The organism is Streptomyces sp. CB03238, assembly GCF_002099185.1.
In the GTDB taxonomy this organism is placed as follows: domain Bacteria; phylum Actinomycetota; class Actinomycetes; order Streptomycetales; family Streptomycetaceae; genus Streptomyces.
The window spans coordinates 1-56,230 of record NZ_NBCN01000013.1; the positions used below are offsets into that span (position 1 = coordinate 1).

General features: G+C 72.6%; 49 protein-coding genes. 16 read left to right on the forward strand and 33 right to left on the reverse strand.

Annotation, left to right across the window (positions count from 1 at the left end):
• The 6 genes from BKD26_RS23870 to BKD26_RS42085 form a co-directional block, all read right to left on the reverse strand.
• Positions 1–2,065 (reverse strand): ALF repeat-containing protein (locus BKD26_RS23870; RefSeq protein ID WP_179166664.1); only part of this gene is annotated, 2,065 nt, incomplete at its 3' end.
• A 127-nt stretch (positions 2,066–2,192) separates the two neighbouring features.
• The gene (locus tag BKD26_RS23875) at positions 2,193–3,299 is read right to left on the reverse strand and encodes a hypothetical protein (protein WP_241518798.1); all 1,107 of its coding nucleotides are present in this window, start codon (positions 3,297–3,299) and stop codon (positions 2,193–2,195) included.
• Between the two features lie 89 nt (positions 3,300–3,388).
• Positions 3,389–4,090 (reverse strand): RICIN domain-containing protein, encoded by a 702-nt coding sequence (locus tag BKD26_RS23880; protein WP_084901773.1) that lies wholly within the window; start codon positions 4,088–4,090, stop codon positions 3,389–3,391.
• Between the two features lie 400 nt (positions 4,091–4,490).
• Complete coding sequence (locus tag BKD26_RS40885) at positions 4,491–4,991, reverse strand: BBE domain-containing protein (protein WP_206603701.1); 501 nt, start codon at positions 4,989–4,991, stop codon at positions 4,491–4,493.
• On the reverse strand, positions 4,916–5,539 hold the full coding sequence (locus tag BKD26_RS42080) for an FAD-binding protein (RefSeq protein ID WP_206603702.1): 624 nt from the start codon (positions 5,537–5,539) through the stop codon (positions 4,916–4,918). The genes BKD26_RS40885 and BKD26_RS42080 overlap by 76 nt, the downstream gene beginning before the upstream one ends.
• Entirely contained in the window at positions 5,482–5,904 is a 423-nt protein-coding gene (locus tag BKD26_RS42085) for an FAD-dependent oxidoreductase (protein ID WP_206603703.1), read from the reverse strand. Before BKD26_RS42085 ends, BKD26_RS42080 begins: the two co-directional genes overlap by 58 nt.
• A gap of 829 nt (positions 5,905–6,733) precedes the next feature.
• Between BKD26_RS42085 and BKD26_RS23890 the strand changes: the two genes are divergently transcribed.
• The 5 genes from BKD26_RS23890 (at position 6,734) to BKD26_RS23910 (ending at position 12,846) form a co-directional block, all read left to right on the forward strand.
• Positions 6,734–8,578, forward strand: a complete 1,845-nt coding sequence (locus BKD26_RS23890) for a polysaccharide deacetylase family protein (protein ID WP_084901776.1) — start codon at positions 6,734–6,736, stop codon at positions 8,576–8,578.
• A 6-nt stretch (positions 8,579–8,584) separates the two neighbouring features.
• Positions 8,585–9,640 (forward strand): hypothetical protein, encoded by a 1,056-nt coding sequence (locus BKD26_RS23895; protein ID WP_084901778.1) that lies wholly within the window; start codon positions 8,585–8,587, stop codon positions 9,638–9,640.
• Positions 9,637–10,983 (forward strand): glycosyltransferase, encoded by a 1,347-nt coding sequence (locus tag BKD26_RS23900; protein WP_084901781.1) that lies wholly within the window; start codon positions 9,637–9,639, stop codon positions 10,981–10,983. Before BKD26_RS23895 ends, BKD26_RS23900 begins: the two co-directional genes overlap by 4 nt.
• Positions 10,984–11,071: 88 nt before the next feature.
• Positions 11,072–12,199 carry a UDP-N-acetylglucosamine 2-epimerase (non-hydrolyzing) gene (wecB, locus tag BKD26_RS23905; RefSeq protein ID WP_241518799.1) on the forward strand — a complete coding sequence of 376 codons (1,128 nt, stop codon included), beginning with the start codon at positions 11,072–11,074 and terminating at the stop codon, positions 12,197–12,199.
• Positions 12,196–12,846 (forward strand): family 16 glycoside hydrolase, encoded by a 651-nt coding sequence (locus tag BKD26_RS23910; RefSeq protein WP_084901786.1) that lies wholly within the window; start codon positions 12,196–12,198, stop codon positions 12,844–12,846. The genes wecB and BKD26_RS23910 overlap by 4 nt, the downstream gene beginning before the upstream one ends.
• Here the strand turns inward: BKD26_RS23910 and BKD26_RS23915 are convergent.
• The 10 genes from BKD26_RS23915 to BKD26_RS23960 form a co-directional block, all read right to left on the reverse strand.
• Entirely contained in the window at positions 12,824–13,543 is a 720-nt protein-coding gene (locus BKD26_RS23915) for a GntR family transcriptional regulator (protein ID WP_084901788.1), read from the reverse strand. The genes BKD26_RS23910 and BKD26_RS23915 overlap by 23 nt on opposite strands.
• A 38-nt stretch (positions 13,544–13,581) precedes the next feature.
• The gene (locus BKD26_RS23920; protein ID WP_084901791.1) at positions 13,582–14,583 is read right to left on the reverse strand and encodes a proline racemase family protein; all 1,002 of its coding nucleotides are present in this window, start codon (positions 14,581–14,583) and stop codon (positions 13,582–13,584) included.
• Between the two features lie 2 nt (positions 14,584–14,585).
• Positions 14,586–15,485: a dihydrodipicolinate synthase family protein gene (locus BKD26_RS23925; RefSeq protein WP_241518800.1), complete on the reverse strand. Its 900-nt coding sequence runs from the start codon at positions 15,483–15,485 to the stop codon at positions 14,586–14,588.
• On the reverse strand, positions 15,482–16,807 hold the full coding sequence (locus tag BKD26_RS23930; RefSeq protein WP_084901797.1) for an FAD-dependent oxidoreductase: 1,326 nt from the start codon (positions 16,805–16,807) through the stop codon (positions 15,482–15,484). The genes BKD26_RS23925 and BKD26_RS23930 overlap by 4 nt, the downstream gene beginning before the upstream one ends.
• Positions 16,797–17,069 carry a (2Fe-2S)-binding protein gene (locus tag BKD26_RS23935; RefSeq protein WP_084901799.1) on the reverse strand — a complete coding sequence of 91 codons (273 nt, stop codon included), beginning with the start codon at positions 17,067–17,069 and terminating at the stop codon, positions 16,797–16,799. Before BKD26_RS23935 ends, BKD26_RS23930 begins: the two co-directional genes overlap by 11 nt.
• On the reverse strand, positions 17,066–18,268 hold the full coding sequence (locus tag BKD26_RS23940) for an FAD-dependent oxidoreductase (RefSeq protein ID WP_084901802.1): 1,203 nt from the start codon (positions 18,266–18,268) through the stop codon (positions 17,066–17,068). The genes BKD26_RS23935 and BKD26_RS23940 overlap by 4 nt, the downstream gene beginning before the upstream one ends.
• A gap of 76 nt (positions 18,269–18,344) precedes the next feature.
• Positions 18,345–20,645, reverse strand: a complete 2,301-nt coding sequence (locus tag BKD26_RS23945; RefSeq protein WP_084901805.1) for a collagenase — start codon at positions 20,643–20,645, stop codon at positions 18,345–18,347.
• A gap of 213 nt (positions 20,646–20,858) precedes the next feature.
• Positions 20,859–21,116, reverse strand: a complete 258-nt coding sequence (locus BKD26_RS23950; RefSeq protein WP_206603704.1) for a hypothetical protein — start codon at positions 21,114–21,116, stop codon at positions 20,859–20,861.
• Between the two features lie 290 nt (positions 21,117–21,406).
• Positions 21,407–21,805, reverse strand: coding sequence for a RidA family protein (locus BKD26_RS23955; RefSeq protein WP_084901808.1), 399 nt, complete (start codon positions 21,803–21,805; stop codon positions 21,407–21,409).
• On the reverse strand, positions 21,802–22,914 hold the full coding sequence (locus BKD26_RS23960) for an acyl-CoA dehydrogenase family protein (protein WP_084901810.1): 1,113 nt from the start codon (positions 22,912–22,914) through the stop codon (positions 21,802–21,804). The genes BKD26_RS23955 and BKD26_RS23960 overlap by 4 nt, the downstream gene beginning before the upstream one ends.
• 96 nt (positions 22,915–23,010) lie before the next feature.
• Here BKD26_RS23960 and BKD26_RS23965 point away from each other — a divergent pair, with 96 nt between their 5' ends.
• Positions 23,011–24,672, forward strand: coding sequence for an AMP-binding protein (locus BKD26_RS23965; RefSeq protein WP_084901812.1), 1,662 nt, complete (start codon positions 23,011–23,013; stop codon positions 24,670–24,672).
• Positions 24,673–24,676: 4 nt separating this feature from the next.
• The gene (locus tag BKD26_RS23970) at positions 24,677–25,495 is read left to right on the forward strand and encodes a PaaX family transcriptional regulator C-terminal domain-containing protein (protein ID WP_084901815.1); all 819 of its coding nucleotides are present in this window, start codon (positions 24,677–24,679) and stop codon (positions 25,493–25,495) included.
• A gap of 15 nt (positions 25,496–25,510) precedes the next feature.
• Here BKD26_RS23970 and BKD26_RS23975 read toward each other — a convergent pair whose 3' ends face one another.
• Entirely contained in the window at positions 25,511–27,811 is a 2,301-nt protein-coding gene (locus BKD26_RS23975; RefSeq protein WP_084901817.1) for a bifunctional salicylyl-CoA 5-hydroxylase/oxidoreductase, read from the reverse strand.
• A gap of 6 nt (positions 27,812–27,817) precedes the next feature.
• Positions 27,818–28,645 carry an enoyl-CoA hydratase family protein gene (locus tag BKD26_RS23980; protein ID WP_084901820.1) on the reverse strand — a complete coding sequence of 276 codons (828 nt, stop codon included), beginning with the start codon at positions 28,643–28,645 and terminating at the stop codon, positions 27,818–27,820.
• A 358-nt stretch (positions 28,646–29,003) separates the two neighbouring features.
• Between BKD26_RS23980 and BKD26_RS23985 the strand changes: the two genes are divergently transcribed.
• Positions 29,004–29,426, forward strand: a complete 423-nt coding sequence (locus BKD26_RS23985) for an ATP-binding protein (RefSeq protein WP_084901822.1) — start codon at positions 29,004–29,006, stop codon at positions 29,424–29,426.
• On the opposite strand, the gene BKD26_RS23990 is transcribed toward BKD26_RS23985, so the two are convergent.
• From BKD26_RS23990 to BKD26_RS24015, 6 genes are all read right to left on the reverse strand, one after another.
• Positions 29,398–30,840, reverse strand: a complete 1,443-nt coding sequence (locus tag BKD26_RS23990; RefSeq protein WP_084901826.1) for an amino acid permease — start codon at positions 30,838–30,840, stop codon at positions 29,398–29,400. The genes BKD26_RS23985 and BKD26_RS23990 overlap by 29 nt on opposite strands.
• 130 nt (positions 30,841–30,970) lie before the next feature.
• Entirely contained in the window at positions 30,971–31,981 is a 1,011-nt protein-coding gene (argF, locus tag BKD26_RS23995; RefSeq protein WP_084901828.1) for an ornithine carbamoyltransferase, read from the reverse strand.
• 91 nt (positions 31,982–32,072) lie between these two features.
• Positions 32,073–33,311, reverse strand: coding sequence for an arginine deiminase (locus tag BKD26_RS24000; protein WP_084901831.1), 1,239 nt, complete (start codon positions 33,309–33,311; stop codon positions 32,073–32,075).
• A 716-nt stretch (positions 33,312–34,027) separates the two neighbouring features.
• A complete protein-coding gene (locus BKD26_RS24005) occupies positions 34,028–36,574 on the reverse strand; it encodes a polynucleotide kinase-phosphatase (RefSeq protein WP_084901833.1) in 2,547 nt (848 codons plus the stop codon).
• Positions 36,571–38,034 carry a 3' terminal RNA ribose 2'-O-methyltransferase Hen1 gene (locus BKD26_RS24010; protein ID WP_084901836.1) on the reverse strand — a complete coding sequence of 488 codons (1,464 nt, stop codon included), beginning with the start codon at positions 38,032–38,034 and terminating at the stop codon, positions 36,571–36,573. The genes BKD26_RS24005 and BKD26_RS24010 overlap by 4 nt, the downstream gene beginning before the upstream one ends.
• A gap of 60 nt (positions 38,035–38,094) precedes the next feature.
• Entirely contained in the window at positions 38,095–39,018 is a 924-nt protein-coding gene (locus tag BKD26_RS24015) for an LLM class F420-dependent oxidoreductase (protein WP_084901838.1), read from the reverse strand.
• Positions 39,019–39,245: 227 nt separating this feature from the next.
• On the opposite strand from BKD26_RS24015, the gene BKD26_RS24020 reads away from it, so the two are divergent.
• Entirely contained in the window at positions 39,246–39,449 is a 204-nt protein-coding gene (locus tag BKD26_RS24020) for a hypothetical protein (protein ID WP_084901841.1), read from the forward strand.
• Positions 39,450–39,943: 494 nt separating this feature from the next.
• Here the strand turns inward: BKD26_RS24020 and BKD26_RS24025 are convergent, their stop codons facing one another.
• The 4 genes from BKD26_RS24025 to BKD26_RS24040 form a co-directional block, all read right to left on the reverse strand.
• The gene (locus BKD26_RS24025) at positions 39,944–40,414 is read right to left on the reverse strand and encodes a DUF6099 family protein (protein ID WP_084901843.1); all 471 of its coding nucleotides are present in this window, start codon (positions 40,412–40,414) and stop codon (positions 39,944–39,946) included.
• A 125-nt stretch (positions 40,415–40,539) separates the two neighbouring features.
• A complete protein-coding gene (locus tag BKD26_RS24030) occupies positions 40,540–40,920 on the reverse strand; it encodes a nucleotide pyrophosphohydrolase (protein ID WP_084901846.1) in 381 nt (126 codons plus the stop codon).
• Entirely contained in the window at positions 40,917–42,083 is a 1,167-nt protein-coding gene (locus BKD26_RS24035) for a biotin transporter BioY (RefSeq protein WP_084901848.1), read from the reverse strand. Before BKD26_RS24035 ends, BKD26_RS24030 begins: the two co-directional genes overlap by 4 nt.
• A 73-nt stretch (positions 42,084–42,156) precedes the next feature.
• Positions 42,157–42,555 carry a cell division protein SepF gene (locus BKD26_RS24040; protein WP_073755241.1) on the reverse strand — a complete coding sequence of 133 codons (399 nt, stop codon included), beginning with the start codon at positions 42,553–42,555 and terminating at the stop codon, positions 42,157–42,159.
• A 250-nt stretch (positions 42,556–42,805) separates the two neighbouring features.
• On the opposite strand from BKD26_RS24040, the gene BKD26_RS24045 reads away from it, so the two are divergent.
• From BKD26_RS24045 to BKD26_RS24070, 6 genes are read left to right on the forward strand one after another with little or no spacing between them, the layout of a single operon-like run.
• Complete coding sequence (locus BKD26_RS24045; RefSeq protein WP_084901851.1) at positions 42,806–44,071, forward strand: sugar ABC transporter substrate-binding protein; 1,266 nt, start codon at positions 42,806–42,808, stop codon at positions 44,069–44,071.
• A complete protein-coding gene (locus BKD26_RS42285) occupies positions 44,068–45,549 on the forward strand; it encodes a sugar ABC transporter permease (protein ID WP_347105403.1) in 1,482 nt (493 codons plus the stop codon). The genes BKD26_RS24045 and BKD26_RS42285 overlap by 4 nt, the downstream gene beginning before the upstream one ends.
• The gene (locus BKD26_RS24055) at positions 45,549–46,352 is read left to right on the forward strand and encodes a carbohydrate ABC transporter permease (RefSeq protein WP_084901853.1); all 804 of its coding nucleotides are present in this window, start codon (positions 45,549–45,551) and stop codon (positions 46,350–46,352) included. The genes BKD26_RS42285 and BKD26_RS24055 overlap by 1 nt, the downstream gene beginning before the upstream one ends.
• A complete protein-coding gene (locus tag BKD26_RS24060; RefSeq protein WP_084901856.1) occupies positions 46,349–47,056 on the forward strand; it encodes an amidohydrolase family protein in 708 nt (235 codons plus the stop codon). The genes BKD26_RS24055 and BKD26_RS24060 overlap by 4 nt, the downstream gene beginning before the upstream one ends.
• Complete coding sequence (locus BKD26_RS24065; protein ID WP_107417970.1) at positions 47,053–47,817, forward strand: amidohydrolase family protein; 765 nt, start codon at positions 47,053–47,055, stop codon at positions 47,815–47,817. Before BKD26_RS24060 ends, BKD26_RS24065 begins: the two co-directional genes overlap by 4 nt.
• Positions 47,814–48,932: a DegT/DnrJ/EryC1/StrS family aminotransferase gene (locus BKD26_RS24070; protein WP_084901861.1), complete on the forward strand. Its 1,119-nt coding sequence runs from the start codon at positions 47,814–47,816 to the stop codon at positions 48,930–48,932. The genes BKD26_RS24065 and BKD26_RS24070 overlap by 4 nt, the downstream gene beginning before the upstream one ends.
• On the opposite strand, the gene BKD26_RS24075 is transcribed toward BKD26_RS24070, so the two are convergent.
• Positions 48,922–49,890 (reverse strand): LLM class flavin-dependent oxidoreductase, encoded by a 969-nt coding sequence (locus BKD26_RS24075; RefSeq protein WP_084901864.1) that lies wholly within the window; start codon positions 49,888–49,890, stop codon positions 48,922–48,924. The genes BKD26_RS24070 and BKD26_RS24075 overlap by 11 nt on opposite strands.
• A gap of 94 nt (positions 49,891–49,984) precedes the next feature.
• On the opposite strand from BKD26_RS24075, the gene BKD26_RS24080 reads away from it, so the two are divergent.
• Positions 49,985–50,956 (forward strand): dihydrodipicolinate synthase family protein, encoded by a 972-nt coding sequence (locus tag BKD26_RS24080; RefSeq protein ID WP_084901867.1) that lies wholly within the window; start codon positions 49,985–49,987, stop codon positions 50,954–50,956.
• Positions 50,957–51,435: 479 nt separating this feature from the next.
• On the opposite strand, the gene BKD26_RS24085 is transcribed toward BKD26_RS24080, so the two are convergent.
• From BKD26_RS24085 to BKD26_RS24100, 4 genes are read right to left on the reverse strand one after another with little or no spacing between them, the layout of a single operon-like run.
• On the reverse strand, positions 51,436–53,514 hold the full coding sequence (locus tag BKD26_RS24085; RefSeq protein WP_084901871.1) for a PQQ-binding-like beta-propeller repeat protein: 2,079 nt from the start codon (positions 53,512–53,514) through the stop codon (positions 51,436–51,438).
• Positions 53,515–53,548: 34 nt separating this feature from the next.
• A complete protein-coding gene (locus BKD26_RS24090) occupies positions 53,549–54,307 on the reverse strand; it encodes an amidohydrolase family protein (RefSeq protein WP_084901873.1) in 759 nt (252 codons plus the stop codon).
• Entirely contained in the window at positions 54,307–55,065 is a 759-nt protein-coding gene (locus BKD26_RS24095) for a hypothetical protein (protein ID WP_084901877.1), read from the reverse strand. The genes BKD26_RS24090 and BKD26_RS24095 overlap by 1 nt, the downstream gene beginning before the upstream one ends.
• On the reverse strand, positions 55,062–56,186 hold the full coding sequence (locus BKD26_RS24100; RefSeq protein WP_241518801.1) for a DegT/DnrJ/EryC1/StrS family aminotransferase: 1,125 nt from the start codon (positions 56,184–56,186) through the stop codon (positions 55,062–55,064). Before BKD26_RS24100 ends, BKD26_RS24095 begins: the two co-directional genes overlap by 4 nt.
• Positions 56,187–56,230 lie beyond the last annotated feature (44 nt).

Sequence of the window (56,230 nt, forward strand, 5' to 3'; positions counted from 1 at the left end):
TCGCCGCCGCGTCGGCGGCAGCGGCGGCCGCCTCGGCCTTGTTCGCCGCGGCGTTGGCCCGCGCGGCGTGCGGGGTGGCCTCCGCGGCGGCGGCCCGTGCCCGGGCGGCCGCGCCCGCGGCTTCCGTGGCGGCCGACCGCGCCCGTACCGCCGCGCCACTGGCCGTGTTGGCCGCGCCCCGGGCCTGACCGGCCGCCGCGCCGGCGGTGTTGGCGTCCGCCCGCGCCGCTTCCGCCGCGGCGTTCGCCTCACCCGCGTGCACCGTGCCGCGGGCCGAGGCGGCGATGGCCTCGGTCGCCTTGGCCCGGGCCTGCTTGGCGTTGTGTGCCCGCTCGGCCTCGTACGCCTTGTTCCTGGCCTCGCGGGCCTTGGTCTCCTCGCCTCGGGCGTTCTCGTCGGCCTTGGCGGCGATCCCTTCGTGTTCCGCGGCACGCGCGCGTGCCGAAGCCGCGGTGGCCGCGGCCGCCTGGGCCTGCGCCCGGGCCGCCGACGCGGTCCGCGCCTCGGCCTCCGCACGTGCCCGGGCCGCCGCCGCGGCGTCCCGCTCGCGCTCGGCGCGTGCCCGTGCCTGGGCGGCCAGGCCGCGCTCCCGTTCGGCGATCACCCGCTGCGCGGCGGCGATCTTCGCCTGGTGCTCGGCCTCGATACGGGCGTCGCGGGTCTTCTTGGCGTGTGCCCAGGCCTCCTGCTCGGCCTTCTCGGCCTCGATGCGGGCCTGCTTGGTCCTGGCCGCCGCGGCCGCGGCGATCGCCGCCTGCTTGTCGGCGGCCTCGGCCAGCCTGGCGCCGGCCCGGGCGTGCTCCTCGGCGTTGGCCCGCCACTTCACGGCCTGCTGTTCGTGCAGCTGCGCCTGGTTCTTGGCGTTCAGCCCGGCGGCGTCCGCCGCGGTGGCGTCGACGGCGTGCTGGGCGGTCCGGGCCGCCTTGACGGCCGCCTCCGCCGAGGCCGCGATGCCCGAGGCGACGTCCGCCCACTGGGTGCCGTAGGTGAGCCCGGTCTCCACCAGCACCCCGGCCTGCACCTTGGCCTGCGCGGCCGCCACCTCGGCCTGCTTGGCCGCCTGGTCGGCGTAACCGACCTGCCGGGCGACCTCGGCCTTGACCTGTTCGTAGGACGACAGGCGCTTGCCGGCCCGGTCGGCCGCCAGCATCCGGTCGGCCTCGCGCGAGGCCGCGGCCGCCGAGGACATCGCGTTGGCGGCGTTCTTCAGCGCCTTGACCGCGTCCCCGTGGACGGCGATCAGCTTGGTACGGGCCTCCGCCGCGCGCGCGGCCTTCTGGGCCAGGTCCCGCAGTCTCTCCGCGGCCTCCAGCGCTTCCTTCTGGGCCTTCTCGTGAGCTGCCCGGTCGTCGGCATCCTTCTGGGCGGCGACCAGGTAGCCCTTTTCCAGGAACTGCTCGATGACCGCGTTGTCGTTGGAGTCCAGCGCGGCCTGAGCGGCCCTCTTCACCTCCGGTCCGCCGGAGGTGGCCAGCATCTGTACGCGCTTGCGGTTCTCCTCGGCGCGCTTCTGGGCGTTCTGGTCGGTGGCCTTGTCCCGCTGCCGGGCTATCTCGGCGCCGAACGCCAGGAAGTCGTCCCGGTCCCTCGGGGTGCCCTTCAGGACCCGTTCGACCTCGGCGTTGAAGTACGGGCCACCCGTGCCGCGCATCGCCTCGATCTGCCGGCGGTTCTTGGCGTCGAGCTCGTTCTTCTTCGCCTTGGCGCGCTGACGGGCCTCGGCCTCACCGTGCTCCAGGAACTGCCGGATCGCGTGGGGGTCGGTGCTCTCCAAGGCCTTCCTGGCGGCCTCGCGGACTTCCTCCTCCTCGTCGAACTCCGCAAAGTCCTCCACCAGTTGCCGGTCCTGCTCGGCGCTGAGCCGGTCCAGCTCGGAACGCGGTGCGGCCGCCGCCGTGGTGGCCGGCTTGGGCAAGGAGGCGGCCACACCGTCCACGGCCGCCAGCGCCTGGGCGAACGTGGTCGCCCGCTCCGGCGTCGCGGCGGCGGCTTCGCCCGCCGCCACTCCACCCAGGATCGCCACGGCCACCGCCGCGGACACTGCCTTCTTCAGTTTGCCGGCCACGTCACCACGTGGCCGGCCGGCCCTCGGCCGGAATCCACCCATCACGGGTATAACCCCCCTGGTCGAATGAGTAAAAAGTCCCCGCCCCGCCCCATGCGGACGTAAGGCGGGAGCGAGCGGAGGGTGGTCAGCCCTGCACTCGCTTCTCGCCGGCCAGAGCCTGGCCGGCCATGTCCTGCCAGAACGCGGCCGCCTCGGCCGCCTCCGTCTGTTCGCCGGTCCAAAGGCCCTGGTTGGTCTCGGCCGGTCCGCTGATGTGCTTCCCGAGGCCGTCCGCGGATTCCCTGGCGGCCTTGGCGATGTTCTTCCAGTTCTCGGCCTGCGCCATGGCGGCGGCCTGCTCGGCCAGCCATGCCCTGCGCGCGGCGCCGGCGTGCTCGGCCACCGCCTTCCAGGCGCGTTCGGCCTCGGCCCTGGCCTTCGCCGCGTCCGTCGCGCCCTTCAGGGCCTGTTCGGCCGCCACGGCCTCCCCGGTCAGGCGGGACAGGGCGTGGTGCCGGGACGCCTCGGCGTCCGCGGTGCGTGCCCGGTGGCCGTCCAGGTCCAGGGAGGCGCCGGTCAGCCAGCCGTAGCCGAAGAACTCGGCGATGTCCGCGTCGCCCGCGCCGTCCCGCAGCGCCCACTGCGCGGCGACCCGTACCTGCTCACCCGGGTCGTGCGCCGCGACCGTGCGTACGAGGTCCCGGTCCTTGGCGGTGACGTCCCGCCTGTGCTGGGCGTCGGCCTCCCGCGCCACCCGGTCGCGGCGCTGCGCCTCGGCGTACCCGGACTTGACGAACGCGGCCTGGTCGGCGGCCGTGCCCTTCAGCGCCCGGCCGGCCGCCGCACGTACCTCGGGGGAGAACTCCACGGTGTGGGTACGGACCACCCGTTCGCAGAACGCCTTGTTGCGGGACCTGGTGTCCCTGGCCCGCTGCTTGGCGTAGTCGAAGCCCCCGCCGGGCGCCAGCCATTGCGCGATCGCCTCGTCACCGCGGGCGTGGCGCAGCGCGTTCCACGCCGACACGCGCACCTCGGCGGCCGGGTGCGTCTTCGCCCATACGAGGACCCGCCTGCGCGCGTCCTCGGCCACCGTCTGGGACATGGTGCGCGTGAGCTGATCGGCCGGACTGCCGGCCGGGACGGCGGCCGGCGCCGGGGCTTCGGCCCAGGCCGGTGTGACACCCGCGACCGCGCCTCCGCCGGCCAGGAGGCCGACCGTCAACGCCTGCGCGAACCACCACTGACGACTCACTCAAGATCCCCCAAAGCAGAAATGTCGGACAGAATTTGCGCCGAGCTGATCACTGGTCAGGTGATCAGCTCGGCGGTGTCGCGGAGAGGTCAGACCTTCAGCGGCTGGACGCGCCAGCGCTGGGCGAGGGTGCTGTTGCAGGTGTACTGCTGGACGGCCGCGCCGTCGGCCTTGCTGCCGCTCCTGACGTCCAGGCAGCGGTCGGCGGTGTGGGTGGGACGCAGTTCGTACAGCTTCTTGGTGGCATCGGCCACGACCATCTTCCAGCGCTGCTGGGTACCGCCGACGCACCACCACTGCTGGACGACCGCACCGGCATTGGTGCCGCTGTTCTCCACCTCGAGGCACTTGCCACTGTGCCTGGCCCGCACCTCGAAGTTCCCCGAGCCGACCGGCACCAGGTCGAAGACCTGGGAGTCGAGGCTGTCGGCGCGGGTGGCCTGGGTCGCGTTGGCGCCGTTGCGGAGGCTGCCGTTGGCGATGGTCAGGCACAGGCCGCTGTGCGCGGCCTGGAGCTTGGCGACGGGAGGGACGGCGGCGGCGGACGCGGCGGACGCGGACGCGGCGGGGGACGCGGCGGTGCCGGCGGCCTCGGGCGCGGCCCCGTCGGCGGCGTACGCGGTGGTCGCGACACCGGCCGCCAGGGCGGCCGTGTCCGACGGCGCGTCGACGGCGGCAACGGCGACGGCAGGCGTCACGACGCCGGTGACGGCCGCCAGCGCGGTGGCGGCCACGATCCCACGCGTGAAGACCCTCCGCACGCGTGCGGAGGTGGTGCGACTCGTGTGCATTCTGTTTTCGGTTCCCCCTGTTGCGTCCCCGCACGAGAGACCTGGTCATGGTCCTGCCACGAGAGCGCGGTGCGGGGTGGTCGGGGGAAGTCTTGGAGATCACCGACAGGGAGTCAAAACGGACGAGTAACTTCCGAATCCACGCCAGTCGGCTGAATCCCTTATGTGACTTTTTCTCCGTACCTTTCGGCGTACCGGATCTGCCGGATCTCCGGCTCCGGTGGAGGACAGCTTGCCCGGGGCGTGAGGATGATCACTCGGCCCACCGACCACGACGGCTACGAGCAGCATCCGCTGCTGAACACGAGGGTCCGCGACATCGCCGGCCGGGGTGAGGAGGACCTGCAGGCCGGGGACGCCGACGCGCGGGTACCTGGAGGAGTCGTGCGACAGCCGACCGTCAAAGGGCGACGGCGGGGAGGATGTTGGCGTTGCGGTGGAAGACGTTCTCCGGGTCGTACGTGGCCTTGACGCGGGTCAGCCGGTCGTACTTCTCCGGGCCGTAGGACCGGCGGACGCGGTCCTCCTCGATCTCGACCATGAAGTTCACATAGCCGCCGATGTTCGCGGCGTGCGGCGTCAGTTCCGTCCACAGGGCCCGCGCCCAGGCGGTGTCGGCGGTCAGGACCTCGGGGTCCGGACTGATGGCGGAGCAGCTCATGACGTACATGGGCTCGCGCAGGCCACCGAAGGCGGTGGCGTCCTCGTCGACGTCGGTGTACGCCCCGCCCAGGTGGAACGTCGGGCAGAACGACATCGGTGAGGTCTTGCGCGGGATGTACTCGCTCAGCAGGCCGATCACGTCCTCGTTCAGGTCGGCGTACGTCAGCCCCTTGTCGTACGACAGGATGCCGACCGGCGCGGCGTCGTCGAGCAGGCGCTGGAGCGCGGTGAACGGCATGGGGGTGCGCAGTTCGAAGAGCGTGGGGCCCCGTCGGCCACCGGGGCGACCGCCTCGGCGTGCTCCTCGGCGTGCTCCTCGGCCGTGCCGAAGCCGGCGACGATCAGCGCGTGGCCGAGCTTTCCCTGGTGCTCCTGCGGTACGAAGGGTTCCGGCGGGGCGCTCAGGCCGACGCCCATCAGCGCGCCCGTGCCGCGCGGCAGTCGCGGGACCAGGTCGCCCATCAGGCGCAGCGCGTCGGGGCCGTCGCCGATGCCCCAGAAGAACAGGCCGACATGGACCTCCGGGCCGACCGGGTGCGCCCGGAAGGTGAAGGTGGTGACGACTCCGAAGTTGCCGCCTCCCCCGCGCAGCCCCCAGAACAGGTCGGGGTTCTCGTCCTCGCTCGCGCGGACGACGCTGCCGTTGGCGAGGACCACGTCGGCGGCGAGCAAGTTGTCGACGGTCAGCCCGTGTTGGCGGGTCAGCCAGCCCATGCCACCGCCGAGGGTCAGGCCGGCGACACCGGTGTGGCTGACCGTGCCGCCCGGGACAGCGAGGCCGTACACCTGGGTTGCGGCGTCCAGTTCGGCGAGGGTGGCCCGCCGCAGCGGACGGTGCGGGCGTCCGGGTCCACCTCGACCCCGTTCATGTCGCTGAGGTCGACGACCAGCCCGTCGGGGCAGATGGACGCCCCGGAGAAGCTGTGGCCTCCGCCGCGTACGGAGATCTCCAGGTGCTCCTCACGGGCGAAGCCCAGCGCGGTGGCGAGGTCCTCGAGGCTCGCGCAGCGCGCCACCAGGGCGGGGCGGTGGTCGATGGCCCCGTTCCAGATGGAGCGGACCTGGTCGTAGTCGGTGTCGTCGGGGGTGACGAGCCGGCCTTCGAGCCGGTCCCGGAACGAGCCGACTGCCTGTTCGGCGAGAGTGGTCATGGCGGTCTCCGCAGGTGTCCTGGCGCGTCTCGCAGGGATCCCGGCGCGTTACTGCGGTCCGGGCGCGGAGGGGCGGATCGGCACGTCGGCGAGCGGAGCGATGCGCGCTGTTCTCGGCGTTGTGTTTCACGCTGCCTTCAACGTAGACGCCGTGCGTACAGCCGGACAACTCACACAGTCACCGCGATATGTATGCGTCCGGCGTTATGGGAGCTCACCGCCTTCCGGCCTCGGGCCGGCGCCGGGCGAGCCGCCGACGCCCACTGCGACCAGCACAGATGCGAGGGCGGAGCCCGGACGGCGGACTCGCGGACGTAAAGGAATAGAAAAAATGGTGCATATGCGCCGAATACTCCTTGACCGGTCCGTGCGTCAGTCATGAGGGTGGACAGCAGAGCGTTACCGGGGCCCGATCCCGGAAGGCGCTCAGGCCCCGCATCGGCCGCCCCGAAAGGTTCGCCATGTCCCTCCGCACCAGTCGGACGTCAGCCCCCGTCCCGCACCCGCTGCGGCGCGCCACGGACTGGCCCCCCGCGGACCTCCGGCACGGCCACCACCACCGGGGCGGAACGACCGGCCCCGGCGCCCACCCCGCGCGGCGCGCCTCCGACCGCGTCACGCTCACCGCCTCCCCGCAGCGCCGCGCATCGCGCCGCCCCTCCGCCTCGCCCCGCCGCCGCCGTACGCGCACGTCCCCCGGCACGTCCGCGGCAGGCCGCCGGGGCGGCAGCGAAGGCGGCCCACCAGGGCATTGCGACGACGGACCCGCATCGGCCGAGCCACCGGGTGACGTACCTCAGCGGCCCCCCATCACTCCAGGGGCGTCGCAATGACGACGAACCTCATCGCCCTGGCCGCGATCGCGCTGATCGCCTACCCGCTGCTGCTCCTCGTCCTGATGGCCGCGTCCGGCGGGCACCGCGCACGCCGCTGGTTCGGCGGTCTCAGGCGCGGCAGCCAGAGCCTCGTCGCACTCGGTCTGGCGGTCGTGCTGGCAGCGGGCGTCTGGGCCGGGCCGAACGTCGTGGCACCGATGTTCGCGGACGACCCGATCGACTGCCACCCCACCGGCCCCGTACGGGCTCGGCAGGCCGCGACGGGCCCCACCCCCGCCGACCTCTCCGCCCCGACCAGGCCTCCCGAGCGCCCGGCGCCCGGAGTGGTGTCCGGGGCAGCCGCGCCCACGGCGGAGCCGGACAGGCGGCCCGCCCTGGTGCTCTACGACGGCGACGGCGGCCGCGACGCGGACTGGACAGCCCAGTTGACGGCCCAGCAGGCGGCCAACGTCGCCTCGCACTTCGGGCCCTGGATCGTCAAGCCGGTCGAGGACTACAAGGCGGGCGAGGCGCGCGAGCACTCGGCCGTGCTGTACTTCGGCACGTCACCGGAGTTCCCCATCCCGGCGGCCTTCCTCGACGACGTGATGAGCAGCCGGGTGCCGGTGTTCTGGGCCGGCGAGAACCTCGACCAACTGGCCGACCACGCTCCGTGGCTCTGGAAGAGCCGATACGGCTTCCGCGCGACGGGCCCCGGCATCAGGGGAGTCGACCAGGTCGACTACCGCGGCACCGCCCTGACCCGCGAGACCCCGCCGGGCGACCGCGGCATCCGTACCGTGCGCGTCGACGACCCCGGCAAGGCGAAGGTTCTGGCCGAGGCACACCGCCCGGACGGCAGCCGGACCCCCTGGGCGGTGCGGGCGGCGAACCTCTGGTACATCGTCGAGAGCCCGTTCAACTACACCACGGCGACCAACCGGTACCTGGCCTTCAGCGACCTGCTCTTCGATGTCCTGGCCCCCGCCACCCAGGAACGCCACCGTGCCCTGGTCCGGCTGGAGGACATCGGGCCGAACGCGGACCCGGACCAGCTCCGGGACATCGGTACCTGCCTCCATCAGGCAGGGGTGCCGTTCAGCTTCGGCGTCCTGCCGATCTACATCGACCCCTACGGCAAGGCCAACCAGGGCGAGCCGACGAGCTTCACCCTCAAGGACCGCCCGGAGGTCGTCGAGGCGCTGCGGTACCTGATCGACCACGGCGGCACCGTGATCATGCACGGCGTGACCCACCAGCTCGGCACGCTGAAGAACCCGTACCACGGGATAAGCGGCGAGGACTTCGAGTTCTTCCTCGCCCACCAGGACTCCAAGAAGTTCGTCATACCGGACGGGATGGTGCCCGGCATGTCGCGGGAGCGGACGCTAAAGCGCCTCGACCAAGGACTCGCGGAGTTCCGGGCCGCCGGACTGCCCCGGCCGCAGATTTTCGAGTTCCCCCACTACGCGGCCGGGCCGGTCGACTACGAGGCGGTCGGGCAGCGCTTCGGCTACCGCTACGACCAGACGATGAACTACGCGAGTTCGGTCCGTGGCGGCTTCCCCGACGCGCGGGAGCGGGCCGATCAGTTCTACCCGTACGGTGTCAGGGACGTCTACGGCTCGGCGGTGATCCCCGAGAACCTCGGCAACGTCGAGTCCACCGGGCACAACGGCCTTCCCCCGATCCACCCCGAGGACATCATCGACGCGGCCAAGCGCAATCTGGTCGTCCGGGACGGTGTGGCCAGCTTCTTCTACCACCCGCCCCTGGGCGTCGACGGGCTCCGCGAGATCGTGCAGGGCATCCTCGACCTGGGCTACGACTTCGTCCGTCCGTCGGACATCATGAAATGAGCCGACATGCCTGTCCCGCGCTCCTTCCGCATCGGCCGAGACTTCTTCGGGCACCGGTCCCCCCGCCGCGGGCAGCCCGTGACCGGCACGATGCCCGCTCAGCGCGGCTTCGCGCTGCCCACGTGGGAAACCGACGGGTACGAGGATCCGCACGCGCCCGCCTACCTCCGGCAGATCGCGTCCGTGGGCGCCAACTGGGTCCAACTGAACCCGACGTGGTACCAGTACGACCAGGGCACCGACGTCATCCGCACGACCTCGGAGACAGCCGGCGACAGCGGCGTCGCCCGGATGATCTACCTGGCCCACCGGCACGGGCTGAAGGTGCTGCTCAAGCCCCACGTCGATCTGGAGGACGACACCGACCGCGCGACCATCCGTCCCTCCTCCCCCGACGACTGGTTCAGGGCATACGGGGACTTCGTCGCCCACTATGCGCGCCTCGCCGCGTGGTGCGGTGCCGACGCCTTCGCCGTCGGCACGGAACTCGCCGGCACGGTCGGCGACCGGAGCCGCTGGCTCACGGTGGTCGCCCGCGCGCGCGAGTCCTACGCAGGCCCCTTGCTCTACGCGGCGAACTACGACGAGTACGAGAGCGTCGGATTCTGGGACGCGGTCGATCTCATCGGAATCGACGCGTACTGGCCCTTGAGCGATGCGCCGAGCAACGACGCACGGCGGCTCACCCGGGCATGGGGGCCCGTCCGTGACCGGCTGGCGCGAGTCGCCGCCGGGACCGGCAAGCAGATCCTGTTCACCGAAGCCGGTTACACGAGTGTGCGCGGTGGCGTGACCGCCCCGTACTCGTGGACCGTCTCGCCGACACCCGACGCCGCCGAGCAGGCCGCCGGTTATGAGTCGCTGCTCCGCGCGTTCACCGGCCGGCCGTGGTGGGCCGGCGTCCACTGGTGGGTCTGGGAGCAGTTGCCCGCCACGACCGGCCGGACCCGTTCACTGGACTACTCCGCCCACGGCAAGGACGCCGAGGGTGTGGTGGCCCGCTGGTGGGCGCCCCAAGGGCCCCGCGTGGGGACCGCCCACAGAGAGGCACGACAGACATGACTCTGGTCGCATCAGCAGTCCTGTTCACCTTCCTGCTCTACGTCCTCTTCATGTTCGCCCTCGGGCGCGGGGAGGGGCGGGAGGAACACAAGCACCGCAAGCACCGGCAGGGCCACCGGAGCGCCCCAGCACCCGCGAACGTGAACGCCGACCATCTGCTGTTCGCGTTCGTCCTGCCCTGCCTCAACGAGGAACTGGTGATCGCGTCGAGCCTGGAGCGGCTGCTGGCCCTGCCCGAACGCAACTGGGTCGCCCTCGTTGTCGACGACGGCTCGGACGATACGACCGCCGAGGTCGTCGAGCGCTTCGCCGACCCCCGGATCCTGCTGCTGCGACGCGTCCGGCCACAGGCCAGGCAGGGCAAGGGAGAAGCGCTCAACGCGGCGTACCGACACATCCGCACGGAGCTGATCCGGACACCGGCCTTCACCGGGTACGGCCGGGACGACATCGTGCTGGTGGTCGTCGACGCCGACGGGCGGATCAGGTCCGACGCGCTGTCAGTGGTGGCCCCGATGTTCCGGGACCCGGACATCGGCGCCGTACAGATCGCCGTGCGGATCCACAACGCCGCCGCCGGTCTGCTGGCCAGGCTCCAGGACGTCGAGTTCGTCACGTACACGGAAATCTTCCAGCGCGCCCGGAGCAGGCTCGGCAGCGCCGGTCTCGGAGGCAACGGTCAGTTCACCCGGCTCTCCGCGCTGGAGGCGCTGGGGAACGCACCCTGGACCCGCTGTCTCACCGAGGACCTCGACCTGGGCGTACGCCTTCTCTCCCACGGCTGGCGCACCCGGTTCACCCCGCACACCCAGGTGTGGCAGCAGGGCCTGACCCGGCTGCGGCCCTTCCTTCGCCAGCGCACCCGCTGGTTCCAGGGGCACCTCCAGTGCATCGCGGAGATCCCCCGGATCCTCACGTCACAGCTTCCCCTGCGGACCGTCGTGGACCTGCTGGTCGTCCTGACCCTGCCGCTGCTCGTCCTACTGACGACGTTCTCGGTGGCGGCCTTCTACGCGTCACTCATCAGCCTGGCGGCAGGCGGCGGGACGGAGATGCTGGAGACGGCGACGGCCAACTACGGCATCGTCCTGATCGTGTGGGGCCTCGTCTCGTTCGGCGTGGCACCCGTGTGCGCCTACGCCTACCGCCGGGCCGCGCGAACGAGTGTGCTGCGCAGCGTGGGGTACGGCCTGCTGTTCACCTTCTACTGCTACCACTGGCTGCCCGTGGGCTGGCTGGCCGTCGGCCGGCAACTGCTGCGCCGCAGCACGTGGGCGAAGACCCGGCGCCTCCCCGAGCCGCCACGGCGCCCCGTCGAACCTCAGCGCCAGACCGTCTCCTGACGCGCCGACACTTCCCATATGAACCAGATGCTCCCAATGCGGTGATCGTATGCTCTCGGTACGCTCCACATCAGACGGCAGGCTGCACGTGGCGGTCGTTCTCGGCACGCGGCCCGAGGCCATCAAACTGGCCCCGGTCATCCGGGCACTGGGGGATTCGCCACTGTTCGAACCGGTGCTGATCAATACCGGCCAGCACCGCGAGATGCTCGAGCAGATGCTGCGGCGGCTCGGGCTCACCGTGGGCCACGACCTCGCCGTGATGCGGGAGCGTCAGCAACTGTCCGCGCTCACCGCCCGTCTGATCGGCGGGCTGGGCGAGCTGATCCGCGAGGAACGGCCCGATCTGGTCATGGTGCAAGGCGATACGAGCAGCACACTGTGCGGGGCCCTCGCGGCCTTCTACGAACACGTCCCGGTGGCGCACGTGGAGGCGGGGCTGCGCAGTGGCGTCATCGACAACCCGTTCCCCGAGGAGCTCAACCGGCAGTTGGTCACCCGGATGGCGCGCTGGCACTTCGCGCCCACCCCGCGCGCGGCCGCCGCGCTGACGGCCGAGGCCGTACCCGCCTCGGCCGTCATGGTGACCGGCAACACGGTCATCGACAACCTGCTGTGGGCCCACCACCGGACGGACGGACGGTCCGCCTTCCGCAGCGGACGCCGGGGCCTGCTCGTCACACTGCACCGGCGGGAGAACCAGGGGGCCCGGATGCGGGCGCTCGCCGACACGCTGCTGCGGCTCGCCGAGCGCCCGGACGTCGAGGTGCTGGTGCCGCTCCACAAGAGCCCCGCCGTACGAGACGTACTCCTGCCCGCGCTGGGTGCGAACCCGCGGATCACCCTGACCGAACCGCTCGACTACTTCGACTTCATCGCCACCATGGCGGACTCCACTCTCGTCCTCACCGATTCCGGAGGCGTGCAGGAGGAGGCGCCCAGTTTCGACAAGCCGGTGCTGGTGCTGCGCGACACGACCGAACGCCCGGAAGTGGTCCGGGCGGGCGCTGCCAAGCTGGTAGGCACCGACCCCGGTGCGGTGCACGCGGCGGCCACCGCCCTGCTGGACGACCGGGTGCTGTACCGGCGCATGGCGGGAGCGCCCAACCCCTTCGGTGACGGCCACGCGTCGGAGCGGATCCTCGGTGCCCTGGCACACGACTTCGGCCGTGTCCCCGCTCCTGCCCGGCCCCTCGACGTCGTCACGGCCGGGTGAGGGGCCCCTCCGGCGCCTGGGCCGGCGCCGCTCTGCTGCTCCTGGCAGCGCTCCTGCTGCCCGCCTGCGACACCGATCCCGAAGCGGCCCGTTGGCAGGAGGGCAGCGAGCACGGGCCCTGGCGCGTCGTCTACGACGGCGACGGCAGCGTCACCGGTGAGGGCGGCACCATCACGCTCTCGCCCCAGCCGGCCCGGCAGACCGACAAGACGCATGCGGCGATGGTGGTGTCGAAGGACTCCTACGAAGACTTCACATACCGCCTGCGGATGCGCACGGTGAAACAGTTGCGCACACCGGATCACCCCAACCCGTGGGAGGCCGCGTGGGCCATCTGGCGCCACACCGACGACACGCACTTCTACTACCTGGTGCTCAAGCCCAACGGGTGGGAGCTGGGCAAGGCCAGCCCCGACTGTCCGGGAAACCAGTGCTTCCTCGCTACCCGGTCCGGCTCGTACCCGATCCACTCCTGGCACACGGTCGAGGTGCGCCAGACCGGCACCACGATGACCGTCCGCATCGACGACGAACCGATCGTCACCCACACCGACCGCCGCGCCCCCTACCCCCGGGGTGCCGTAGGCATGTACACCGAGGACGCCACGGTCGAGTTCGAGGACATCAGCGTACGGGGGCACGGCTGACGTCGTCGCCCCCGGACTCTGACCCGGGCCCGGTCTCGGACTCGGCCCACAGCGAGCGCACATGTCCCAGGTGCCGGGCCATGCACGCCTCGGCCGCCGCCGCGTCGCCGGTGAGCATGGTGTCGAGCAGCTCGTGGTGTTCCTGGGCGGAGGCGACGAGCAGGCCGCGTTCGGCGAGGGCCGTGAGGCCGTAGAGGCGGGCGCGTTTGCGGAGGTCGCCGACCGTTTCGACGAGGCGGTCGTTGCCGGAGAGGGCCAGCAGGGAGAGGTGGAAGCGGCGGTCGGCGTCGAGGTAGCGGATGAGGTCGTGGTCGCGGGCGCTGGTGACGATCTCCTCGGCGACCGGGCGCAGCTCCTCCAGCCGCCGGCGGTCCGCCGAGCGGGTGATGGCGCCGATGGTCGGCACCTCGATCAGGGCGCGCAGTTCCGTGTACTGGTCGAGGTCGCGTTCGCTGACCTCGGTGATCCTGAACCCCTTGTTGCGTACGGGTTCGACCAGGCCCTCGCGCGCCAGGTCGAGCATCGCCTCGCGCACGGGCGTGGCGGAGATGCCGAAGTCGGCCGCGAGGGCCGGGGCGGAGTAGACCGCGCCGGGTTGCAGCTCACCGGCGATCAGGGCGGCGCGCAGGGCGTTCGCCACCTGGTCGCGCAGGCGTTCCTGGCTGGTGATCAGGTGCTTCAGGTGCTGGCCGGCCATGGTGCTGCCTCCGTGCAGGTCGTCGGGATCGTAGGGGATCAGAGGAGGAAGCCCGCGGGGAAGGGGTCGGCGGGGTCCAGGAAGTACTGGGCGGTCCCGGTGATCCAGGCGCGGCCGGTGATGGCGGGTATGACGGCGGGCAGGCCGCCGACCGTCGTCTCGCCGGTGAGCCGCCCCGTGAACCGCGTACCGATGAACGACTCGTTGACGAAGTCGCGCCCGAGCGGCAGGTCACCGCGCGCGTGGAGCTGGGCCATGCGGGCGGAGGTGCCGGTGCCGCACGGTGAGCGGTCGAACCAGCCGGGGTGGATGGCCATGGCGTGCCGGGAGTGGGCGGCGTCGGAGCCGGGGGCGGCGAGGTAGACGTGCTTGACGCCGCCGAAGGACGGGTCCTCGGGGTGGACGGGGCGTTCGGTGGCGTTGACGGCGTCCATGACGGCGAGCCCGGCGGCGAGCAGGTCGTCCTTGCGGGACCGGTCGAAAGGGAGCCCGAGAGTGTTCAGCTCGACGAAGGCGTAGAAGTTGCCGCCGTACGCCAGGTCATAGGTGACCGTGCCGAAGCCGGGCACCTTGACCGTCCGTTCGAGGGCGACGCAGAAGGCGGGGACGTTGGTGAGGGTGACGGACGTCGCGGCCCCGTCCTCGACCCGGACGTCGACGCTCACCAGTCCGGCGGGGGTGTCGAGGCGGACGGTGGTGACCGGCTCGGTCACGGGCACCATGCCGGTCTCGACCAGGACGGTGGCGACGCCGATGGTGCCGTGCCCGCACATGGGCAGCAGCCCGGACACCTCGATGAACAGGACGCCGACGTCGGCGTCGGGCCGGGTCGGCGGTTGCAGGATGGCGCCGCTCATGGCGGCGTGGCCGCGCGGCTCGTACATCAGGAGGGTGCGTACGTGGTCGAGGTGGTCGATGACGTGCCGGCGCCGCTCGGCCATGGTGGCGCCCGGGATGGTGCCGACCCCGCCGGTGATGACGCGGGTCGGCATGCCCTCGGTGTGCGAGTCGACGGCGTGGTAGACGTGCCGGGTCCGCATGGCTAGGCGAGTCCTTCCGCGAGCGCCTTCTCGGTGGCGGCGCGGACGACGGCGGAGTGCTCGTCGGAGAGCGGGCTACGGGGCGGGCGGCACGGCCCGCCCCGGTACCCGGCGAGGTCCATGGACAGCTTGATCGCCTGGACGAACTCGGGCTTGGAGTCCCAGCGCAGCAGCGGGTGCAGGGCCCGGTAGAGCGGCAGGGCGGTGTCCAGGTCGTGGGCGACGGCGGCCCGGTAGAGGGCGACGGACGCGGCGGGCAGGGCGTTGGGGTAGCCGGCGATCCAGCCCACGGCACCAGCGAGCGCCAGCTCCAGCAGCACGTCGTCGGCGCCGATCAACAGGTCCAGGTCCGGCGCCAGTTCGGCGGTCTCGTACGCGCGGCGCACATCGCCGCTGAACTCCTTGACGGCGACGATGCTGCCGTCGCCGTGCACCTGCGCGAGCAGCGAGGGTGTCAGGTCGACCTTGGTGTCGTAGGGGTTGTTGTACGCGACGACAGGGAGGCCGGCGCGCGCCACCTCGGCGTAGTGGGCGCGTACGGAAGCGGCGTCGGCGCGGTACGCGTTGGGCGGCAGCAGCAGGACGGACCCGCAGCCCGCCTCCGCCGCCTGCTCGGCCCACCGGCGGGCCTCGGCGCTGCCGTACGCGGCGACGCCGGGCATCACCCGCGCCCCGTCGCCCGCCGCCTCGACGGCGACGCGGACGACACGGGCCCGCTCGTCGTCGGTCAGGGTCTGGTACTCGCCGAGCGAGCCGTTGGGGACGACGCCGTCGCAGCCGCGGGCGACGAGCCGGGCGACGTGTTCGGCGTACGCGTCGTAGTCGACGGTCAGGTCGTCACGGAACGGCAGGGAGGTGGCGACCATGACGCCGTGCCAGGGAGAGATGCGGTGGTCCATCATTCGGCTCCTGGTGGTTGTGCCAGCTGACTGAGCGGTACGGGGCAGGAGAGCGGGCGCCGGTCGGGCGCCGGGTCCTGTCCCGCGAGGCGGGCGACGGCAGGTCCGCACATGCGGCCCTGGCACCAGCCCATTCCGGCGCGGGTGAGCAGCTTGACGGTACGGGTGTCCCGGGCGCCCAGGTCGGTGACGGCTCGGCGGACGCGGTCGGCGGTGACCTCCTCGCAGCGGCACACCTCGGTGGCGCCGTCCAGCCAGTCGGTCCAGCCGGGGCCGGGCCGGTGGGCTGCGGCCATGCCGTCGGCGAAGGTGCGGAGCCGGGCGCGGCGGCGGGTGAGTGCTCCGGGCGGGCGGCGCCCGGCGATGGAGAGGGCGGCGATCTCGCCCTCCACGCGGGCGAGTTCGGCGCCGCCGACGCCGCACGTCTCGCCGGCGGCCCAGATGCCCGGCACGGAGGTGCGCTGCTGGGCGTCGACGTCCAGGGCGGGGGTGCCGTCGGGCGTGCGGCGGGTGGCGCAGCCGAGGCCGGTGGCGAGCTCCAGCTGCGGGACGAGGCCGTGGCCGACCGCGAGGGCGTCGCACGGGATGCGGCGGCCGGTGCCGGGGACGGGGCGCCAGTCGGCGTCGAGCCGCGCGACGGTCACGGCTTCGACGCGGGTGGTGCCGTGGGCGGCGGTGACCGCGTGGCGGGTGAGGAGGCGCGTGCTGTGGCGGAGGAGGGCGCCGCCGTGCAGGGCGCCTTGGGCGAGCTTGGCCGGGTTGCGTACGAGGGCGGGGGCGTGGCGGGCGTACGCGGTGTAGTCGGCCGCCTCGACGAGGGCGGGGACCCGGGCTCCGGCGGCGGCCAGTGTGGTGGCGACGGCGAGCAGCAGGGGCCCGCTGCCCGCGACGACGATACGGCGGCCGGGGAGGACGCCCCCGGCCTTGAGCATCGCCTGGGCGCCGCCCGCCCCGACGACGCCGGGCAGCGTCCAGCCGGGGAAGGGGAGCTGGCGCTCGTACGCGCCAGTGGCGAGGAGGACGGCGCGGGCGCGGACGGCGGCGGGGACCTCGTCAGGGCCCACGACGGCGTGCAGGAGCCAAGCGGCGCCGTCGGGGACGACGGTCCAGACGTGGTGGGTGGGCAGGTGGCGCACACCGGTCAGCTTGCGTACGAGAGGGCACACCGCGCGGGGCACGGGGCCACCCGCCGGGTGGCGGTGGATCTGGCCGCCAGGCCTGTCCGCCGCGTCCAGCAGGGTGACGTCAAGGCCGAGTCCGGCGGCGGTCGCGGCGGCGGCGAGCCCGGCCGGCCCGGCGCCCACGATGGCCAGGTCAGCGGTCATGGCCGGTTCCCTCCTGGGTGGTGACCGTGTCGCCGGGGCGGGCGGGCAGAAGACAGGCGCGCTGGTTGGGGCGGCCGTTGACGGTGGCGAGGCAGTCGTAGCAGGTGCCGATCCCGCAGAACGCGCCGCGTGGTGCCCCGCCGTGCCGGGTGGTGCGCCAGGCGAGGATGCCCGCGCCCCACAGGGCGGCGGCGACGGACTGGCCCGGCACGGCGGTGACGGGGCGCCCGTCGAAGGTGAGCGTGAACGGCGCGGGTTTCATCGGGCGGCTCCTTCGGTGTCGTCGAAGTCCCTGTCGTCGAAGTCCGTGTCGTCGAAGCGGTCGGGGCGGAACGGCCGGATGTCCAGGGCCGGTTGCTCCCCACGCAGTACGTCGGCCACGACCCGCCCGGTCGCCGGGGCGAGGCCGATGCCCGCGCCCTCGTGGCCGCACGCGTGGTAAAGGCCCGGCACGCGCGCGTCCGGGCCGATGGCCGGGAGGTGGTCCGGCAGATAGGGCCGGAAGCCGTGGTACGCCCGGATGGCGCGTACGCCGCCCAGGACCGGGAACAGGGCCGTGGCCTGCGCGGCGAGCCGCCGCAGCGCCTCCGTCGACAGCGTCCGGTCGAAGCCGACGCGCTCGCGGGTGGCGCCGATCAGGACCGTCCCGGCGGGGGTGCCCTCCAAGACGGCGGAGGACTGCAGGGCCGCCGAACCGCTGGCGACGTCGGCGATGTAGTCGGCCGCGTACACCTTGTGGCGCACGAGCCGGGGCGGGAGCGGTTCGGTGACGAGGACGAAGCCGCGCCGGGGCAGCACGGGCAGGTGGACGCCGGCCAGTTCGGCCAGCGCTCCGCCCCAGGTGCCGGTGGCGTTGACGACGGCGGGGGTGTGGAGGTCGCCGCGTGCGGTGCGTACGCCCCGGACGGCGCCGGACCGGTCGGTGAGCACGGCCGTGACCGCTTCACCGAGCCGCACGTCCGCCCCGGAGGCGCGCAGGAGCTGGGCGGCGGCCATGGCGGGCTGTACCTGGGCGTCGTCGGGGTAGTGGAATCCGCCGGCGAGGCCGGGCGCGAGGTGCGGTTCGAGGTCATGGAGCCCGTGGCCGGGGATCTCGTACGCCTCGACGCCCTCCTTTCCCTGCCCCGCGGCGAAGGCCCGCAGTGCGGTGAGGGCGGCCTCGTCGGATGCGACGACGAGACCGCCCTTGGGCTCGTACTCGGTCTCCGGTGGGAGCGTTTCGGCGAGTTCACGCCACAGTCGGGTGGACAGCAGCGCGAGGTCGAGCTCCGGGCCCGGCTCCTTGTCGGAGACGAGCAGGTTGCCTTCTCCGGCACCTGTGGTGCCGCCCGCGACGGGACCGCGGTCGACGACGGTGACGGCGAGGCCGGCTCGGCCGGCGTAGTACGCACAGGCCGCTCCGACGACTCCGGCTCCGATGATCACGGCGTCCGGCACATGACTCACGTGTCTCGTGGGCACGGCAGTAACATTTCACATGTTACTGCGTCTGTACAGAGCGCCGTCCGGGGCCAAATCCCTTACCCGCAGGACCGGTTCACGTCCTCAGCGGCCCCTCGCACACATAGTCCGAGGTCCCGGCCCGACCGTCGGACCAGATCTCCACCTCGCCGAACGCGCAGTTCATGTCGGCGAGGTTGGTGGAGGCGGGGGCGGCCCGGTCGAGGAGGAAGTGGTCGACCGTCTCGGACATGTCCCTGAAGACCCGGTCCGCGCTGCCGGCGTCGGTCAGGCGGGCGGTGACCCGCCCGGTGCAGACGAACCGCCGCGTGCCCGGGTCGCTGTTGTCCGTGCAGGACGGGCCGGCCCCGGTCGCCGCCGCGAAGGAGGAGCGTACGGCCTCGGCGGTGGCGTCCCGCAGCCTGTCGTTGGGTGTGTACCGGGTGTTCGGCACGAACAGCTCGTCGACCTTGGCGGTCTGCGCGTCCAGGAAGGCGTCGTACGCCCGCTGGATCACCGCGTCCCGGCCCAGCCGGTCGCGCCAGGCGTCGAAGGCGGCCGGGTCGTCGGCGCGCAGGTGGTGGTACATCTCCCGTAGCACGCCCGGCCGTTCGGTCCACAGGTACGTGAAGAACGTGCCCGCGTAGGCGTAGAAGCGGAAGCCGTCACCCTCGTAGGTGGCGTGCAGCAGCTGGTCCACGGTCATGCGCGGGCGGCCGTTGGCGGTGTCGGTGATGACGCTCTTGACGAGGGACTTGCGTACGGCGACACCGTCGTCACGGGTCGCACCGTCGAAGAACTCGGCCGTCCCCTCGTCCATGGCGGTGGTGCGGTCGCCCTGGTACCAGGGGCCTTCACCGAAGTAACCGGGCACGGCGAACCGGCCGTTGAGGTAGTGCACATACTCGTGCCGGAACAGCTCCTCCAGCGTCAGCGAGGAGTCCTGCGGAACACGCCGCTGGTACGTGTAGAAGGTCGCGCCGCGCTCGATATAGATACCGCCGTTATCTGTATCCATGCCGGTCAGGAGCGGGTGGTAGTTCTCGTAGTCCGCGCGGGAGGCGTACAGGACGATGGTGAGGGCGGTGTTGGAGTCTCCCGCGAGCGGCCGGTCCGTACCCAGTACGCGGTGGAACTGCGCCTTGACCTGCTTGCTCGCGTAGTAGAGCTGGTCGACGGTGGCGCGGTCGAGGCCGGTGCGGACCTTGATGGCCGCGTTGTCGTAGCGGTACGCGTGGGGGAAGATCTCCCGCTCGATGTCGTCCTTGCAGACGCGGTACGGCTCGCACGCCTCGTAGAAGTTGAGCCAGGACGCGAGGCGCGCCCAGGGGGCGCTGCCCCGCCCGAAGTCGCGGGCGACGGGCGCGAGGAGCACCCCGATGTCGGGCACGATCCTGGACGTCAGGGCCGTGATCTGGCCGAAGCGACCGTACTCGGCGAGGGCGTCCCGTACGGCCCACTCATTGGGCGTGCCCTTGAGGTGGGTGTACGTGGAGAACTTCCGGAAGGCGTCGCGGTAGGGGGCGTTGCGGGCGACGAGCGTGTGGAAGGCGGTGTCCTTGTTGCCGGGGTAGACGCCCAGGTAGTTGACGGAGAGCGCGGCGAGGGCGGCGCCGCCCCAGGCGGGGTCCTTGTAGGTGGTGGTGTGGTACTGGTCCATGGTGGCCAGCACCTTGCGTATCAGGTCCGGTTGGGAGTGGCGCAGCCCCGGCGCGCTGCCCGCGTAGAGCGCTTCGCGCAGGGACTCGGCGTTGGTGCGGGTGGCGTCGAAGGAGCGGCGCGCCGTGCCGAAGGCGTGGATGGCGCGGCGCATGGCCTCGGTGGTGGGCGGGTCGGTGACGTCGAGTTCGCCGCGCGAGAAGTCGTGGTACGCCACCGCGTGCAGGTAGGTGAGCATCTCCAGCAGGTGGCTACCGTTCTTGCCGTCGTGGGCGGCGGCGAGGGCGGATATGCGGCGGGAGACGGCCTGGACGTGCGCGTCGGACATGACCGGCGCGAGGCGGGCGTCCCAGGTCCAGATCAGGCCGCGCAGACAGCCGTCGGCGGTGACGGCCGGGTCGGCGAGGAAGTCGGCGAACGCCTCCGGCGCGAGGCTTGTCACCTCGTCGAGGGCGCACGGAGCGGCGGCCGACGTGTACGCCGGCGTCTGCGGCCCCGGTACGCGTGCGGTGGCGCGCCCGCCGGGCGCCGGGGCGGGCCTCGGTCCGGCCGTGGGCGCGGTGGCGAGGCGCTCGACCTCGTCGTGCGGGCGATCGCCGGACACCGGACGCGATTGCCCGGCCTCGTACGCCTCGGCTGCGGGCGCACTCTCGGCCGCCACGCCGAGCAGCGCCGCGGTGGCGACGGCGCCGGCGAGGACGGCTCTGAGCAGGGGACTGCGTATGAATCGCTGGGACACCTGCGGCTCCTGTGTCGGAGGTGGGGAGTGGTCCGTTCAGCGGTGCGGAGAGCGGTGGCTGCAGATTGATGAGCACATGCCACTGCCGTGTGACGTGCAACATAGTAATGTGACATTGCACTGACAACCCTTCCGCGCCCCCGAGTTGCCCCCTCCCGGCGCGGGGACGTGCCTGTTGGGCTCGCCCGTACCCGCAACGGTCAGCCTGTGCCGTCAGGCGGGAACAGTGAGCCGCTTCACCATGATCGCGAACACGGGCGAGTCATCAAACGGCTTCTGCTCGCCGAGCTTTTCGTGACCCCAGGTCTCGTAGAGCGCCTGTACCTTCGGGTGCCTCACGTCGACAAGGAGGCCGTAGGCGAACCCGGTGGGCGCCCCCTGCTCGAGCCCGACGACACAGGACCGGCTCTCCTTGCTGCTCCAGTGGTCGACGAACCAGGCGAAGCGTTCCCTCTCATGGAATCGATCCACGCCTGGGAGTTTTTTGCGTTCGACGTTCGACGTTCGACGTTCGACAACAGGCTGAGCAGATGGATACGGGCGGTCGCTCGGGTTTCCCACCGCGTGATCATCAGGAGTCCACACCCCCGCTCCGACGATCGCGCGATGCCGTACCCGTTCACAGCCGGGCCGCGACAAGATCGCGAAGCCGGAGTGAAGGATTAGGTGATCCATCAACAAATCGCCCCGGTTTCAAGAAGGCGTGGGCGGGGGACAAGGCCCCGCCCACGCCACGGCCCCAGGGGTGAAACCGCCGGTCTTCAGTCCAGCACCGCGAACCCGTCCAGTTCCACCAGCGCCTGGGCGTCCCAGAGGCGGGACGCGCCGATGACCGCCATCGCCGGGTAGTCGCGGCCCGCGAGGCGGCGCCAGATGCGGCCGAGTTCGGGGGCGCGGGTGCGGTAGTCGGCGACGTCCGTGGCGTAGACGGTGACGCGGGCGAGGTCGGCGGGGGTGCCGCCCGCGGCCTTGAGGGCGGCCAGGAGGTTACCGAGGGCGGTCTCGAACTGTTCCGGGAGGGTGTCCCCCACCACCCGCCCGGCTCCGTCGAGCGCGGTCTGGCCGGCGAGGAAGACCAGGCGGGATCCGGTGGCGGTGACCGCGTGGGAGAAGCCCGTGGGTGGGGAGAGCTCGGCGGGGTTGACGCGTTCGAGGCTCATCGGGCGTACAGCTCCTTCGCGATGATCGTGCGCTGGACCTCGGTCGCGCCCTCGTAGATGCGGGGCGCCCGCACCTCCCGGTACAGGTGCTCCAGCAGGTGGCCGCGTTGCAGGGCGCGGGCGCCGTGGAGCTGGACGGCGGCGTCGACGACGTACTGCGCGGTCTCGGTGGCCAGGAGCTTGGCCATGGCGGCGCGCTTGGGGACGTCCGCGGCGCCCGCGTCGTACGCCGCTGCCGCCGCGTACACGAGCAGGCGGGCTGCCTCCGTGCGGGTGGCCATCTCGGCGACCTGGTGGGCCACGGCCTGAAGGTCCTTCAGGACGCCGCCGAAGGCCGCCCGTCCGGCCGTGTGGGCGAGCGTCGCGTCCAGGGCGGCCTGGGCCATGCCGACCGCGAAGGCGCCGACGCTGGGCCGGAAGAGGTTGAGGGTGGTCATGGCGACGCGGAAGCCCCCGTCCACCTCGCCGAGGACATCCGCGCGGGTGACCGGCACGGCGTCGAAGTGGAGCGCGCCGATGGGGTGCGGGGACAGCATGTCGAGCGGGGTGCCGGTGAGGCCGGGGCGGTCGGCGGGGACGAGGAAGGCGGTGACGCCGCGCGCTCCGGCGCCCGGTGTGGTGCGGGCGAAGACGGTGGAGAAGTCGGCCTCGGGGGCGTTGGAGATCCAGCGCTTCTCGCCGGTCAGCCGCCAGCCGTCCCCCGCCGGTGCCGCCTCCAGCGCGAGCGCCGCCGCGTCCGATCCCGCGTCCGGCTCGCTGAGCGCGAACGCGGCGACCGCACGGCCCGCCGTCACCTCCGGCAGCCAGCGCGCCCGCTGTTCGGGCGTGCCGGAGGCGGCGACCGGATGGGCGCCGAGGCCCTGGAGGGCCAGCGCGGTCTCCGCCTCCGTACAGGCCTGGGCGAGGGATTCGCGCATCAGGCACAGATCGAGGGCGCCCGCGCCGAAGAGGCGGCCGATCAGGCCCAGTTCGCCGAGCGCGGCGACCAGCGGGCGGTTGACCCGGCCCGGCTCGCCCTTCTCGGCGAGCGGGCGGAGGCGTTCGGCGGCCAGGGCGCGCAGCTCGGCGCACCAGGCGGTTTGGGCTGGATCGAGTGAGAATACGGGCATTCATGCCCCCTCAAAGACATCTATCGCGAGCCGTTGACTGTCGTCACATCAACGATACGCTCGATGAGCGTTCCCACCACGCCAAGGGGGCGAACCATGGAGCTCACGCCTTCGGCCCATCGCGACACCTTTGCCCGGGAGCATCTGCCACCGCGCGAGCAGTGGCCGGAGCTCGTCTTCGACCTCCCCGAGCTGCGCTACCCCGACCGGCTCAATTGCGGGGCGGAACTTCTGGACCGCACGGTGGAGCGGTTCGGCGCGGACCGGCCGGTCTTCCGGGACGGCGCCGGCCGGGTCTGGACGTACGGCGAGCTCCGCGGCCGCGTCGACCGGATCGCCCACGCGCTCACCCGCGACCTGGGCGTGGTGCCCGGCAACCGCGTGCTGCTGCGTGGGCCCACCACGCCCTGGCTGGCGGCCTGCTGGCTGGCGGTGATGAAGGCGGGCGCGGTCGCCGTCACCGTACTGGCGGGGCAGCGCGCGCGGGAGCTGGCCGTGATGTGCGAGATGGCCGAGGTGTCCCACGCGCTGTGCGACGTCCGCGCGGTGGACGACCTGGTGAAGGCGGAGGTACCGGGGCTGCGGATCACGGCGTACGGCGGTGACGCGCCCGACGACCTGCTGCACCTCGCGGCCCGGCGCCCCGGCGCGTACGAGGCGGTCGACACGGCGGCCGACGACGTCGCGCTGATCGCGTTCACGTCCGGGACGACCGGGCGGCCCAAAGGGTGCATGCACTTCCACCGCGATGTGCTGGCCGTCGCGGACACGTTCTCCGCGCGCGTGCTGCGGCCCGGGCCGGACGACCTGTTCGCGGGCAGTCCGCCGCTGGGGTTCACCTTCGGGCTCGGCGGCCTGGTGATCTTCCCGATGCGGGCGGGCGCCTCGGCGCTGCTGCTGGAGCAGGCCGGGCCCAGGCAGCTCCTCCCGGCGGTCGCCGAGCACCGGGTGACGGTGCTGTTCACCGCGCCGACCGCCTACCGGGTGATGCTGGACGAGCTCGACGCGTACGACACCTCGTCGCTGCGCCGCTGTGTGTCGGCCGGCGAGAACCTGCCCGCCGCCACCTGGCACGCCTGGTACGAACGGACCGGGCTGCGCCTGATCAACGGCATCGGCGCCACCGAGCTGCTGCACATCTTCGTCTCCGCGGCCGACGACGCGATCCGCCCCGGGACGACGGGGGTGCCGGTTCCCGGGTGGCACGCGCGCGTGGTGGACGATTCCGGTGAGCCGGTCCCGGACGGACAGGAGGGGTTCCTGGCCGTGCGTGGCCCGGTGGGGTGCCGCTATCTGGCCGATCCCCGCCAGAGCGAGTACGTCCGGCACGGCTGGAACATCACGGGCGACACCTACGTACGCGACCCGGACGGCTACCTGCGCTATGTCGCCCGCGCGGACGACATGATCATCTCGGCCGGGTACAACATCGCCGGCCCCCAGGTCGAGGAGGCCCTGCTGGCCCACCCCGATGTGGTGGAGGCGGCCGTGGTCGGCCATCCGGACGAGGTGCGCGGCCAGATCGTGGTGGCGTACGCGGTGCTGCGCGACGGCCTGCCCCGCGACGACTCCACCGCCCAGGCGCTGCGCGCCTTCGTCAAGGGCCGCCTCGTCCCGTACAAGTGCCCGCGCCGGATCGTGTTCCTGGACGCCCTCCCCCGTACGGCCACCGGGAAGCTGCAACGGTTCCGGCTGCGTGACCAGGACGCACCCCGGGACACATCCCAGGACACACCCGAGGACACGCCCGTAAAGTGATCACGTGGCCGAGCAGCACACCCCGCGTTCCCTGATCGTCTCCCTGTACGGCGCGTACGGGCGGACGCCCGACAACGCCCCGCTGCCGGTGGCCGAGCTGATCCGGCTGCTGGCGGTGCTGGGCGTGGACGCGCCGTCGGTGCGTTCCTCCGTCTCGCGGCTCAAGCGCCGCGGACTGCTGGAGCCGCGCCGTACCCCGGACGGGGCGGCCGGGTACGCCCTTTCGGACGACGCCCGGCAGCTCCTGGACGACGGCGACCGGCGGATCTACGCGGCGGGCGAGCCTCACGAGGACGACGGCTGGGTCCTCGCCGTCTTCTCGGTGCCCGAGGTGGAGCGGCACAAGCGGCACCTGCTGCGCTCACGGCTGGGCCGCCTGGGCTTCGGGACGGCGGCCCCCGGCGTGTGGATCGCGCCCGCCACGCTGTACGAGGAGACCCGGCACACCCTCCAGCGGCTCCAGCTCGATCCGTACGTGGACCTGTTCCGCGGCGAGCACCTGGGCTTCGCGGCGACGGCGGAGGCGGTGGGCCGGTGGTGGGACCTGGCGGCGATCGCCAAGCTGTACGAGGAGTTCCTGGACCTCCACGAGCCGGTGCTGCGCGCCTGGTCGACGCGCGAGCCGTCGCCGGAGGAGGCGTACCGGGACTACCTGCTCGCGCTGGACTCCTGGCGCCGTCTGCCGTACGCGGACCCCGGCCTGCCGGCCGCGCTGCTCCCGGCGGGGTGGCCGGGGGGCAGGGCGGCGGCGGTCTTCGGCGGGCTGCACGGGCTGCTGCGGGACAAGGGGGAGGCGTTCGTCAGGGGCGGGGACCCGGCGTGAGCCGGGCCGCCGGCCTCAGGGTCGGGGAGCCAGGCTGAGGCGCGGCTTGGGGGCGTCCGTGCGGCCCGTGGGCGGCTTGCGGCTGCCCGCGCGGTACGGGAGCGGCCAGGCCGCGCCGGGGCCGTCGTAGCCCTGGTCGGCGGCGGCGTGCAGGGTCCAGTGCGGGTCGTAGAGGTGCGGGCGGGCCAGGGCGCACAGGTCGGCGCGGCCGGCCAGCAGCAGGGAGTTGACGTCGTCCCAGGACGAGATCGCGCCGACCGCGATGACGGGGACCTTCAGGGCGTTGCGGATCTTGTCGGCGTACGGGGTCTGGTAGGAGCGGCCGTACTCGGGGCGCTCGTCGGGCACGACCTGGCCGGTGGAGACGTCGATCGCGTCGGCGCCGTGCCGCACGAAGGCGCGGGCGATCTCGACGGCCTCCTCGGCGGTGGTGCCGCCGGGCGCCCAGTCGGTGGCCGAGATGCGTACGGTCATGGGCCGCTCGCCGGGCCAGGCGGCCCGTACCGCGTCGAAGACCTCCAGCGGGAAGCGGAGCCGGCCGGCCAGGGAGCCGCCGTAGGCGTCGGTGCGGCGGTTGGTGAGCGGGGAGAGGAACCCGGACAGCAGGTAGCCGTGGGCGCAGTGCAGCTCCAGCAGGTCGAACCCGGCCCGGGCGGCGCGCCGGGCGGCCGCCGCGAACTGTTCCCTTATGTCGGTAAGCGCGGCCCGGTGCAGTTCGTACGGCACCTGGTTGACGCCGGGGCGGTAGGGGATCGGGGAGGCGGCGACCACGGGCCAGTTGCCGGAGTCGAGGGGCTGGTCGATGCCCTCCCACATGAGCTTGGTGGAGCCCTTGCGGCCGGAGTGGCCGAGCTGGACACCGATGGCGGTGCCCGGCGACTGCTGGTGGACGAAGTCGGTGACGCGGCGCCAGGCGGCGGCCTGGCCGGGGGTCCACAGACCCGCGCAGCCGGGGGTGATGCGGCCCTCAGGGCTGACGCAGACCATCTCGGTCATGACGAGGCCGGCGCCGCCGAGCGCGCGGGCGCCGAGGTGGACGAGGTGGAAGTCGCCCGGGACGCCGTCCACGGCGGAGTACATGTCCATGGGTGAGACGACGACCCGGTTGCGCAGGGTCAGGCCGCGCAGCCGGAACGGGGTGAACATCGGCGGGGTGCCCGGCGGGCACCCGAAGTCCCGCTCGACGGCGTCGGTGAAGCGCGGGTCGCGCAGCCGCAGGTTGTCGTGGGTGACACGGCGGCTGCGGGTGAGGAGGTTGAACGCGAACTGGCGGGGCGGCTGGTCCAGGTAGCCCGCGAGGTCCTCGAACCAGCGGAGGCTGGCGGCGGCCGCGCGCTGGGTGGACTCGACGACGGGGCGGCGTTCGGCCTCGTACGCGGCCAGCGCCTGCCCCAGGTCGGGCTGCTCCTCGACGCAGGCGGCGAGCGCGAGGGCGTCCTCGACGGCGAGTTTGGTGCCGGAGCCGATGGAGAAGTGCGCGGTGTGGGCGGCGTCGCCGAGGAGCACGGTGGTGCCGTGCGACCAGCGCTCGTTGACGACGGTACGGAAGGCGGTCCACGACGAGTTGTTGGAGGCGAGCTGCCGGCCCTGGAGCGCGTCGGCGAAGATCTTGGCGCAGCGGGCGATGGATTCCTGCTCGTCGAGCTCGTCGAACCCGGCCGCCCGCCAGACCTCCTCGCGCATCTCGACGATGACGGTGGAGGCGTCCGCCGCGTACGGATAACCATGCAGCTGCATGACCCCGTGCTCGGTTTCGGCCACCTCGAAGCGGAAGGCGTCGAAGGCGAAGTCGGCGGCGAGCCAGATGTAGCGGCAGCGGTGGGTGGTGAGGTGGGGCGCGAAGACGTCGGCGTGCGCCTCGCGGGTCCTGCTGTGTACACCGTCGGCGGCGACGACCAGGTCGTACGAGGCGGCCAGCTCGGCGGCGGGCGGCGCCTCGGTACGGAAGCGGAGGCGTACGCCGAGGTCGGCGCAGCGCTCGTGGAGGATCTGAAGGAGCCGGCGGCGGCCGAGGGCGGCGAAGCCGTGGCCGCCGGAGGTGAGGGTGCGGCCGCGGTGGACGATGTCGATGTCGTCCCAGCGGACGAACTCGGCCTGGAGGGCTGCGTAGACGGCGGGGTCGGCGTGCTCGATGCCGCCGAGGGTCTCGTCGGAGAGGACGACACCGAAGCCGAAGGTGTCGTCGGCGGCGCCCCGCTCCCAGACGGTGATGTCACGGGCGGGGTCGAGGCGCTTGAGCAGCGCGGCGGCGTACAGCCCGCCGGGGCCGCCGCCGATGACGGCGACGCGCAGGGGACGCGGACGTGAGGGTCCCATGGCCGGTCACCGCCCCTGCCACTTGGGCGGCCGCTTCTCGGTGAAGGCGGCATGGAACTCGGCGTAGTCCTCACCGTTCATGAGCAGGGCCTGGGTGGCGGCGTCGAGTTCGACGGAGGCGGCCAGCGGCATGTCGAGCTCGGCCGTCAGCAGCGCCTTGGTCTGGGCGTACGCGAGGGCGGGGCCGTCGGCGAGCCGGCGGGCGAGCTCGGCGGCGCGGGCGTCGGCGCCGCCTTCCTCGGTCAGCTCGCTGACCAGGCCGATGCGTTCGGCCTCGGGGGCGCGGACGGGTTCGCCGAGCATCAGCAGCCGGGTGGCGTGCCCGAGGCCGACGACGCGCGGGAGGAGATACGCGGCGCCCATGTCGCCGCCGGAGAGGCCGACCTTGGTGAAGAGGAACGCGAACCGGGCGGAGGGGTCGGCGACCCGGAAGTCGGCGGCGAGCGCGAGGACGGCGCCGGCGCCCGCCGCGACCCCGTGGACGGCGGCGATCACGGGGAAGGGTGCCTCGCGCAGCGCCCGGACGACCTGGCCGGTCATGCGGTTGAAGTCGAGGAGCTGGGCGGTGTCCATGGCGAGGGTGGCGCCGATGATGTCGTCGACGTCGCCGCCGGAGCAGAAGCCGCGCCCTTCGCCCGCGAGGACCAGGGCGCGCACGGCGCGCTCCCGGGACAGCTCGGCGAGCAGGTCACGCAGGTCTGCGTAGGCACCGAAGGTGAGCGCGTTGAGCTTGGCGGGTCGGGCGAGGGTGACGGTGGCGACGCCGTCGTCGACGGCGAGCCGTACGTGCTGCCACTCCTCGGTGCGGGGCGCGGAGCTGGAGAACGGGCTCATGAGGTGCGGCCTCCCTCGATCTGCCTCGATCTGCCCCGGTCCACCTGGGCAGATACCTGCTCCTCGAAGCTATCACTTGTACGTGACTTCCGTCACGCAGGCGCGATACGCTGGCCGGTGACCTTGTCACAGCTGTCCGTAACCGGCGACGGTCCTGTATCAGCTGTGGCACATGTCTCCCCATGGATGGGCGGGGGCCTCTGGTGTGACTGCTCGCCCTTCGTAAGGTGAGGACAGGGCCTCACAGGTCCCTGCCGTCTCTGCTGTCTCTACCGTCTCGCCGCTCTCGTGTTGTGCCCCGCTCCTCTCCCCCTTCCCTTCTCCCGAATGGAACCGGCTTCACCGAACGGACCCCGCCTTGCTCGAAGCATCCGGACCCTCCTCCTGGCGCGTCGCGCTGCCGCACACGACGGCCGCGGTGCCCATCGCCCGTGCCCTGATACGGACGGCGCTCGCGGATCTGGACGCGTCGGCCTACCGGGACACCGCCGAGCTGCTGACGGCCGAGCTGGTGGCGAACGCGGTGGAGCACACCGCCGGCAAGGGTCCGATCGAGCTGGTGGTGCGGCTGCTGCCGAGCGGCTGCCAGGTCGAGGTCCACGACCGTGACCCCGCGCCGCCGGGCGACCTGGCGCCGGAACACGACACCCCGCCCGATCCGTGGCAGGAGCACGGGCGGGGCCTGCTGCTGATCCGTACCCTCAGCGCGGCGTGCGGCCACCGGCGTACCGACCGGGGCAAGGCCGTCTGGTTCACGCTCCCGGGGTTGCAGACCCCGTGACCGGGCCGGTGGGCGTGGCGAGCCGCGAGTTGCGGCGCCCGTACAGCGCGTACACCAGCGCACCCACGACGAGGAAGACGGCGAACCGCACCCACGTCGTCCAGCCCGTCCCCCAGATCAGGTACAGGCACATGGCGACGCCCAGGAGCGGGCTGAGCGGGTAGAGCGGCACCCGGAAGCCGCTCTCGGTGTCCGGGTAGCGGCGGCGCAGCACGACGACCGCGATGTTGACCACGACCATGATGGCCAGGGTGCCGATGGTGGTGAGGTTCAGCACCACGTCGAGCGGGACGACGGCGGCGGGTACGGCGAAGACGAGCGCGACGATCCAGGTGTTGGCGACGGGGGTGGCCGTCCTCGGGGAGACCTTCTCGAAGACGTGCGGGATGAGCCCGTCGCGGGACATCGACATCAGGATGCGGGTCTGGCCGTACATCACCGCCAGGACGACGGACGCGATGGCGACGACCGCGCCGAAGGCGATGATCCCGCCGCCTACGCCGGTCTCGGTGACCCGGTCGACGATCAGCGAGAGCGCGGCCGGCTGGTCGGCGACCTCGTCGGCGGAGAGCGCGCCGATGGCGGCGACGGCGACGAGGCAGTAGAGCAGCGTGACGAGCCCGATGCAGATCATGATCGCGAGCGGGACGTTCTTGCGCGGGTTCCTGACCTCCTCACCGGCGGTGGTGATCGCGTCGAAGCCGATGTACGAGAAGAACGCCACCGAGGCGCCCGAGGTGACCCCGGCCAGACCGTGCGTGGCGAAGGGCGTGAGGTTGTCGCCCTGGTAGGCGCGGAAGGCGATCGCGCAGAAGAGGACCAGGACGGCGATCTTCACGACGGCCATCACGGCGGTGGCGCGGGCGCTCTCGCGGATGCCGCGCACCAGGAGCAGCGCGGCGAGGCCGATCACGACGACGGCCGGGATGTTGACGATGCCGCCGTCGCCGGGCGGACCGGCCAGCGCGGCGGGCAGCTGCCAGCCGACGAGGCTGTCGAGCAGTTCGTTGAGGTACTGGCCCCAGCCGACGGCGACGGCGGAGACGGACACGCCGTACTCCAGCAGCAGGCACCAGCCGACCAGGAAGGCGATGCGCTCGCCGAGGGTGGCGTACGCGAAGGAGTACGAGCTGCCGGAGACGGGAATCGCGCTGCCGAGCTCGGCGAAGGAGAAGGCCGTGAAGACGCAGGTGATCGCGGCGAGGATGAAGGAGACGACGACCGCCGGACCGGCCTCGGCGACGCTGTCGGACAGCCCGACGAAGATGCCGGTGCCGACGATGGCGCCGACGCCGAAGCACACGAGCTGGAAGAGGCCCATGGTGCGCTTGAGGCCATGGCCCTCCAGGTCCGCGCCGGATTCGGCGATCAGCTGGGCGGGGCTTTTGATGCGCGGCGGTCCGGTGGGACGCATGGGGTGGTTCTCTTCTCCGAGCCATCACGACGTGCACAAACGAAGCGGGGTTCGAGCGTGCGAACCCGAACCCCACCATGTGCCCCGACATGAGCCGCCACACCGCATATACACCCAGTCGGGCGTATTGCTATGCCGTCGCGTCCGCGAGCGTGGCCACCATGACGGCCTTGATGGTGTGCATCCGGTTCTCGGCCTCGTCGAAGACGACCGAGTGCTCGGACTCGAAGACCTCGTCGGAGACCTCCAGCTCGGTCAGGCCATGGCGCTCGTGGATCTCGCGGCCGACAGCGGTGCCGAGGTCGTGGAAGGCGGGCAGGCAGTGCAGGAACTTGGCCCGCGGGTTTCCGGTCGCCCGCAGGACGTCCATGGTCACGGCGTACGGCGCGAGGGCGGCGATGCGCTCGTCCCAGACCTCCTGGGGCTCCCCCATGGAGACCCAGACGTCGGTGGCGACGAAGTCGGCCCCCTGGACGCCCTCGGCGATGTCCTCGGTGAGCGTGACGCGGGCGCCGCTGCTCTCGGCGAGCTCGCGGGCGCGGGTGACGATGCCGTCGGCCGGCCAGTACGCCTTGGGCGCCACGATCCGCACGTCCATACCCAGCAGCGCGCCGGTGACCAGGTAGGAGTTGCCCATGTTGTAGCGGCCGTCGCCGAGGTAGGCGAAGGCGACGCTCTCCAGTGGCTTGTCGGTGTGCTCGGTCATCGTGAGCGCGTCGGCGAGCATCTGGGTGGGGTGCCAGTCGTCGGTGAGGCCGTTGTAGACGGGCACGCCCGCGTGGGCGGCGAGCTCCTCGACGGTGGCCTGGGCGTCGCCCCGGAACTCGATCGCATCGAACATCCGGCCGAGGACGCGCGCGGTGTCCTTGGCGGACTCCTTCTTGCCGATGTGGGAGCCCGCCGGGTCGATGTAGGTGGTCGAGGCCCCCTGGTCGGCCGCGGCGACCTCGAACGAGCAGCGCGTACGGGTAGACGACTTCTCGAAGATCAGCGCGATGTTCTTGCCGCGCAGCCGCTGGACCTCGGTACCGGCCTTCTTGGCCGCCTTGAGTTCGGCGGCCAGATCGAGCAAGCTGCGGAACTCCTCGGCGGTGAAGTCCAGCTCCTTGAGGAAGTGGCGGCCGGTGAGGTCGGTGGCCATGGGCGCTCCTGGGTTCCGAATACGGGGACCATGGAAGTCTATACGAGACTTCACATTTCTATACGGAGCCGGGGGGGCCGGGGGATGTGACCTAGCCCGGGTCCGCGTCCCGGACGACCGGGCAGCTCATACAGCGCGGGCCGCCCCGGCCCCGGCCGAGCTCACTGCCCGGGATCTCTATCACCTCGATGCCCTCCTTGCGCAGATACGTGTTGGTGGTGACATTGCGCTCGTACGCGACGACGACGCCCGGCTCCACCGCCAGCACATTGCACCCGTCGTCCCACTGCTCGCGCTCCGCCGCGTGCACGTCCTGCGTCGCGGTCAGCACCCGGATCGCGGGCAGACCCAGCGCCGCGGCGATCGCGCTGTGCATGTGCTGGGGCGGGTGGTCGGTGACCTTCAGCGCGCGGCGGCCGTCGCCTGGTTCGATGGTGTACGAGCGGAGCATGCCGAGCCCGGCGTACTGCGTGAACGTGTCGTGCGCGACCATCGTCATGACCGTGTCCAGGTGCATGAACGCCCGGCTCTTCGGCATGTCCAGCGCCACGATCGTGTGCGCCGAACCGGCCGCGAACATGCCGCGGGCCAGCATCTCCACCGCCTGCGGTGTGGTGCGCTCGCTCATCCCGATCAGCACCGCGCCATTGCCGATGACCAGGACGTCGCCGCCCTCGATGGTGGACGGGTAGTCGTCCTGCCCCTCCGACCAGTGGTGGAAGGAACCCGCCTCCGGGCCGGTGAACAGCGGGTGGTGCTTGTAGATCGCCTCGAAGTGGACGGTCTCGCGCTGCCGGGCGGGCCAGCGCATGGCGTTGATGGAGACGCCGTCGTAGATCCAGGCCGATGTGTCGCGGGTGAAGAGGTGGTTCGGCAGCGGCGGCAGCAGGAAGTCGTCCAGGTCCATCACATGGAAGCGGACGGAGGTCGGCTCGGCGTGACCGGCCAGGAAGTCACGTTTCGTCATCCCGCCGATCAGCGCCTCGACGAGCGCGCCCGTCTCCATGCCGTCGAACACCGCCCTTATGTGGTCGGTCGCGAGCGGCCCGTACTCCTTCTCGTCGAAGACCCGGTCCAGGACGAGCTTCCGCGCCGCCGGGATCTCCAGTGCCTCGCGCAGCAGGTCCCCGACGAGGTGCACCTCCACGCCCCGGTCCCGCAGCACATCGGCGAACCCGTCGTGCTCCTGCCGCGCCCGCCGCACCCACAGCACGTCGTCGAAGAGCAGCGCGTCCTTGTTGCTGGGTGTCAGCCGCTTCAGCTCCAGATCGGGCCGGTGCAGGATGACGCGGCGAAGCCGCCCGGTCTCGGAATCGACATGGAATCCCATGCCTCCATCCTCACCGCACGAGCCCCCCTTCACCCGTGAACAGCCGGACATCCCTCGGCCCGCGGCTCGCGCGCGGTCGGCACACCGGCGACCAGGCGGTGAACCGGCGCACGGGCCCACGTCCGGGCTCGTACTCGGCCGGTCGCGGCCGGGGCGGGGCCCTGGCGCACGGGCCGTGGAGCCGGGGCCGGGGCCGCGAGCCGGGGCCGCGAGCCGCGACGAGCCCGGCTCGGGCCGGGGCCGCCGGCAAGGGCACGCCCACCATGAGCCTCGGGCGACGGCGACGCCGCCGGGCCGGGCCAGCGCGGCGGCGGGCGCCGGGCGCCGGGATGAGCCGGGCCTGGGCGGGGGCCGGGACGGCGGCGGGCCGGGACGGTGCGGGCCCGGGCCGAGCAGGCCCGGCGGTGGCGGGCCCGGGCGGTTCCCGGCGGTGCGGGCCCGGGTGGTGCAAGGCCGGGCGGCGGTGTCGAGGGCGCGTCGGTGAGGGGTCACGCCCGGCCGCGGCGGCGCCACGGCCGTGGGGGGCGACGACCGGGTACGGGTGGTGTGTCTCCGACGCCGGCGGGGAGCCCGGCCGGGTCACCGGGGCGGAAGCGCGCCCGGCCACCCCCGGCCGCTGCGGCGGCCCGGGGTGGGCCGGAGGCGGCCCGCGCCCAACCGCGCGGCACCGCCCGGTACGTACCGGGCGGCGCCGGCGACGTGCCCCCGCGGGAACGTCAGAGGCGGGGGTCGACCGGCTCCGATTCCAGGGCCAGGACGGCGAAGACCGCTTCGTGGACGCGCCAGAGCGGTTCACCGTCGGCCAGGCGGGCGAGGGCCTCCAGGCCGAGGGCGTACTCGCGCAGCGCGAGGGACCGCTTGTGGCCGAGGTGCCGCTCGCGCAGCCGGGCCAGGTTCTCCGGGCGCGTGTACTCCGGGCCGTAGATGATCCGCAGGTACTCCCGCCCGCGCACCTTGATGCCCGGCTGGACCAGCCGGCCCTTCCCGTCGCGTACCAGCGCTCCGAGCGGCTTGACGACCATGCCCTCGCCGCCCGCGCCCGTGAGCTCCAGCCACCAGTCGACGCCCGCCCGGACCGACGCGTCGTCCCCGGTGTCGACGACGAGCCGGCGCGTGACCTGGAGCAGGCCGGTCGGGTCGTGCTCCACCAGCCGGTCGAGCCACGCGAGCTGCTCGTCGTGCGGGACGCCCGCGAGCGAGCGCCCCTGCCCCGCGAGGATCTGGAACGGCGCGAACCGCACCCCGTCCAGCCCCTCCGTGTCCCAGCAGTAGCGCCGGTACGCCTCGGTGAACGCCGCCGCGTCCACCGCCCGCTCCCGCTGCTTGCCCAGCAGCCCGGCCACGTCCACGCCCCGGCCCACCGCCGCCTCCAGCGCGGCGATCGCGCCGGGGAAGACCGCGCCCGAGGCGGCGCCGACCGCCGCGTACTGGGTGCGCAGCAGCCCGGACGCCTTGAGCGACCACGGCATGAGCTCGCCGTCCAGCGACAGCCAGTCCGTGTCGAGCTCGTCCCACAGCCCGGCGGCGCCAATCGCCGTGCGCAGCCGGTCCAGGACCTGCTCCGTACGGGAATCGTCATCGAAGAACGGCCGCCCGGTACGGGTGTGCAGCGCACCCGTCGGGCCGTCCACGCCGAACCGTTCCCGCGCGGCGTCCGCGTCCCGGCACACCAGCGCCACGGCCCGCGAACCCATGTGCTTCTCCTCGCACACGACCCGCTCGACACCGTCCGACCGGTACTGCGCGAACGCCTCCGCCGGGTGCTCCAGGTAGCCATCGGCCTTCGAGGTCGCCGTCGGAGCCATCGTCGGCGGCAGGTACGCCAGCAGCCGCGGGTCCACCGCGAACCGGCTCATGACCTCCAGCGCGGCCGCCGCGTTCTCCTCGCGTACGCCGACGGTCCCGGCGTACCGGGTCTCCACGACCCGCCGCCCGTGCACGTCCGCCAGGTCCAGCGGTCTGCCCTCGTGGCCGCCGGGTGCCTCCGCGGCGAGCGGCTTGACCGGCTCGTACCAGACCTTCTCGGCCGGTACGTCGACGAGTTCGCGCTCCGGCCAGCGCAGCGCGGTCATCTTCCCGCCGAACACCGCGCCGGTGTCGAGGCAGATGGTGTTGTTGATCCAGGAGGTGTTGGGCACGGGTGTGTGGCCGTACACCACGGCCGCGCGGCCCCGGTAGTCCTCCGCCCACGGGTAGCGCACCGGCAGCCCGAACTCGTCGGTCTCGCCGGTCGTGTCGCCGTACAGCGCGTGCGAGCGCACCCGCCCCGAGGTGCGGCCGTGGTACTTCTCCGGCAGCCCGGCGTGGCAGACGACGAGCCGGCCCTCGTCGAGGACGTAGTGGCTGACGAGCCCGTCGATGAACTCCCGCACCTGCGTACGGAACTCCTCGCTCTCCCCCTCCAACTGCTCGATGGTCTCGGCGAGGCCGTGCGTCCGCTGAACCTGCTTGCCCTTGAGCCAGCGCCCGAGTTTGTTCTCGTGGTTGCCGGGCACGCACAGCGCGGTGCCCGAGGCGACCATGCCCATGACGCGGCGCAGGACGCCGGGGCTGTCCGGGCCGCGGTCGACGAGGTCGCCGACGAAGACCGCCGTACGGCCGTCGGAGTGCGCGCCGTCCTCGTACCCGAGCTTGGTGAGCAGCGTCTCCAGTTCCGAGCTGCACCCGTGGATGTCACCGATGATGTCGAAGGGGCCGGTGAGGTGGCGGAGGTCGTTGAACCGCTTCTCCAGCACGACTTCGGCGGTCTCGGCCTCCTCCACGCTGCGCAGGACGTGCACCTTGCGGAAGCCCTCGCGCTCCAGGCCGCGCAGCGAGCGGCGCAGCTCGCGGCGGTGGCGCTGGATGACGTGGCGGGGCAGGTCCGCGCGGTCGGGCCGGGCGACGTTGCGCTCGGCGCAGACCTCCTCCGGCATGTCGAGGACGATCGCGATGGGCAGGACGTCGTGCTCGCGGGCCAGCCGCACCAGCTGGCGGCGGCTCTCCTGCTGCACGCTGGTCGCGTCGACGACGGTCAGCCGGCCGGCGGCGAGGCGCTTGCCGACGATGTAGTGCAGGACGTCGAAGGCGTCGCCGCTCGCGCTCTGGTCGTTCTCGTCGTCGGCGACGAGCCCTCGGCAGAAGTCCGAGGAGATGATTTCGGTGGGCTTGAAGTGCTTCCGGGCGAAGGTCGACTTTCCGGAGCCGGTGGCGCCGATGAGCACGACGAGGGACAGGTCGGTGACCGGCAGCCTGCGGGCCTTGGTGGTGGTGGTCTCGGTCATGCGGCCTTCTCCTCGTCTGCGGTGGCCAGGGTGAACACGGCCATCTGCGTGGGCGGCCCGACCTCCGGGTCGTCCGGCCCGACGGGTACGAACTCCACGCCGTACCCGTGCCGTTCGCCCACGCCCCTCGCCCAGCCGCGGAACTCCTCCCGCGTCCACTCGAACCGGTGGTCGCCGTGGCGGACGTGCCCGGCCGGGAGCGTCTCCCAGCGGACGTTGTACTCGACGTTGGGCGTCGTCACGATCACGGTCGTGGGCCGCGCCGACCCGAACACCGCGTACTCCAGGGCGGGCAGCCGCGGCAGGTCCAGGTGCTCGATGACCTCGCTGAGGACGGCCGCGTCGTAGCCGGTGAGCCGCTTGTCGGTGTACGTGAGCGAGCCCTGGAGCAGGTTGACGCGCCCGGCCTGCCGCTCCCCCATGCGCTCCAGCCGCAGCCGTCGCGCGGCCACGGTCAGCGCCCGTACGGACACGTCGACGCCCACGATGTCGGTGAACCGGACGTCCTTGAGCAGCGCCTGCACCAGCTGGCCCTGCCCGCAGCCCAGGTCGAGCACCTTGCTCGCACCGGCCTTGCGCAGCGCCGCCAGGATCGCCTCGCGCCGCTGCTCGGCGAGCGGCACCGGCTTCTCCTCGGTGTCCGTCATCTCGTCCACGGCGTTGTCGACGTCCTCGACGTCCAGGTCGTCGGCCTCGGCGAGCCGGACCAGCTCCAGGCGCTCCATCGCCTCGCGGGTCAGGCCCCAGCGGCGCGAGAGGTAGCGGCTGGTGATCAGCTTGTGCTCGGGGTGGTCGGCCAGCCAGCCCTCGCCGGCCCGCAGCAGTTTGTCGACCTCGTCGGGCGCCACCCAGTAGTGCTTGGCGTCGTCGAGGACGGGCAGCAGGACGTACAGGTGCCGCAGGGCGTCGGCGAGCCGCAGCTCGCCCTCCAGCACCAGCCGTATGTAGCGGGAGTCGCCCCACTGCGGGAACCGCTCGTCCAGCGGCACCGGCTCGGCGTCGACGGATGTCCAGCCCAGCGGGCCGAACAGCGCGCGAACCAGGTCGGCGCCGCCGCGCGCGGGCAGCGCCGGGACCTCGATCCGCAGCGGCAGCGGCTCGTCCGCCCGGCCGGGCAGCGCCTGGCACACGCCGCGCAGCGCGCTCTTGAAGACGGTGCTCAGCGCGACGGACATCAGCGACGAGGCGGCGTAGGGCCGGTCGTTGACGTACTGGGCGAGCGCCGAGTCGGGCGCCCCGCCCCGGCCCTTGCCCTTGCCGCGCCGGACCAGCGCGACGGGGTCCACCTCGAGCAGCAGTGCGGCCGTGCAGCGCTCGGCGGACGCCTCTGGGTAGAAGACGTGCGCCGTGCCGTGCGAGGTGGAGAACGCCTGCGCCTTGTCGGGATGCTTGTGCAGCAGGAAACCGAGGTCGGTGGCGGGGCGCTGTGGGCTACCGGTCGTACTGATCGTCAGGAACACACGTCCGAGTATCGCCCGGTGCGCACCGCCCGACCATGGGTTTTTCCAGGTCGCGATTGCTCAGCTGAGCTGGGACATGACCTGCGAGGAAATCAGCTCCAGGTGGTCCAGATCGTCCAGGTCCAGGACCTGGAGGTAGATCCGGGACGCACCGAGGGCTCCGTACCGGCCGATCTTGTCCACGACTTCGGCGGGCGAGCCGGCGAGGCCGTTCGCCTTGAGTTCCTCCACCTCCCGTCCGATGGCCGCGGCGCGGCGGGCCACTTCGGCGTCGTCCTTGCCCACGCAGACGATCAGCGCGTTGGAGTACACGAGGTCGTCGGCCTTGCGCCCGGCCTCCTCCGCGGCCGCCCGTACTCGGCCGAACTGCCGCTCGCTGTCCTCCAGGGAGGCGAACGGGATGTTGAACTCGTCGGCGTACCGCGCGGCCAGCCGGGGTGTGCGCGTCGCCCCGTGCCCGCCGATCAGGACGGGCACCTTGGCCTGGGCGGGCTTGGGCAGCGCGGGTGAGTCGGTGAGCTGGTAGTACCTCCCGTCGTACGAGAACGTCCTTCCGGTCTCCGTGCCCCACAGGCCCGTGACGATCGCCAGCTGCTCCTCCAGGCGGGCGAACTTCTCCTTGGGGAAGGGGATGCCGTACGCCTTGTGCTCCTCCTCGAACCAACCGGCGCCCAGCCCGAGTTCGACCCGGCCGCCGGACATCTGGTCGACCTGCGCGACCTGGATGGCCAGCACGCCGGGCAGCCGGAACGTCCCGGCGGTCATCAGCGTGCCGAGCCGGATCCGCTTGGTCTCCCGGGCGAGCCCCGCCAGGGTGATCCAGGCGTCCGTGGGGCCGGGCAGTCCGTCGACGGATCCCATGCGGAGGTAATGGTCGGAGCGGAAGAAGGCGTCGAAGCCGAGGTCCTCGGTGGCCTTCGCGACGGTGAGCAGGGTGTCGTAGTCGGCCCCTTGCTGGGGCTCCGTGAAGATTCGAAGATCCATACCTCCATCCTGCACCGTCGGACGACCGTCAACCTCCCCTTCCTGGCCGGGTGAACCTGATCGAACCGGCGACCCCGCGTGTCGCCGCCAGTGACCCGCGGCCCGTACGCGTCGTTGGCTCGGGCGGAGCCGGACCGCCCGGCCCGCGCGTCGGCGGCGGATGTCGGCGCGTCGTTCTCTCTTGCCGCCCTCCTCCGTCGGGGAGGGCCTGGGCCGAGGAGGCCGCCATGTCCCAGGAAGCCGTGCCCGAGCAGGCCGCGCCGGAGCACCCGAAGGGCCTGTTGCAGCAGATGGAGGAGTTGATGGCGGCGCTGACCGCCGACCTGTCCCAACTCGATGCCGACCTGCAGTCCTCGGCCGACCGCCTCCCCTCGCCAGACTGCTCTTCCGGGACGCCCCCGACCCCGGACACCGGCCCCACCCCCCTCTGAGCCGCACCGGGCCCCTGTCCGCCGCCGGGCCACCCCCGGCGGCGGCCCCGCGCCGGTCGGCTTCCCAGACCGCGCACCCAGTCCCGTCCCCTGATCCGCTTCCCGAACGACGCGCCCGCCCCGCGCCCCGCCGGCTTCCCGGACCGCGCGCCCCCAGCCCCGCGCCCGGCGGGCTTCAAGGGCGGCTCTGCCGAAGCCCCCGCCGGCTTGGGCCCCGTCGACTCGGCCCCACCACCCGGCGTCCGCCCCACCGCCCCGGGCGGCTCTGCGACCGAGGCCCGCACCGCCGCCGGTCGGGCTCCGATGCGCCCCGCCACTCCGCACCACCCCGTGCATGAGGTCACCCCCCGGCACCATCGCGCTCAGCGGCCCGGCCCGGCCCGCACCGGCGCCGACCGGGCGCCGAGCCTTGGGTCTCTCCGGCCCGCGCCGGGCACAGGGCGCACCGCGACAGGCCCTGGCGCGACCGCGCCGGCGGCGTGGCCGGACCCGGGTCAGGCGGAGCCCGCCGCCGAGTCGGCGGGGTCGGGGGGTCTGGCGTGCTCGCGGACGGCGAGGCGGCGGAGCATGACGCGCACCCGGTCGCCGGCCTCGTCCGCCGCGTCGATCGCCTCGATGCACTGCCAGTACAGCCCCTCCTCGTCCGTGGCGCACGCGACACCGACGAGCGCGATGCCCACCTCGCCGAGCAGCGCGCCCAGGCTCAGTAACGCGCCCCGTACGTTCGCTATCTCCGTGAGCCGCAGTGCCCGCGCGGGGTGATTCGGCCCCGCTCCGCCGCGGCTGCCGATCTCGCTGAGGCCGCGCGCCTCGCCCCTCAGCTCCGGCGGGCCGGACAGCGCCAGGTGGCTGCCGATCGCCTGCGCGAGCATTTGTGCCTGCCAGGCCTCCGCCACGATGTCCAGCGCCACCCGGCTGTCCGCCAGGGCGCGCCGGCCGGTCAGGATGAGCCGCTCCGCATCCATGTACGCCGCCCCCGTTCGTACGACTGTCCGCCCATCTGTTCACTACCCAGAGTGAAGCTGGATGGACCCAAAAGCCAGGGGAATTCGGAAATCTGTGGACAGGAAGCTCAGTGTGAATAAGTTGATCACTCCGTAGAGTGACGATCGGGCTGTCGCGTCGCCCGTGCGGCGCGCCCCGGCGGCCGTCCGACGGGGAACCGCACCTCGTTCCGGTCGATCTTCGCGGAGAGCGCGGCCAGCGGATCGACGCCCAGCACACCGCAGAACTGGAGCAGGTAGGCGAGGACGTCGGCCACCTCGTCCGCCACTCGGTGCGCCGTCTCCGGGTCGTCCATCACCCGGTCGGCTTCCTCGGGCGTCAACCACTGGAAGATCTCCAGCAGTTCGGCGGCCTCGACGCTCAGCGCCGCCGCGAGGTTCTTCGGCGTGTGGTACGGCTGCCACTCCCGCGAGGCCGCGAACTCGGCGAGCCTGCGCTGCAATCCCTGCAGATCCAGTTCTGTCACGGATTCAGGTCTACCACCGTCACTCCGGCCCGCCCCCGCGCGGCCCTCGCCCCCGCCTCGCCGACCGTCCCGACCAGCCGGATGTGTCCATCCCCGCAGATCTGCGCCGCCAGCGCCGCGAGTTCGCGGGTCTGGCGCCGGTCCAGGCCACGGTCGAAACCGTCGGCGAGCACGGTGAGCGTCTGCATCGCATGGGGGACCTCGGCGGCCGGGTCCATGGCCAGCACACCCGGCCCGGTGAGCAGCACCAGCGCGAGCGCCAGGTAGCGCAGTTCGCCCTCGCCGAGCCGCCCGACCGGCATGCCGCCGTCCGCGCCGCGGCCCAGCACCGCACGTACCGTTCCGTCGGCGAGCTCCTCGACGTCCAGGTCGCGCACCGGGCCGGCGCAGCCCGCCCGGGCGACCGCCGCCAGCCGTGCGTGCCTGCGCGGGCAGGCGGTACGGGTACGGTGGAGGACCTCGGCGAGGTTGTCGCAGCCGCGCCGCAGCCGTCCCTCGCCCGCCGCCACGGGCTGCCGCATCCGCTGCGGCTGCGGGTCGCACGGGAAGACGGAGCGGAGCGCCACGACGACCTGCTCGGCGGCGGCCAGCACGCGCCGCTGCCCCTCGGTCTTGCCCGCCACCCGCAGCGGAAGCAGCGCCGTTCCGAGCCGGTCGCCGGGGAGCGGGGCACGTGTGACCGGTACCGAGCCGGCGGTGTGCCACTCGGCCTGCACGGTGCGCCGGCCCGGGTCGCGCAGCGCCGTCGTGAGCAGCGTCCGCCCGTCACCGCCCGTCAGCCGCTCCCCCACGACCCGGAGTTCCGGCTCGGCCTGGACTGCCAGGTCGAGGCGCACAGGCCCGGCCGGGCCGTCCACGGTGCAGCCGATCCGGAACCCGCGCCGCCCCTCTGCGTCCGCCTCCGCGCGTTCGGGCACGCATCCGACGGGGTCCGGGAAGGCTCCGGCGAGCGTGGCGCCCGCGCCGAGCAGGGCGAGTGCTTCGTACGCCTGTAACGCGTTCGATTTGCCGGTGCCGCTCGCCCCCGCGAAGAGCGTCACCGGCGCGAGCCGGAAGGCGGCACCGCGGTGCGATTTGAAGGCGGACAGCCGCAGTTCCGTGACGGCGGGGCGGGCGGGCGCGGCGGAGGACGGCAAGGAGGAGGCGGGGTGGGTTGCGTGCATGCTCGGACCGTATGAGGACGCGGCATGCTGAACCGTTCCGCCCGAACAGCCTTCCTACGAACGAGGGAACCGCCTAGGAATGCGGAACCGCCGCGGCGGCGACGCCCTCGACCTCGGTACCCGCCGGCGCCAGCAGGAAGACGTTCCGGTCGACGCGGTGCATCCCGCTGCCGAGCCCGAAGACCACGCCGCTGCTGAAGTCCAGGATCCGCTTGGCGACGTCCGAGTCGGCCGCGGTCAGGTCCAGCAGGACGGGGATCTGCGCGATGAGGTACTCGGCGACCTCACGCGCGTCCGCGAAGACCTGCACCCGGAGGACGACCATGCGGCGCTGCTCGGCGGCCTCGTAGTCCTGCGGGATCGTGCTGTGGTCGACCCTCGAAGGCCACTCGTTGCGCCCCCGCAGCGGAACGACCTGCGCCAGGCCCTCCCACTGTTCGTCGGTGACGTCGTACCTCTCGTACCTACTCATACTCCTATCCTCACCCCCCTCACCCGTTCGGCCCAACTGCGACACCCGTGTCCGGCACACGTACCGTCCGCGGGCCGGAAAGTGACGTGTCATCCGAAAGAGTGGGGGGCTTGCTCCAGGGCCATCGCGGTGGCCTGCCGGGTGGCCTCGTACGGCGCGGCCGCGCAGCATTGACAGTGCAAAACAGCCCAGCTACTTTCGGCCCAGGCCGAAACTGTCCAGGTTTTGACAGGCCTTCCGGAGGCCCAGCATGAAGACAGGGTTCAAGCGCGCCACCGTTCCTCTCGCACTTCTCACCTTGACCGCGCTCACCGCGGCCGGTTGCAACGGCGGTGACAGCGGCGCGGGGTCGAACAAGGTCACCGTCTGGATGTACCCGGTGATCATGGATCCGAAGGCCAACGCCGCGTACTGGGACGGCATCGAGAAGGGCTTCGAAGCCGCCCAGAAAGACCTCGACCTCACCATCGAGCAACTGCCCTGGGAGAACCGGGACCAAAAGCTCGCCACCGCCTTCGGCAGCGGCAAGGGCCCCGACGTGGTGCTGCTCGGCCCCGACCAGATCCCCCAGTACCAGGCGAACGGCGCCGTCCAGCCCGTGGACCGGGCGATCGAGAAGTCCCGCGCCGCCTTCCGGCCGACCGCCCTCGAAGCCATGACACAGGACGGCAAGGTCTACGCGGCGCCGATCTACCACACCGTCACCAGCACGCTCTACAACAAGAAACTGCTGGACAAGGCGGGGATAAAGGAACCACCCGCGACCTGGGACGCCCTGAAGGCCGCCGCGCCGAAGCTGACGCAGGCCGGGGTCGCCACCCTCGACTACTCCGCGAGCAATGAGGCGTCGCTCAACATGAGCTTCTACCCGCTGCTGTGGCAGGCGGGCGGCAAGGTGTTCGACGAGAGCGGCAAGAAGACGGCGTTCAACAGCCCCGAGGGCGTCGAGGCGCTCACCTTCCTCGTCGGCCTCTACAAGAACGGCGCCGTGCCCCGGTCCGCGCTGACCAACGCCAACCTCTTCACCGACCATGCCCTGGGCAAGGAACAGGTGGCGATGGGCTACACCAACACGCCCTCCGACGCCGCGCTCGCCGAGAAGACCTGGGGGAAGGAGAACGTGATCGTCGGCCCCGCCCTCGCCGGGCCGAAGAAGCAGGTGTGCTTCGGCATGCCGGGCGGCCTCGGCATCAACGCCAGGACGAAGAACCTGGCCGGCGCGGAGAAGTTCATCGCCTATATGACCGAGCCCGCGCAGATCGCGTCCATGGGCAAGGCGGGCGGGTTCTTCTCCCCGCGCACGGACGTCACCGTCCCCAACGGCAGCCCCTTCGCCAAGGAGTACGAAGCGGCCCTCGCGCACACGTTCCCCGGCGAGCCTCACCCCGCCGCCCGCCAGCTGATGGCACTCATCACGCCGGAGATCCAGGCGGCGCTGACCGGCAAGAAGACACCTGAGCAGGCGCTGGCCGCGGCTGCCAAGGAAGGCGACGACCTGCTGGCGCGGCAGCGTTGAGCAAAGTCGAGCCCCGCGAGGCGTCCCCCGACGAGCCGGAGCGCGACGGCCCCGGGCCCGCCCCCGACGGAGCAACGGATGCCGCCGGACGGCACCCGGACGCGGACGGCACGCCGCTGGACGGCACGCCCGTGGACGGCGCCCCCGGGGGCGGCACCCCCGGGGGCGGGGCGCGCGTGGACGGCGCGGGCGCCGAGACCGGTGCGGGTGCGGCACCCGCCGGCGGAAGGCCTGGGCACCCGGAGCCCGCGGCGGCGACGGCCGCCGCCTCCGGCGCGCCGGAGGCCGCTCGGCGTGGCGGTTCCGGGGACGGTACGCCTCTGCGCCGGCCGGTCGCGGACACCCGCGCGGGTTACGGCGACGCCGCACAAGCGCCGGGGGGCGCCGGCGCGGGGCACCCGGCACCGGAAGCCGTACCGGCCGCCGTTGCGCGCACCGTGCCGGGTGCCGGGGCCGGCGCGGCGCCGGAAGCCGTCCCGGGCGTGGCCGGGCCCCTGGCCGGCGGTGCTCCCGGCCCCCTGCCACCAGGCCCACCGGGCGGCACGCCCGGCGACACGGAAGGCGGCACGCCCGGCGGGGCGGCGGCGGGGCGGAAAGCGCGGCGGCGGAGTCCCGTGCGGCGGCGGGAGGCGCTGGTGGGGCTGGCGTTCGTGGCGCCGATGCTCGTGCTGTTCCTCGTCTTCCGCTTCGGGCCCACCCTCGGTGCCGCGTTCCTGTCGCTCACCGACTACCGACTCAGCGGCGAGTGGGACTTCATCGGAGCCGCCAACTACACCCGGCTCCTCCAGGACGACCTGTTCTGGGAGAGCCTCGGCGTCACCGCCGTCTACACCGCGCTGTACGTGCCCATGACCGTGCTGCTCGCGCTGGGCACCGCCATCCTGCTGCACCGCACGCTCTGGCTGCGCGGCTTCTTCCGTGGCCTGTTCTTCCTTCCGTACGTGACGAGCATCGTGCTCGCCGCCGTCATCTGGAAGTGGATCTACGAGGTGGAGGACGGGCTGCTGAACACGGCTCTCGGCGTCCTCGGCACCGGCCCCGTCGACTTCCTCGGTGACGACTCGCTCGTCCTGCCCTCCATCGCGGCCGCCTCCGCCTGGAAGGGCTTCGGCTACTCGATGCTGATCCTCCTCGCCGGGCTCCAGTCCATCCCGCGCGAGGTCACCGAAGCGGCCACCATCGACGGCGCGAGCGCCTGGCAGCGCTTCCGCTGGGTGACGCTTCCGCTCCTCCGTCCGGTGTTGTTCTTCGTCCTCGTCATCGAGGCCATCCAGGCCTTCCAGGTCTTCGACGCGATGTACGTGATGACCGCCGGCGGCCCCGTCCGGGCCAGCTACTCGCTCGTGTACTTCCTCTACGACTCGGGATTCAAGTTCTTCGACTTCGGCTACGCGAGCGCGGTCGGCCTCGTGCTGTTCCTCATCGTGCTCGTCTTCTCGCTCATTCAGCGCCGGCTCATCGGAAGGGAGGAGGACTGATGGCGCGGCTGAGGCTGCCGGTCCTGCTGGTCCTGGTCGCGTTCGTGACCGTCACCCCCTTCGTCATCATGGTGCTGGTGGCGTTCGCGCCACCCGGCGGCCGCACCCTGCCGGGCGCCTTCGACCTCACCCGCGCGACTCTGCGGAACTTCACCGACGTCCTCCAGAGCGCCGACATCACCCGCTGGGCGCTCAACTCGCTCATCTACTCGCTCGTGTCGGTGCTGCTCATCCTGCTGTTCGCCTCGATGGCCGGGTACGCGTTCGCCAAGAAGCGCTTCCCGGGGCGGGAGATCCTGTTCTGGTCGTTCCTGGCGACCCTGATGGTGCCGTTCCAGGCGACGCTCATCCCGTACTACATCCTCGTCTCCGAGATGGGCGGCGTGGACACGTACTGGGGCCTGATCGTGCCGACCCTGGCCAACTCGCAGGCCGTCTTCCTGATGCGGCAGTTCATCGTGCAGCTGCCCGACGAGCTGTTCGAGGCGGCGAAGATCGACGGAGCCTCGGAGTGGCGGGTCTTCACGACCGTCGTACTGCCGCTGATCCGGCCGGTCCTCGCCACCCTCGGTGTGTTCGTCTTCCTCTGGCACTGGAACGACTTCCTGTGGCCGCTCGTCATCGGCCAGTCGGAGGCGATGCGTACGCTCACGGTCGGCCTCGCCACGCTGGAGGGCGAGAACGTCACGATCAACCAGATCATGGCCGGCGCCACCATCACCGTCATCCCCTGCCTGCTGGTCTTCGGCCTGCTCCAGCGGTATCTCACCGACTCCATCGCCACCAGCGGCCTGAAGTCATGACCCTGACCGTCGACATCAACCGCACCCTCGGGCCACTCCCCCACGACGACGTACCCAGCAAGGACGAGACCGGTCTCGTCGCCGAGCTGGAGCGGCTGCGCATCGACACGGCGTGCGTCATCCACTCGTACGCCGTCCATGGCGACCCCCGCGACGGAAACGAGCAGCTGACGCTCATCGGCGACCGGCGGCTGTGCCCCGTACCGGTCCTCGTACCGGGGCCGCTCGGCACCGGCCCGTGGACGGGCGGCGCGCCCCTGGTGCGCCTCTGCCCCCGGTTGCACGGCTGGTCCGTCACCGGCCCGCACGCGCGCGTGCTGGTCGCCGAGCTGGCGGAGAGCGGCACGACCGTGCTGCTCGCGTGGGACGAGGTGACGGCCGATGAGGTGCACCGGCTGGCCGCCGCCACGCCCGCGCCGCGCGTCGTCCTGACCGGTACGGGCTACCGCGCACTGCGCGAGCTCGCCGAGCTGCTGGAGGCCCACCCCTCGCTGTACGTCGACACGTCGACGCTCTGCGGCCACCGCCAGGTGGAGTGGATCGCCGAGCGGTACGGCGCCCACCGGGTGCTGTTCGGGACGGGCGCGCCGGTCACGGACGACGCCGGGCCGCGCTACCTGCTGGACACCCTGGACCTGCCGGAGGCGGACGCGGCGCTCATCGCGGGCGGCAACGCGCTGCGGCTCATGGGGCATGCGCCATGAGCACGGCCATGGACGTCATCGACGCGCACGGGCACATCGGGCGGTGGCCGGCGTTCGCCATTCCGGACGGGTCGGCGGAGAGCCTGGTCGCCACGATGGACCGGTGCGGAGTCGCCACCGCCTGCGTGTCGCACCTGCTGGCGGTGGGCCCCGACGCGCGCGCCGGGAACGCCCTGCTGGTCCAGGCGCTCCAGGCGCACCCGGGCCGGCTGCTCGGCTGGGCCGTGTACCAGCCGCACGACCCACAAGCCCCCGAGCGGCTGCGGGACCTGCTGGACGTACCGGGCGTCATCGGCGTCAAGCTCCACCCCGAGGTGCACGAGACGGCGCTCGACGACCGCGCGTACACGCCCGCGTTCGAGGTGGCCGCCGAGCGGAGACGGCTCGTCCTGGCGCACAGCCAGCACGGCAGCGCCTGGTCCGACGCCCGCCACTTCGCGGCCGTCTCGCCCCGCCACCCCGGCGTACCGCTGCTGATGGGCCACGCGGGGCTGTTCCCGCAGGGCTTCCGCCCCGCCGTGGAGGCCGCGGCGCGCTGCCCCGACCTGGTGCTGGAGACCTGCGGGTCCCGGATGACGGCGCGTCACCTCACCCGGATGGTCGCCGAGGCCGGGGCCGGCCGGGTGGCGTTCGGGTCGGACGCCGTCTTCCTCGACCTGCGGACCGGGCTCGGCCGGGTACTGCTCGCCGACCTGGCGGAGGCGGACCGGGAGCAGGTCCTGCACGGCACCATGGACCGGCTCCTCAAGGGCGTTGCATGACACCGCAGTGGCCCTCGTGGCCGCCGCCCCCGACCGACGAGCAGCGCCGGGCCTTGTTGCGGGTGCTGGACAGCGGCCGGTGGGGGGCCACGAGCGGCACCGCGACCGAGGAGTTCGCGGCGGCGTTCGCACGGCGTGCCGGGGCGGCGCACGGGGTGTGCACCGTCAACGGCACGGTGGCCCTGTTCCTGGCGCTGCGGGCGCTGGGCGTCGGCCCCGGGGACGAGGTGATCGTGCCCGCGTACACGTTCGTCGCCAGCGCGACGGCCGTGGTGCTGGCCGGGGCGGTCCCGGTCGCCGCCGACGTCACGAAGGAGACCCTGCACCTCGATCCGGTGGCCGTACGGGCGCTCATCGGGCCGCGTACGAAGGCGGTCATGGCGGTGCATCTGGCGGGCGCGCCCGCCGACACGGAGGCGTTACGCGCCCTGGGGCTCCCTGTGGTGGAGGACGCGGCCCAGGCACACGGGGCCGCGCGGCACGGCCGGCCGGCGGGCTCGCTCGGGGACGTGGCGTGCTTCAGCTTCCAGTCGGGCAAGGCGATGACGGCCGGCGAGGGCGGCATCGTGGTGACCGGCGACCGTGCCCTGTACGAGCGTGTGTGGGCGCTGCACAACGTGGGCCGGAGGCCGCAGGGCGGCTGGTACGACCACCCGGAGATGGGCTGGAACCTGCGGATGACGGAGTTCCAGGCGGCGCTCCTGCACCCGCAGCTCACCCTGCTGGACGGCTGGATCGACCGTCGTACGCGCGGTGCCGCCGCGCTCGCCGAGGCCCTCGGCGACGTACCGGGCCTGGACCTCGTCCCGGTACTGTCCGGCACCACGCGTCACACCTGGCACCTGGCGATGCTGCGGTACGACTCCGGGGCGTTCGGCGGCCGGCCCAAGGCGGAGTTCCTCGCCGCGATGGCCGCCGAAGGGGTGCCGCTGGACGCCGGTTACCGGTCGCTGAGCCGGCTGCCGTACGTGACCTCGCCGGCGCCCTGTCCGGTCGCGGAGGCGGCGGAGGACAGCGTGGTGTGGGTGCGGCAGTCGATGCTGATGGCGGAGGGGGCGGCGGTGGCGTACGTCGCGCGGGCGTCACGAGTCGTCCGCCGCCGCTTCAGGAGGTGAGCGCGCCGAACGCCTCGATCGACCGCAGCGCGTCCGCCTGGGGCATGCCGGGCGGCTGGATGCGGAGGACGATCCCGTCGGCGCCCATCTCCTCGTACCGGCCGATCCGTTCCACGCACTCGGCGGTCGAACCGATGACCGAGCGGGCGGCGATGTCCTCCCACGGCTGGGCGTAGCGGGCGGCGTCGGCGGAGGTGCGTTTCCAGTCGCCGTACGCGTCGTACAGCCCCCGCAGCGGGCCCTCCAGGGCGGTGCGGGCCTGGGCGGTAGTGGGCGCGGCGTACCCCTCGCGGCAGACGATGACCTCGGCGCCGAGGGAGCGGGGGCCGCGCGGGAAGGAGTGGTAGAGGGCGATCTTCTTGGGCAGTTCCTCGTCGGTCTCGTTGAAGGAGGTCGTCCAGCCGTCGCACGTCCAGGCGGTCCGCTCCAGGGCGGCGGGCACGCGTCCGCCGTTCCAGATACGGGGCCTGGGGGTCTGGACGGGCCGGGGCGACAGGAAGGCGTCCTCGACGGCGTACCTGCGGCCCTGGTGGGTGACCTTGTCCTCGGTCCACAGCCGGGTGAGCAGCTCCAGGCACTCCTCGAAGCGCGACACGCGCTCCTGGGGCCGGGTGCCGTACAGCGCGAACTCCTCCGGGCGGTAGCCCAGCACGAAACCGGCGGTGAGCCGGCCGCCGGAGAGGACGTCGATGTGGGCGAGCGTCTCGGCCAGCATCACCGGGTGGTGGACGGGCGCGATGAGCCCGGCGGTGGCCAGGCCGATCCGGTCGGTGTGCGCGGCGAGGTACGCCAGGGAGGTGACGGCCTCGTGGTAGCCGGGCCGGTGCAGGTGACGTTCGCCGAGGACGGCCCAGGCGAAGCCCGCCTGTTCGGCGAGGCGTACCTGCTCGACGGCGTCGGCGAGGCGCGGCCGGTCGGCCTGGTCGGCGTAGAGGTTGACGTACAGGCCGAGTCGCATGGGAGCGCCGCCCCTTCCGTTACGGACTTCCTTTACGGTCCGGACCGTAAAGGCTAGCGTGTCGACGACGACCGCGACAGACGGGAGCACGCCCATGTCGGCTTCTGAGGCCCTGGTAGGGCGGTTGCGCGGCACCGTCCTGCCGGCGGTGGCAACGCCCATGGACGCCCGGGGGATTGTGGACCTGGCGGCGCTGCGCGGGTACGCGGAACGGATCGCCGCCGAGCGGATCGGCGGGGTCGCGGTGTGGGCCCATACGGGGCGCGGGCTGTACCTGTCGGAGGACGACCGGCGCCGGGTCCTCGCGGTGTGGCGGGCGGCCGTCGGGGGGCCGGTGGTGGCGGGGGTGGGCGTGCCGCGCGCGGCCGGAGCGGTGGACCTGGGTGCCGCGGTGGACGCGACCGTGGCGATGGCGGTGCGGGCGGCGGAGGGCGGCGCGGACGCCGTGATGGTCTATCCGCTGGCGCAGTCGGACGGGGACGACGACGCGGCGGTGCGGTTGCACGAACGGGTGGCGTCGGAGAGCGGGCTGCCGGTGGTCGGGTTCTTCCTGCACGGGGAGGCGGGGGGCTATCCGTACCCGCCGGGGCTGGTGAGCCGGCTGCTGGAGCTTCCGTCGGCGGTGGGCATCAAGCTGGCCACGCTGGACAGGGCGATGGCCTGTCAGGACGCGATCGCCGCCGCGCGGCGGAGCGGACGCCTTGTCATCACCGGTGAGGACCGGATGTTCGGGCCGTCCCTGATGTGGGGCGCGGACACGGCGCTGGTGGGCATCGCGGCGGCCCGTGTGCCGTTGACGGTGGCCGTCCTGGAGGCGTGGCGCGCGGGGGACCACGGGCGGTTCGTCCGGGCCTCGGCGCGGCTGGACCGGTTCGCGGAGGCCACGTTCCTCGCGCCCATCGAGGGCTACGTGCAGCGGATGCTGTGGGCGGCGGTGTGGGAGGGGCTGATCCCCGAGGAGGCCGCGCACGACCCGTACGGGCCGGTTCTGCCGGCCTCGGAGCGGCGGGCGGTCGTCGATTGCCTGGAGGCGCTCGCGAAGGACGCCGCACCCGAGTCGGCCTAGGTCCCGGCCGAGGGGGCCCGCCCGGCCGAGGGGCCCGCCCGCGTGGGCGGCCACGGCCGGTGGGTGGGGGGCGTGGCCCCTCCGGGCTCACCTCCTCGAGGCCGGCGGCCTTGGGTACGTCCGAAGGCGAGCCCCTCTGACGCCGCCGACCTCTGCGGGGGCGACCCTGCACGGCCCCGCCCCGGTCGTACGCCGACTGCGGCCCGGTGGGTCTGGGGAAGGCGGGTGGAGATGCCCTTGGTGCGCCCGGTGCGGGCGGCTGCTTCGACCACGGCGAAGAGGGGCCGTGCAGAGTCGCCCCCGCAGCGGTTGGCGGCGAGATACGGCGACGAGAGTGCGTGGGCACCCCGCCGACCGCGAGGAGGTGAGCCCGGAAGGGCCCCGACCGGGCCCACCGGGGGAGGCGAAGCTCCAGCGGGGTGCCCGGGCGGTGGCCCAAGAGGACCAGGGCCCGCCACGGGGCCCCGGCGGCCTGGGGGTCAGTTGGCCAGGAGGCCCTTCAGGATGGCCTCGTACTGGGCGGTGATTTCCGACGGGGTGCCCGAGGGGCACAGGGGGTCGAGGCGGAGGCGGGCGAGGGCGCGGGTGGAGACGCCCCAGGCGTGCCAGGTGGCGCGTTCCCAGGCGAGTTGCGGGGGGTTGTACCAGCCGTCGCCCAGTCCGCCGAGGACCAGTTCGGCTTCGCCGTCCGCGCCTTCGAGCGGGCCGAGGCGGTAGACGGAGCCGCCGAAGACCGAGGCGTACACCTGCCCGAAGTGGACGCTGATCTCGCCGTAGCTGGGGAGCTTGCCGGTTCTGAGGACGGCGCGGCTCTCGATGTCCATGGCGAACCAGTTGCCCGACTGCCGCTTGTAGACGCCGTACAGGATGCCGTTGTGGACCTCGATGTGCTGGAGGCTGGCGTTGCCCGGGACGGGGGTGGCCTCCCACAGCACGGTGCGGCGGCGCAGGTCGTAGGCGACGACCGTGGCGTTGGGCCGGGTGGGGGTGATGCTGCCGCCGCCCCAGGTGTCCCCGGCGAGGTACGCGGTGCGGTGGCCGACGCGGTCGTCGAGGGCGACGGACATCACGCTCTGGTCGGTGATGACGTCCTTGTGGACGGTGAGCCTGCCGCGGGAGCGTTCCACCAGGGTGAGGGCGCCCTTGAGGCCGCCGGCCGGGGGCGCGCTCGCGACCAGCAGGAGGTCCTGTTCGGGGACGTACGCCATGTCGGTGGGGCGCTGCTGGTCGTTCTCGATGAAGCCCATCGAGCGGATCCTGCCGCGGCGGGGGTCGATTTCGAGGAACTCGGTGCTCGGGTACATCGCCGCGTACACCTTGCCCCCGATGGCGCGGAGCTGTTTGGGCTCGCCGGGGATCCTGATGCGTGAGGAGGTGCCGTGCGAGGGCCGGTGGGTCGTCAGGGAGTAGTGCCCGCCGACGTGGACGGTGCCGCCGGACTCGTACGCGATGGACTGGACGGGGTCGGGGCCGGACAGGCCGATGTCGATCAGTTCGACGAGCTCGGACTTGCCCGTCGGCAGGTCGAGCCACCACAGCCGGCCGCTGCCCACGGCGCCGAGCATGGTGCGGTCGGTGAGGGGGATGAGGGCGCGGTGTTCGTCGCCGGTGGCGGGGGCGGCGACCTTGACGAGGGTGTCGCCGTCGCGCCGGTAGACGGTGCCGCTCGGGCGGCCGACGCAGTAGAGGGTGCCGTCGGACGTGACCGTCATGGCGTCGGCGATGCGTTCCGGGGCGGGGATGGGGATCACATGGGCGTCGCTGCCGTCGGGTGCCAGGTCGACGATGGACTTGCCGAAGGAGCCGAGGACCCGGCCGCCACGGGCGAGGAGGGCGGAAGCGCCGCCGTACGGGGTCGGGGTGACGTTCCGTTTGACGCCGGTGGTGCGGTGGTACGCGACGATGAACCCGCGCGGCAGGGTGCCGGCGTAGACGTACGTGTCGTCTGCGGCGATGGCGCGGACGTACTGTTCGCCGGCCATGGCGGCGCCGAGGTTGCGCAGGGTGCCGGTCTGGGGCTTGTACTCCCAGACTTCGCCGCGCGGGCTGGTGCCCGCGTACACCGTGCCGTCGGGGGCGGTGGTGAGGCACCAGACGAAGCCGCCGGCGGGGCCGATGGTGCCGATGCGGGTGGCGGTGCCGGTGGTGGGGTCGATGCGGTGGATGTCGGGGAACGGGTAGGTGCCGATGTACACCTGGCCGCCGGAGACGGTGGCGGCCCAGCCGCCGTCGCCTCTGTCGAGCCGGAAGGTTCTGCTGAGCTTTCTCGTCGTCAGGTCGATCTCGCCGACGAGGGTGGGGTTCTGTCCCCGGGCGACGAGGTAGGCGTGGTTGCCGAGGACGGTGGTGCCGACGATCGCCGCCGTCAGGGACGCGACGCCGTACGTGGAGATCGGGGCGCCGGAGCAGCGGTGCCCGGCGGTGCCGGTGCCGTCCGCCGGTGCGGTTCCGGCCGTTGGTGTCGTGGCGGCGTACGCCGCGCTGGGGGTGATGGTCTGTCCCGCCACTGCCGCCAGGGTGACCCCGGCTCCGGCGTTGAGCAGTCGCCTGCGTTCCATGCGTCCCTCTCCTGTTCCGGTGGTTCGGATCGCCTCACACGACCGGTGGCAGAGCCGTGCCGACCTTCAGGCCGAACAGCTCCGCCGCGTTGCGCCACAGCACTCGCTCCAGCTCTTCCTCCGTGAACCGCGCGTCCCGGATCACGCCCAGGGACACGCAGGGGTCGATCAGTGTCGCGTCGGTGCCGAACAGCATCTGTTCGATCGGGACTCCGGCCTCGCGGGCGTACGCGATCCGGCCGGCGTCCGTGGCCGTACGGCAGTGCTCCAGGTAGAGGCGGTCGCAGGCGGCCGCGGCGTGGGCCGCCTCGCGCCAGGCGTCGCCGCCCGCGTGGCCCATGATCACGCGCAGCCCGGGCCGGGCCTCCACGAGCTCGGGGAGGAGGGTGACCTCACGGCCCCACGTATGCAGGAGGAGCGGTACGCCGGCCTCGGCGACCACGTCGAAGGCCTCGGCCATCTCGCGGCAGCCGGGCAGCCGCCCCGGGTAGTGGGTGTGGATCTTGGCGCCGACGAACCGGCCGGTGTCGAGGCAGCGGCGGAGGTCGGCGGCACTGTCCTCGATGCGGTTGGGGTTGACGACGGCGTACCCGTACAGCCGTGGCCGGGTCTCCAGGGCCTCGCGGAGGACGGCGTTGCCGGCGACCGCGTCGTACACCACGGCTTCGGAGGCCGAGACGATCTGGAGGTCGATGCCGTAGCGGTCCATCTGTGCGAGGTTGGTGTCGGCGTCGCCGGTCGTCAGGTGGAACTGCCAGCGGCCCACGTGGGCGTGCACATCGATGATCGGCATCAGGCGAGCAGCTCCTCGACGTTCTTGGTGGCGATGGTGGCGCGGTCGTCGGGCGAGATGTCGGCGTACCGCAGCTTCAGCGTCTGTGGCGAGATGTCCATGAAGGGTGTGCGGGAGCCGAAGACGAGGTGGCGCGGGCCGACGGCGTCGATGACCCGTTCGATGGAGTCGGGGCCGGACAGCATGCGGGTGGTGGCCTTGAAGCCGGGTTCGTCGCGGGCCATGAGGAGGAAGTCGGCCAGCAGGTAGGCGTGCAGGTCGAGGAAGATCACGTCGGCGCCGCGGTCCATCAGGGGCGGCCCGAAGCGGCGCGGGTCGCCGTCGTGGAGCAGCACCATGCCGCGGTCGATGGCCAGCTTCACCACGCGCCGGTAGCCGGGGAAGCCGGGCTCGGCGGCCTGTTCGAGCGTGAACAGCCGCAGGAACCTGACTCCGGCGGCGGCCAGTTCGTCGAGCCGGTCCTCGGCGGTGAGCGCATCGCGTACGTCGACGGTGCCGACGGGGAGGAGCTCGGGGCAGTCGGCGAGGTCGCGGAGCGTCTCGGCGTTGCCCGCCTCGTCGTCGAAGAGCGGGCCGCGGGTGGACAGGGCCAGGGCGCCCGCGACGGGGGAACGGGCCAGGTGGGCGCGGACCTCGTCGAGGCCGGTGTCGCGGTGGTGGCGGGGCCAGGGCCCGTACAGCACGTCGACGTCCCAGCCGATGTGCTCCTCGGGTGACGGCCGGAGCCATTCATACGTCCGTTGCGGTGACTCGCTCATGATGCGGCGACCTTCCCCAGCGCCTGCGCGATCCGGTCCACGTCGTCCTCGCTGTAGGCCTCGTTCCACGGCAGAACCAGCAACGTACGGTCGATGAGCCGCTCGGCGCGAGGACACAGGCCCGGCGGGTACCCGGACAGTGCCGGATTGGCGTACAGCGGCCGCTCCAGATAGCCGGGCAGGGCGGGGATGCCCAGCTCGTCCAGTGCCCGGGCCCAGTGCGTGTTGTCGTCGACGAGGAGTGGGACGACCCACCAGGCGTGGCCGGTCCTCTGTTGAGGGACCGTCACCCCGGGCAGGCCGGCGATGGCTTCGATGAGGCGCCGCGCGCTCGCGCGGCGGCGGGCGACGACGTCGGCGACGCGCGTGAGCTGGGCGCGGGCGACGGCCGCCACGAGCTCGGTCATCCGGTAGTTCAGGCCCATGGTGCGGTGGATGCGGCCCTCGGTACGGTCCCAGCCCTTGTCCATGAACAGCCGCATCCGGGTGGCGAGGGCGGGATCGTCGGTGATGGCGAGGCCGCCGTCGCCGGCGGTGATGTGCTTGTACTGCTGGAGGCTGAAGCAGGCGATGTCGCCGAGCGTGCCGAGCAGCCGGCCTTCGTCGTCCTCGCCGAGCCACGCCTGGGCGCAGTCCTCGATGAGCAGCAGCCCGTGCCGGTCGCAGATCTCCTTGAGCCGTACGGTGTCGGCGGCGCCGCCGAAGAGGTGAACGGCGATGACGGCCTTGGTGCGCGGCGTGACGGCCGCCTCGACGGCGTCGGGGTCGAGGTTCCCGTCGTCCTCCGTCACGTCGGCGAAGACCACCCGCCCGCCCTGGGCGAGTACCGGGGCGACGGTGCCGAAGTCGGAGATCGGTGTGGTGACGACCTCGTCGCCGGGTCCGACTCCGGCGGCGGCGACGGCCAGGTGCAGGGCCGCGGTGCCGGAACTGCAGGACACGGCCTCGGCGCGCCCGTACAGCCGGGCCATCTCGGTCTCCAGCGCCCGGGCCTCCTGGCCGAACGCCCCGCACAGGACGGCCGAGTCGAGGACCCGGAGCACCGCTGCGCGTTCCTCCTCGCCGAACGTCCTTCCCCGGGGATCCAGAACTGTGGGCAGCGGCATTTCCCGTTGCGGCATCGGGGGATTATCCTCTCGGCAGCACGCGATTATGGCCTGGGCCG

Excerpts from the sequence above, each read along its gene's own strand:
- BKD26_RS23880 (WP_084901773.1), bottom strand. The coding sequence starts at position 4,090 with ATGCACACGAGTCGCACCACCTCCGCACGCGTGCGGAGGGTCTTCACG.
- BKD26_RS40885 (WP_206603701.1), bottom strand. The coding sequence starts at position 4,991 with ATGCCGTTCACCGCGCTCCAGCGCCTGCTCGACGACGCCGCGCCGGTC.
- BKD26_RS42085 (WP_206603703.1), bottom strand. The coding sequence starts at position 5,904 with ATGACCACTCTCGCCGAACAGGCAGTCGGCTCGTTCCGGGACCGGCTC.
- BKD26_RS23890 (WP_084901776.1), top strand. The coding sequence starts at position 6,734 with ATGACGACGAACCTCATCGCCCTGGCCGCGATCGCGCTGATCGCCTAC.
- BKD26_RS23895 (WP_084901778.1), top strand. The coding sequence starts at position 8,585 with ATGCCTGTCCCGCGCTCCTTCCGCATCGGCCGAGACTTCTTCGGGCAC.
- BKD26_RS23900 (WP_084901781.1), top strand. The coding sequence starts at position 9,637 with ATGACTCTGGTCGCATCAGCAGTCCTGTTCACCTTCCTGCTCTACGTC.
- BKD26_RS23915 (WP_084901788.1), bottom strand. The coding sequence starts at position 13,543 with ATGGCCGGCCAGCACCTGAAGCACCTGATCACCAGCCAGGAACGCCTG.
- BKD26_RS23920 (WP_084901791.1), bottom strand. The coding sequence starts at position 14,583 with ATGCGGACCCGGCACGTCTACCACGCCGTCGACTCGCACACCGAGGGC.
- BKD26_RS23925 (WP_241518800.1), bottom strand. The coding sequence starts at position 15,485 with ATGATGGACCACCGCATCTCTCCCTGGCACGGCGTCATGGTCGCCACC.
- BKD26_RS23930 (WP_084901797.1), bottom strand. The coding sequence starts at position 16,807 with ATGACCGCTGACCTGGCCATCGTGGGCGCCGGGCCGGCCGGGCTCGCC.
- BKD26_RS23935 (WP_084901799.1), bottom strand. The coding sequence starts at position 17,069 with ATGAAACCCGCGCCGTTCACGCTCACCTTCGACGGGCGCCCCGTCACC.
- BKD26_RS23955 (WP_084901808.1), bottom strand. The coding sequence starts at position 21,805 with ATGAGCCTCGAACGCGTCAACCCCGCCGAGCTCTCCCCACCCACGGGC.
- BKD26_RS23960 (WP_084901810.1), bottom strand. The coding sequence starts at position 22,914 with ATGCCCGTATTCTCACTCGATCCAGCCCAAACCGCCTGGTGCGCCGAG.
- BKD26_RS23965 (WP_084901812.1), top strand. The coding sequence starts at position 23,011 with ATGGAGCTCACGCCTTCGGCCCATCGCGACACCTTTGCCCGGGAGCAT.
- BKD26_RS23975 (WP_084901817.1), bottom strand. The coding sequence starts at position 27,811 with ATGGGACCCTCACGTCCGCGTCCCCTGCGCGTCGCCGTCATCGGCGGC.
- BKD26_RS23980 (WP_084901820.1), bottom strand. The coding sequence starts at position 28,645 with ATGAGCCCGTTCTCCAGCTCCGCGCCCCGCACCGAGGAGTGGCAGCAC.
- BKD26_RS23990 (WP_084901826.1), bottom strand. The coding sequence starts at position 30,840 with ATGCGTCCCACCGGACCGCCGCGCATCAAAAGCCCCGCCCAGCTGATC.
- argF (WP_084901828.1), bottom strand. The coding sequence starts at position 31,981 with ATGGCCACCGACCTCACCGGCCGCCACTTCCTCAAGGAGCTGGACTTC.
- BKD26_RS24000 (WP_084901831.1), bottom strand. The coding sequence starts at position 33,311 with ATGGGATTCCATGTCGATTCCGAGACCGGGCGGCTTCGCCGCGTCATC.
- BKD26_RS24005 (WP_084901833.1), bottom strand. The coding sequence starts at position 36,574 with ATGACCGAGACCACCACCACCAAGGCCCGCAGGCTGCCGGTCACCGAC.
- BKD26_RS24015 (WP_084901838.1), bottom strand. The coding sequence starts at position 39,018 with ATGGATCTTCGAATCTTCACGGAGCCCCAGCAAGGGGCCGACTACGAC.
- BKD26_RS24020 (WP_084901841.1), top strand. The coding sequence starts at position 39,246 with ATGTCCCAGGAAGCCGTGCCCGAGCAGGCCGCGCCGGAGCACCCGAAG.
- BKD26_RS24025 (WP_084901843.1), bottom strand. The coding sequence starts at position 40,414 with ATGGATGCGGAGCGGCTCATCCTGACCGGCCGGCGCGCCCTGGCGGAC.
- BKD26_RS24035 (WP_084901848.1), bottom strand. The coding sequence starts at position 42,083 with ATGCACGCAACCCACCCCGCCTCCTCCTTGCCGTCCTCCGCCGCGCCC.
- BKD26_RS24040 (WP_073755241.1), bottom strand. The coding sequence starts at position 42,555 with ATGAGTAGGTACGAGAGGTACGACGTCACCGACGAACAGTGGGAGGGC.
- BKD26_RS24045 (WP_084901851.1), top strand. The coding sequence starts at position 42,806 with ATGAAGACAGGGTTCAAGCGCGCCACCGTTCCTCTCGCACTTCTCACC.
- BKD26_RS24055 (WP_084901853.1), top strand. The coding sequence starts at position 45,549 with ATGGCGCGGCTGAGGCTGCCGGTCCTGCTGGTCCTGGTCGCGTTCGTG.
- BKD26_RS24060 (WP_084901856.1), top strand. The coding sequence starts at position 46,349 with ATGACCCTGACCGTCGACATCAACCGCACCCTCGGGCCACTCCCCCAC.
- BKD26_RS24065 (WP_107417970.1), top strand. The coding sequence starts at position 47,053 with ATGAGCACGGCCATGGACGTCATCGACGCGCACGGGCACATCGGGCGG.
- BKD26_RS24070 (WP_084901861.1), top strand. The coding sequence starts at position 47,814 with ATGACACCGCAGTGGCCCTCGTGGCCGCCGCCCCCGACCGACGAGCAG.
- BKD26_RS24075 (WP_084901864.1), bottom strand. The coding sequence starts at position 49,890 with ATGCGACTCGGCCTGTACGTCAACCTCTACGCCGACCAGGCCGACCGG.
- BKD26_RS24080 (WP_084901867.1), top strand. The coding sequence starts at position 49,985 with ATGTCGGCTTCTGAGGCCCTGGTAGGGCGGTTGCGCGGCACCGTCCTG.
- BKD26_RS24085 (WP_084901871.1), bottom strand. The coding sequence starts at position 53,514 with ATGGAACGCAGGCGACTGCTCAACGCCGGAGCCGGGGTCACCCTGGCG.
- BKD26_RS24090 (WP_084901873.1), bottom strand. The coding sequence starts at position 54,307 with ATGCCGATCATCGATGTGCACGCCCACGTGGGCCGCTGGCAGTTCCAC.
- BKD26_RS24095 (WP_084901877.1), bottom strand. The coding sequence starts at position 55,065 with ATGAGCGAGTCACCGCAACGGACGTATGAATGGCTCCGGCCGTCACCC.
- BKD26_RS24100 (WP_241518801.1), bottom strand. The coding sequence starts at position 56,186 with ATGCCGCAACGGGAAATGCCGCTGCCCACAGTTCTGGATCCCCGGGGA.